The 56,523-nt window shown below is 71.2% G+C and carries 50 protein-coding genes and 1 pseudogene (2 of these 51 cut by a window edge); 24 read left to right on the top strand and 27 right to left on the bottom strand.

The annotated features are described in order from the left end of the window. The 3 genes in view from ACIA5C_RS44070 to ACIA5C_RS44060 are tightly spaced (at most 15 nt apart) and all read left to right on the top strand, a layout consistent with a single transcriptional unit that may run on beyond the window. On the top strand, nt 1-2,918 hold the 3' portion of the coding sequence (locus ACIA5C_RS44070; protein WP_396066390.1) for an FtsX-like permease family protein. The gene continues 94 nt to the left of window position 1, outside the view; only the last 2,918 of its 3,012 coding nucleotides appear in the window; its start codon lies off the left edge, out of view; it ends in the stop codon at nt 2,916-2,918. Further along, entirely contained in the window at nt 2,915-5,896 is a 2,982-nt protein-coding gene (locus ACIA5C_RS44065; RefSeq protein WP_396066388.1) for an FtsX-like permease family protein, read from the top strand. The genes ACIA5C_RS44070 and ACIA5C_RS44065 overlap by 4 nt, the downstream gene beginning before the upstream one ends. A gap of 15 nt (nt 5,897-5,911) precedes the next feature. Continuing rightward, complete coding sequence (locus tag ACIA5C_RS44060; RefSeq protein WP_396066386.1) at nt 5,912-6,796, top strand: alpha/beta fold hydrolase; 885 nt, start codon at nt 5,912-5,914, stop codon at nt 6,794-6,796. Nucleotides 6,797-7,480: 684 nt separating this feature from the next. Here the strand turns inward: ACIA5C_RS44060 and ACIA5C_RS44055 are convergent. The 4 genes from ACIA5C_RS44055 to ACIA5C_RS44040 all read right to left on the bottom strand — a co-directional run bounded on the left by ACIA5C_RS44055 (nt 7,481) and on the right by ACIA5C_RS44040 (nt 11,320). Beyond that, nucleotides 7,481-9,169: a DEAD/DEAH box helicase gene (locus ACIA5C_RS44055; RefSeq protein WP_396066384.1), complete on the bottom strand. Its 1,689-nt coding sequence runs from the start codon at nt 9,167-9,169 to the stop codon at nt 7,481-7,483. A 221-nt stretch (nt 9,170-9,390) separates the two neighbouring features. Then, nucleotides 9,391-10,122: a DUF72 domain-containing protein gene (locus ACIA5C_RS44050; RefSeq protein ID WP_396066382.1), complete on the bottom strand. Its 732-nt coding sequence runs from the start codon at nt 10,120-10,122 to the stop codon at nt 9,391-9,393. A gap of 30 nt (nt 10,123-10,152) precedes the next feature. Beyond that, nucleotides 10,153-10,914, bottom strand: coding sequence for a VOC family protein (locus ACIA5C_RS44045; protein ID WP_396066380.1), 762 nt, complete (start codon nt 10,912-10,914; stop codon nt 10,153-10,155). 31 nt (nt 10,915-10,945) lie between these two features. Beyond that, nucleotides 10,946-11,320, bottom strand: coding sequence for a hypothetical protein (locus tag ACIA5C_RS44040; protein ID WP_396066378.1), 375 nt, complete (start codon nt 11,318-11,320; stop codon nt 10,946-10,948). 231 nt (nt 11,321-11,551) lie between these two features. Here ACIA5C_RS44040 and ACIA5C_RS44035 point away from each other — a divergent pair, with 231 nt between their 5' ends. After that, the gene (locus ACIA5C_RS44035) at nt 11,552-14,599 is read left to right on the top strand and encodes an amidohydrolase family protein (protein WP_396066376.1); all 3,048 of its coding nucleotides are present in this window, start codon (nt 11,552-11,554) and stop codon (nt 14,597-14,599) included. Between the two features lie 48 nt (nt 14,600-14,647). Further along, the gene (locus ACIA5C_RS44030; protein ID WP_396066374.1) at nt 14,648-15,748 is read left to right on the top strand and encodes a cellulose binding domain-containing protein; all 1,101 of its coding nucleotides are present in this window, start codon (nt 14,648-14,650) and stop codon (nt 15,746-15,748) included. Between the two features lie 55 nt (nt 15,749-15,803). Here ACIA5C_RS44030 and ACIA5C_RS44025 read toward each other — a convergent pair whose 3' ends face one another. Further along, the gene (locus ACIA5C_RS44025) at nt 15,804-16,241 is read right to left on the bottom strand and encodes a MarR family winged helix-turn-helix transcriptional regulator (RefSeq protein ID WP_396066372.1); all 438 of its coding nucleotides are present in this window, start codon (nt 16,239-16,241) and stop codon (nt 15,804-15,806) included. 118 nt (nt 16,242-16,359) lie between these two features. Here ACIA5C_RS44025 and ACIA5C_RS44020 point away from each other — a divergent pair, with 118 nt between their 5' ends. Beyond that, nucleotides 16,360-17,295, top strand: a complete 936-nt coding sequence (locus ACIA5C_RS44020; RefSeq protein ID WP_396066370.1) for a cyclase family protein — start codon at nt 16,360-16,362, stop codon at nt 17,293-17,295. Nucleotides 17,296-17,303: 8 nt separating this feature from the next. Here ACIA5C_RS44020 and ACIA5C_RS44015 read toward each other — a convergent pair whose 3' ends face one another. From ACIA5C_RS44015 to ACIA5C_RS43995, 5 genes are all read right to left on the bottom strand, one after another. Beyond that, a complete protein-coding gene (locus ACIA5C_RS44015; RefSeq protein WP_396066368.1) occupies nt 17,304-18,470 on the bottom strand; it encodes a UDP-N-acetylglucosamine--N-acetylmuramyl-(pentapeptide) pyrophosphoryl-undecaprenol N-acetylglucosamine transferase in 1,167 nt (388 codons plus the stop codon). A 35-nt stretch (nt 18,471-18,505) separates the two neighbouring features. Continuing rightward, nucleotides 18,506-19,639, bottom strand: coding sequence for an FAD-dependent oxidoreductase (locus ACIA5C_RS44010; RefSeq protein ID WP_396066366.1), 1,134 nt, complete (start codon nt 19,637-19,639; stop codon nt 18,506-18,508). Nucleotides 19,640-19,979: 340 nt separating this feature from the next. Continuing rightward, on the bottom strand, nt 19,980-20,561 hold the full coding sequence (locus ACIA5C_RS44005) for a dihydrofolate reductase family protein (protein ID WP_396066364.1): 582 nt from the start codon (nt 20,559-20,561) through the stop codon (nt 19,980-19,982). A 126-nt stretch (nt 20,562-20,687) separates the two neighbouring features. Continuing rightward, complete coding sequence (locus ACIA5C_RS44000; protein ID WP_396066362.1) at nt 20,688-21,209, bottom strand: pyridoxamine 5'-phosphate oxidase family protein; 522 nt, start codon at nt 21,207-21,209, stop codon at nt 20,688-20,690. A gap of 26 nt (nt 21,210-21,235) precedes the next feature. After that, nucleotides 21,236-22,327 (bottom strand): serine hydrolase domain-containing protein, encoded by a 1,092-nt coding sequence (locus ACIA5C_RS43995; RefSeq protein WP_396066360.1) that lies wholly within the window; start codon nt 22,325-22,327, stop codon nt 21,236-21,238. A gap of 76 nt (nt 22,328-22,403) precedes the next feature. On the opposite strand from ACIA5C_RS43995, the gene ACIA5C_RS43990 reads away from it, so the two are divergent. The 4 genes from ACIA5C_RS43990 (at nt 22,404) to ACIA5C_RS43975 (ending at nt 27,483) form a co-directional block, all read left to right on the top strand. Then, a complete protein-coding gene (locus tag ACIA5C_RS43990) occupies nt 22,404-22,871 on the top strand; it encodes an SAM-dependent methyltransferase (RefSeq protein ID WP_396066358.1) in 468 nt (155 codons plus the stop codon). 66 nt (nt 22,872-22,937) lie between these two features. After that, nucleotides 22,938-24,560 carry a 2,3-epoxybenzoyl-CoA dihydrolase gene (gene boxC / locus ACIA5C_RS43985; protein ID WP_396066356.1) on the top strand — a complete coding sequence of 541 codons (1,623 nt, stop codon included), beginning with the start codon at nt 22,938-22,940 and terminating at the stop codon, nt 24,558-24,560. Between the two features lies 1 nt (nt 24,561). After that, complete coding sequence (gene boxB, locus ACIA5C_RS43980; RefSeq protein WP_396066354.1) at nt 24,562-25,980, top strand: benzoyl-CoA 2,3-epoxidase subunit BoxB; 1,419 nt, start codon at nt 24,562-24,564, stop codon at nt 25,978-25,980. A 12-nt stretch (nt 25,981-25,992) separates the two neighbouring features. Continuing rightward, nucleotides 25,993-27,483, top strand: a complete 1,491-nt coding sequence (locus ACIA5C_RS43975; protein ID WP_396066352.1) for a benzoate-CoA ligase family protein — start codon at nt 25,993-25,995, stop codon at nt 27,481-27,483. Here ACIA5C_RS43975 and ACIA5C_RS43970 read toward each other — a convergent pair. Further along, nucleotides 27,473-28,285, bottom strand: coding sequence for a PaaX family transcriptional regulator C-terminal domain-containing protein (locus tag ACIA5C_RS43970; protein ID WP_396066350.1), 813 nt, complete (start codon nt 28,283-28,285; stop codon nt 27,473-27,475). The genes ACIA5C_RS43975 and ACIA5C_RS43970 overlap by 11 nt on opposite strands. Before the next feature lie 66 nt (nt 28,286-28,351). Between ACIA5C_RS43970 and ACIA5C_RS43965 the strand changes: the two genes are divergently transcribed. The 3 genes from ACIA5C_RS43965 (at nt 28,352) to ACIA5C_RS43955 (ending at nt 30,641) form a co-directional block, all read left to right on the top strand. Further along, nucleotides 28,352-29,203, top strand: a complete 852-nt coding sequence (locus ACIA5C_RS43965; RefSeq protein ID WP_396066348.1) for an amidohydrolase family protein — start codon at nt 28,352-28,354, stop codon at nt 29,201-29,203. Nucleotides 29,204-29,262: 59 nt separating this feature from the next. Further along, the gene (locus ACIA5C_RS43960) at nt 29,263-29,571 is read left to right on the top strand and encodes an STAS domain-containing protein (RefSeq protein WP_396066346.1); all 309 of its coding nucleotides are present in this window, start codon (nt 29,263-29,265) and stop codon (nt 29,569-29,571) included. A gap of 437 nt (nt 29,572-30,008) precedes the next feature. Continuing rightward, on the top strand, nt 30,009-30,641 hold the full coding sequence (locus ACIA5C_RS43955; protein WP_396066344.1) for an SDR family NAD(P)-dependent oxidoreductase: 633 nt from the start codon (nt 30,009-30,011) through the stop codon (nt 30,639-30,641). Here ACIA5C_RS43955 and ACIA5C_RS43950 read toward each other — a convergent pair. The 6 genes from ACIA5C_RS43950 to ACIA5C_RS43925 form a co-directional block, all read right to left on the bottom strand. Then, on the bottom strand, nt 30,626-30,862 hold the full coding sequence (locus ACIA5C_RS43950) for a hypothetical protein (RefSeq protein WP_396066342.1): 237 nt from the start codon (nt 30,860-30,862) through the stop codon (nt 30,626-30,628). The two genes, ACIA5C_RS43955 and ACIA5C_RS43950, sit on opposite strands and share 16 nt — an antisense overlap. Before the next feature lie 186 nt (nt 30,863-31,048). After that, the gene (locus tag ACIA5C_RS43945) at nt 31,049-33,250 is read right to left on the bottom strand and encodes an alpha-galactosidase (protein WP_396066340.1); all 2,202 of its coding nucleotides are present in this window, start codon (nt 33,248-33,250) and stop codon (nt 31,049-31,051) included. Further along, a complete protein-coding gene (locus tag ACIA5C_RS43940) occupies nt 33,247-34,461 on the bottom strand; it encodes a cellulase-like family protein (RefSeq protein WP_396066338.1) in 1,215 nt (404 codons plus the stop codon). The genes ACIA5C_RS43945 and ACIA5C_RS43940 overlap by 4 nt, the downstream gene beginning before the upstream one ends. A gap of 5 nt (nt 34,462-34,466) precedes the next feature. Continuing rightward, entirely contained in the window at nt 34,467-35,345 is an 879-nt protein-coding gene (locus ACIA5C_RS43935) for a carbohydrate ABC transporter permease (RefSeq protein ID WP_396066336.1), read from the bottom strand. Next, nucleotides 35,345-36,247 carry a carbohydrate ABC transporter permease gene (locus ACIA5C_RS43930; protein ID WP_396066334.1) on the bottom strand — a complete coding sequence of 301 codons (903 nt, stop codon included), beginning with the start codon at nt 36,245-36,247 and terminating at the stop codon, nt 35,345-35,347. Before ACIA5C_RS43930 ends, ACIA5C_RS43935 begins: the two co-directional genes overlap by 1 nt. Further along, nucleotides 36,244-37,524 (bottom strand): ABC transporter substrate-binding protein, encoded by a 1,281-nt coding sequence (locus tag ACIA5C_RS43925; RefSeq protein WP_396066332.1) that lies wholly within the window; start codon nt 37,522-37,524, stop codon nt 36,244-36,246. Before ACIA5C_RS43925 ends, ACIA5C_RS43930 begins: the two co-directional genes overlap by 4 nt. 103 nt (nt 37,525-37,627) lie before the next feature. On the opposite strand from ACIA5C_RS43925, the gene ACIA5C_RS43920 reads away from it, so the two are divergent. The 7 genes from ACIA5C_RS43920 to ACIA5C_RS43890 are packed head-to-tail and all read left to right on the top strand — an operon-like array spanning nt 37,628 to nt 44,590. Continuing rightward, on the top strand, nt 37,628-38,377 hold the full coding sequence (locus tag ACIA5C_RS43920; RefSeq protein ID WP_396066330.1) for an SDR family NAD(P)-dependent oxidoreductase: 750 nt from the start codon (nt 37,628-37,630) through the stop codon (nt 38,375-38,377). 46 nt (nt 38,378-38,423) lie between these two features. Continuing rightward, a complete protein-coding gene (locus tag ACIA5C_RS43915) occupies nt 38,424-39,140 on the top strand; it encodes a FadR/GntR family transcriptional regulator (protein WP_396066328.1) in 717 nt (238 codons plus the stop codon). Beyond that, complete coding sequence (gene dgoD / locus ACIA5C_RS43910; protein WP_396066326.1) at nt 39,137-40,285, top strand: galactonate dehydratase; 1,149 nt, start codon at nt 39,137-39,139, stop codon at nt 40,283-40,285. Before ACIA5C_RS43915 ends, dgoD begins: the two co-directional genes overlap by 4 nt. Beyond that, nucleotides 40,279-41,037: a hypothetical protein gene (locus ACIA5C_RS43905; RefSeq protein WP_396066324.1), complete on the top strand. Its 759-nt coding sequence runs from the start codon at nt 40,279-40,281 to the stop codon at nt 41,035-41,037. Before dgoD ends, ACIA5C_RS43905 begins: the two co-directional genes overlap by 7 nt. Continuing rightward, nucleotides 41,034-41,957 (top strand): sugar kinase, encoded by a 924-nt coding sequence (locus tag ACIA5C_RS43900; RefSeq protein WP_396066322.1) that lies wholly within the window; start codon nt 41,034-41,036, stop codon nt 41,955-41,957. Before ACIA5C_RS43905 ends, ACIA5C_RS43900 begins: the two co-directional genes overlap by 4 nt. Then, entirely contained in the window at nt 41,944-42,537 is a 594-nt protein-coding gene (locus ACIA5C_RS43895) for a bifunctional 4-hydroxy-2-oxoglutarate aldolase/2-dehydro-3-deoxy-phosphogluconate aldolase (RefSeq protein ID WP_396066320.1), read from the top strand. Before ACIA5C_RS43900 ends, ACIA5C_RS43895 begins: the two co-directional genes overlap by 14 nt. Nucleotides 42,538-42,547: 10 nt before the next feature. Next, a complete protein-coding gene (locus tag ACIA5C_RS43890; RefSeq protein WP_396066318.1) occupies nt 42,548-44,590 on the top strand; it encodes a glycoside hydrolase family 27 protein in 2,043 nt (680 codons plus the stop codon). A gap of 4 nt (nt 44,591-44,594) precedes the next feature. Here ACIA5C_RS43890 and ACIA5C_RS43885 read toward each other — a convergent pair whose 3' ends face one another. From ACIA5C_RS43885 to ACIA5C_RS43875, 3 genes are all read right to left on the bottom strand, one after another. Continuing rightward, the gene (locus ACIA5C_RS43885) at nt 44,595-44,897 is read right to left on the bottom strand and encodes a DUF427 domain-containing protein (RefSeq protein WP_396066316.1); all 303 of its coding nucleotides are present in this window, start codon (nt 44,895-44,897) and stop codon (nt 44,595-44,597) included. Between the two features lie 754 nt (nt 44,898-45,651). Beyond that, entirely contained in the window at nt 45,652-46,113 is a 462-nt protein-coding gene (locus ACIA5C_RS43880; protein ID WP_396066314.1) for a DUF5709 domain-containing protein, read from the bottom strand. Nucleotides 46,114-46,180: 67 nt separating this feature from the next. Then, nucleotides 46,181-46,525 (bottom strand): DUF488 domain-containing protein, encoded by a 345-nt coding sequence (locus tag ACIA5C_RS43875; protein ID WP_396066312.1) that lies wholly within the window; start codon nt 46,523-46,525, stop codon nt 46,181-46,183. Nucleotides 46,526-46,694: 169 nt separating this feature from the next. Here ACIA5C_RS43875 and ACIA5C_RS43870 point away from each other — a divergent pair, with 169 nt between their 5' ends. Then, on the top strand, nt 46,695-47,450 hold the full coding sequence (locus tag ACIA5C_RS43870; RefSeq protein ID WP_396066310.1) for an SGNH/GDSL hydrolase family protein: 756 nt from the start codon (nt 46,695-46,697) through the stop codon (nt 47,448-47,450). Nucleotides 47,451-47,589: 139 nt separating this feature from the next. Here ACIA5C_RS43870 and ACIA5C_RS43865 read toward each other — a convergent pair whose 3' ends face one another. From ACIA5C_RS43865 to ACIA5C_RS43850, 4 genes and pseudogenes are all read right to left on the bottom strand, one after another. Next, on the bottom strand, nt 47,590-47,775 hold the full coding sequence (locus tag ACIA5C_RS43865; protein WP_396066308.1) for a hypothetical protein: 186 nt from the start codon (nt 47,773-47,775) through the stop codon (nt 47,590-47,592). Then, nucleotides 47,776-48,327 (bottom strand): MFS transporter, encoded by a 552-nt coding sequence (locus ACIA5C_RS43860; RefSeq protein WP_396066306.1) that lies wholly within the window; start codon nt 48,325-48,327, stop codon nt 47,776-47,778. A 315-nt stretch (nt 48,328-48,642) separates the two neighbouring features. Continuing rightward, complete coding sequence (locus tag ACIA5C_RS43855) at nt 48,643-49,434, bottom strand: ABC transporter permease (protein ID WP_396066304.1); 792 nt, start codon at nt 49,432-49,434, stop codon at nt 48,643-48,645. Between the two features lie 47 nt (nt 49,435-49,481). Continuing rightward, a pseudogene (locus tag ACIA5C_RS43850) lies at nt 49,482-50,171 on the bottom strand (ABC transporter ATP-binding protein); the annotation flags it as partial. Nucleotides 50,172-50,268: 97 nt separating this feature from the next. On the opposite strand from ACIA5C_RS43850, the gene ACIA5C_RS43845 reads away from it, so the two are divergent. After that, complete coding sequence (locus ACIA5C_RS43845; protein WP_396066302.1) at nt 50,269-51,537, top strand: sensor histidine kinase; 1,269 nt, start codon at nt 50,269-50,271, stop codon at nt 51,535-51,537. A gap of 121 nt (nt 51,538-51,658) precedes the next feature. Continuing rightward, entirely contained in the window at nt 51,659-52,309 is a 651-nt protein-coding gene (locus ACIA5C_RS43840; protein WP_396066300.1) for a response regulator, read from the top strand. 584 nt (nt 52,310-52,893) lie between these two features. Here ACIA5C_RS43840 and ACIA5C_RS43835 read toward each other — a convergent pair. Continuing rightward, nucleotides 52,894-53,586 carry a TetR/AcrR family transcriptional regulator gene (locus ACIA5C_RS43835; protein ID WP_396066298.1) on the bottom strand — a complete coding sequence of 231 codons (693 nt, stop codon included), beginning with the start codon at nt 53,584-53,586 and terminating at the stop codon, nt 52,894-52,896. 45 nt (nt 53,587-53,631) lie between these two features. Here ACIA5C_RS43835 and ACIA5C_RS43830 point away from each other — a divergent pair, with 45 nt between their 5' ends. Further along, nucleotides 53,632-54,573 (top strand): SDR family NAD(P)-dependent oxidoreductase, encoded by a 942-nt coding sequence (locus ACIA5C_RS43830; protein WP_396066296.1) that lies wholly within the window; start codon nt 53,632-53,634, stop codon nt 54,571-54,573. A 335-nt stretch (nt 54,574-54,908) separates the two neighbouring features. Here the strand turns inward: ACIA5C_RS43830 and ACIA5C_RS43825 are convergent, their stop codons facing one another. Together ACIA5C_RS43825 and ACIA5C_RS43820 are read right to left on the bottom strand one after the other, a co-directional pair. Further along, nucleotides 54,909-56,222 (bottom strand): MATE family efflux transporter, encoded by a 1,314-nt coding sequence (locus tag ACIA5C_RS43825; protein WP_396066294.1) that lies wholly within the window; start codon nt 56,220-56,222, stop codon nt 54,909-54,911. A gap of 32 nt (nt 56,223-56,254) precedes the next feature. Continuing rightward, a protein-coding gene (locus tag ACIA5C_RS43820) for a phosphotransferase family protein (RefSeq protein WP_396066292.1) crosses the window boundary here: on the bottom strand, nt 56,255-56,523 show its final stretch. Its footprint extends 715 nt past the window's final position; only the last 269 of its 984 coding nucleotides appear in the window; its start codon lies off the right edge, out of view; the stop codon is at nt 56,255-56,257.

The following is a 56,523-nucleotide window of genomic DNA, read 5'->3' as shown; positions in this document are numbered from 1 at the left end:
CCGGATGCTGGTACGGGTTCGCGATCGCGTCGCGGGCGGCGGGTGCCGTGGTCGACGCGGCGCCGGCGTCCGAGCGCGTGGTCTCGGTGCAGCAGGAGGCCGGCACCGCGGGCGACCCGCGAGCCGGGCTCGACGCGTTCGGCACCCGCATCCAGGGGCTGCTCACGCTCCCCGGCGCGGTGCCGCTGACCGGTCTCGTGGCCGACACGACGTACACCCAGTCGGGCCGGGACGCCGCCGGCGTCAGCACCGGTCTCCCGCTGGCCTACCGCGACGACTTCTGCGCACACGTGCGCCTGACCGGCTCCTGCCCGGCCGCCGCCGGAGAGGCCGCGATCAGCGCCGACGTCGCCCAGCGCACCAAACTCAAGCCGGGCGACCGCATCGCGGTCAACCCGTTCGCCGGCTCGGGTTCGGTGCCGCTGCGCCTCACCGCGATCTACACCGTCACCGACCCGGCGGGCCTCTACTGGACCGACAAGCTCTTCCTCTCGCACGGCGACTTCGACCCGGCGTTCACCACTCTCGACACCTTCCGCACCCCGGTGCTGGAACAGCCGACGCTCTCCTACGACCTGCCGGTACCGGCGGCGCTGCTGCGCGGCGACGACCTCTACGACCTCAACGGCGTGCTCAACGCGGCGGAGCCGCGTTTCGCCGCCGCCCAGCTTTCCCTCGGCAATCCGACCGGCAAGCTCTTCGACCGCGTACGCGCTCAGCGCGCGACAGTTCTCCGGGACGTCCTGATCGCCCTCGGCCAGCTCATCGTGCTGGGCTGGTTCGCGATCGGGCTGGCCGGACGCTTCACCGGTCGCGACCGCCGGGCCGACGCCGGCCTGCTCAAGCTCCGCGGCACGTCCCGCGGCGCCATCCTGCGGCTGGCCACCGGCCAGCACCTGATCCCGCTGCTGGTCGCCGGTCTGATCGGCATCCCGCTCGGCGCCGCCGGGGCCTGGATCGTGGCCGGGCGCATGCCGGTGCGCGCGGAGTGGTGGCCGGCCCTGCTGTTCTCGGTCGGCGCCGCCGCCCTGGTCGTGCTCGGCGCGCTGGCCGCCCTGGTCGCGGCCGACGCGATCGCCCAGCGGGCGCCGGTCGTCGCGCTGCTGCGCCGGGTACCGTCGGCTCGCCGCGACTGGCGTTCCGGCGTCGTCGACCTGGCGTTCGTGGCGCTGGCCGGGGGAGCGGTCTACCAGGCCCGCACCGGCGGCCCGGACAGCGGTCTCGGCGTGCTCGCCCCGGCCCTGGTCGCGCTGGCCATCGGCCTGGTGCTGGCCCGGCTGCTGCGCTGGACCGCCGACCGGGCGGGCGGCGCCGCCGTGCGGGCCGGGCGGCTGCGGTTCGGCCTGACCGCGGTGCAGATCTCCCGCCAGCCCGGCACCGATCGCGCGTTCGCCCTGGTCACCGTCGCGGTGGCGATGGTCGCGATCGCGGCCGGCGGGCTGTCGGCCGGGCGCACCGAACGCACCGATCGGGCTCAGCAGCAGCTCGGCGCGCCCCGCGTGCTCGACGTCCGGCCGACCACCGCGACCGCCCTGGAGAACGCGGTCCGGCAGGCCGATCCGTCCGGCCGCTACGCGATGGCCGCGCTGCTCGACGGCAACAGCAACCCGCCGCTGCTCGCGGTCGACAGCGCCCGGCTGGCGTCGGTCGCGATCTGGCGCCCCGAGTACGGGCCGGTGACCGCCCTGGGGCGGGGCGACCTGCCGCCGCCCAAGCCGCTGCCCGCGATCACCGGCAACGCGCTGACCCTGAAGGTCAACAGCGGCCGCACCCAGCCGTCGCTGCTCGGCCTCACCGTGCAGAACGAGGCGACCGGCGCGGTCACACGTCTCGAGTTCCAGCACATCATGACCGGCGAGCAGAGCCTCACGCTGCCGCTGAAGGGCTGCACCACCGCTCCGGGCTGCCGCCTGGTCAGCTTCGAACTGTTCACCACCACCGACACCAACGGCAACCCGGTACCCGCCGCGCTCACCATCGAGTCGCTCAGCCAGTCGGGGCCGGCCGCGACCGTCCTCGACGGCCCGACGCTGGGCGACGTCAGCCGCTGGCGCGGCGACTTCAGCGGCCTGGCCCTGCGGATCCGGGCGACCCCGCAGGGCCTGGTCCTGCGGGCGGTCGTCTCCGACCAGTCGGCCCAGGTCTCCGGCACCAAGATCTATCCGGTCGACACCCCGCTGCCGATGCCGATCGTGCTGGCCGGCGAACCGGTCTCCGACTGGCGGTTCGAGGACGCCTCGACCACCCGGTTCGGCGGCCAGAGCGTGCCGGTCCGGATCGCCGGCCAGCCGCGGCTCCTGCCCGCGCTCGGCGACAGCGGCATCCTGGTCGACCTCGACGCGATGCGCCGGGTCGCGGCCGACGCCCAGCTCGGTGGCAACGCCCAGGTCTGGCTCGCGGCCGACGCGCCGCCCGGCGTCGTCGACGCGCTCCAGCAGCACGGGCTGACCGTGGTCGGCGACCGCACCACGGCCGCCCAGGCCGCGCGCTGGGCTGCCCAGGCCGACGTCATCGGTGCGCCGTTCGAGCTGTTCACCGTGCTGCTGGCGGTGCTGGTCGCGGCCACCATGGTCGCGGTGGTGGCGATCGTCGAGCGGGAGCCGCAGGCCGACCAGCTGCGGGCGCTGCGCGTCCAGGGACTGTCGCGGCGGGTTGCGGTCACCTCCGCGTACGCCGGGGTGGCCGCGCTCGTCGCGGCCGGTGTCCTGGCCGGTCTGCTGGCCGCCGTCCTGGCCCGTCCGATCGCCGCGGTGACCGCACCGCCGTTCGCGGACCACTGGCGGCTGATCCCGCCGCCCGACCCCCTCGGACCGGGCGCGCTCGGCCTGGCCGCCGCCGTGGCCGCGGTCGCGCTCGCCGTCGTCGCCGTCGTCTCCGTCCGCCCGCTCGTGCACCAAATGCGGGGGACCGCCCGATGATCGCGCTCGTTCTCACCATGGTCTGGAACCGCCGCGGCCAGGCCGCCGTGCTCGCCCTGCTGGCGCTCTTCGGGGTGACCGCCGCGGTCGCCGCGCCGGCGTTCCTGCGGGCCGCCGACCGCGCGGTCGCCGCCGGCCAGGTCGCCAACGCCCAGCCCGCCGAGCTCAGCCTCGAGATCCTCTCCGCGCAAATCGACCACCGGCACGACGCGCCCGGCGCGCCGACCTCGGACGTCAACCTCCCGACCACCGGCGGCGCCCTGACCGACCTGCCCGGGTTCCAATACGTCTACGCCGTCGAATTCTCGACCGTCGGCATCGACCCCGATGATCAGAACCGCACCCGTTTCGTCTACCGGCAGCGCGTCTGCGAGCACCTGACGATCGTCGCCGGGCGCTGCCTGGCCGGCGAGGGCGACGTCATCCTCGGCGCGCAGATGGCCAAGAAGTTCCACCTCAAGCCCGGCGACTCGGTGACGCTGACCTACGCCACCCACGCCAGCGGCCCGCCGCCCGCCTACGTTCCGGCCGGCGACCCCAAGCAGTTCCTCGTCGCCGGCATCTACCGGGTGGCGCACCCCGACGACGTCTTCTGGGGTCCGCACGAATACTTCACCGCCGGTGACGAGCCGGCGTTCGCCGGTTCCGCCTCGCTCGCCGCGATGGACAAGGGCAGCATCGAGTCCACCCTGGACGGCTACGCCGGCCCGGGCGCCCTCGCGGTCGACAAGCTCCCCGCGATCCGCACCGGTCTGGCCCAGCTGCAGGCCAGCGCCGCGCAGCTCGGGCCCGGCCTGCAGTTGTCCTCCGGCCTCACCACGCTGATGGCCCGGATCGACCAGGGCCGCACCGCGGCCCACCGGATCGTCCCCGTCCTGGCCGTCTGCCTCGTGCTGCTCACCTGCCTGACCATCTTCCTGGCCGTCGGCTACGGCACCGAGGGCCGCCGGCCGGAACTGGCCGTGGTCGCGCTGCGGGGCGCCCGCTGGGGTCAGCGCTGGTGGCTGGCGACCGGCGAAAACCTGGTCGCCATCCTGGCCGGCTCGATCGCCGGCTGCCTGACCGGTCAGCTCGTGGTCAACCTCTTCGCCGCCTGGCGCTTCCCCGGGGTCGGCGCCGACGCCGGACTGGCCTCGCTGCGCTGGGCACCGGTCGCCGCCGGCGCCGCCCTGATCACCGCGCTCGCCGCCGAACGCCGCCAGCTCGCCACCCCGGTCACCGAGCTGCTGCGCCGGATCCCTCTCGCCCCGCGTACCGGCCGCGCGATCGCCGCCGAAGTCGTGGTGGTGCTGCTGGCCGCCGTCGCGGTGGTCCAGCTCATGCTGACCGACGGCGAACTGACCGGCGTCGGCTCGTTCGCCACCGGCCTGGTCGTGGTCGCCGCCGCGCTGGTCGCCGGGCGCCTCCTGCTGCCCTGGGCGACCGTGATCGCCCGCCGGGCGTTGCGCGCCGGCCGTCTCGGGTCCGGCCTGGCCGGCTTCCAGCTGTCCCGGCGGCCGGGCGCGATCCGGCTCTTCGCGCTGCTCGTGGCCACGGTCGCGGTGGCCGGATACGCCGCCGGCGCGGTCGACGTGGCGGCCCGCGGGCGGGGCGTGGAGGCCGGGCTCGGCACCGGCGCCGACCGGGTGCTGACCGTCGCCCCGGTGTCCCGCCAGGCCCTGCTCGGCGCGGTCCGCACGGCTGACCCGGGCGGAAAATACGCGATGGGCGTCGTCCGGATCACCGCCGACAAGCAGCACCCGCCGGTGCTCGCGGTCGACAGCACCCGCCTCGCCGCGGTCGCCCAGTGGCCGGCCGACGGGCCGAGCGTGACCCGGGCGGCCCGGCTGCTGCGCCCGCCGGCCGCACCGGCGCCGCTGCTCAAGGGCGCCGACCTGACCTTCGACCTCACCACCGAGGGCTTCGGGTACGGCAAGGAGGTCACGGTCACCGCGATCGTCTCGCCCATCGGCGACCTCAGCGACGAACTGGTGCGGCTCGGGGTGATGCGGAACGGCCGGCACACCTACTCGTACGAACTGCCCCAGTGCGAGCCGGGCTGCTACCTCAACACGATGCGGATCGAGGGCGGCGAGGGCTCGTCCGACGTGGCGGGCAAGCTCACCCTGCACGCGATGACCAGCGTGCCGGCCGCCGCACTCACCGCGCCGGGCCGGTGGCGGGCCGGCAAGGGCGGCACCGTCGCACCGGCCCCCGACGGTCTGCTGATCGACGTGACCTCGCTGAACGGGCTCCCGGAAGGCATGGCCGTGCAGCCCGCCGACACCCCGATGCCGGTGCCGGTGGCGAGCGCCGGGCCCGGCGGTGGCCCGGTGATGTCCGGGCTCGACGCCCATGACGTCGCGGTCAGTCACGTCGCCCAGATCCCGGCCGTCCCCGGCATCGGGGTCCCGGCGACCCTGGTCGACCTCGACTACCTCGACAAGGTGTCCAGCGACGGCGGGCAGAGCGTCTCGCAGGTCTGGATGACCTCCGACGCCCCCGTGTCGGTCCGGGAGGCGCTGTCCAAGGCCGGGCTGCTGATCACCTCCGACCTGACCGCGGCCCAGGTGCGCCGCCAGCTCGACGACCAGGGGCCGGCCCTGGCCCTCTGGTTCTACGTCATCGTGGCCGTGCTCGCGACCGCGCTGGCGGCGGGCGCGCTGGTCCTCTCGGCCGGGGTCGACCGGCCCCGCCGGGTGGAAGACCTGTCGGCGCTGCGCGGGCAGGGACTGAGCCGCGCGGCGCTGCGGACGGCGATCCTGTGGACCTACCCGGTGCTGGTCGCGGTGGCCGTGGTGGCCGGCGTGCTGATCGCCCGCCTCGGCTGGCTCCTGACCGGCTGGGCACTGCCCCTGGCCGGCCTCGATCCGCCGCCGCTGCCGCTGCCCGGCGCGCCGCACCCGCTCGTGCTGCTGGCCGCCGGGCTGGTCATGTTCCTGGTACTCGCGCTGGTCGCCGTCCTGTCCGGGCGACGGACGCTGCGCCTGATCCGGTGAGATAGGTTGGGCTGCATGCCTGAGGTGCGGTCCAACGGGATGACGATCAGCTACGAGACGCTCGGCGACCCCGCCGACCCGGCCCTGCTACTGATCATGGGTCTGGGCGCGCAGCTGGTCGACTGGCCCGACGAGTTCTGCGGGCTCCTTGCCGGCCGCGGTTTCCACGTGATCCGCTTCGACAACCGTGACATCGGCCTCTCCATCTGGCTCGACGACCTGCCGCTGCCCGACCTCGGCGCCGTCTTCGGCGGCGACTTCGCGACCGTGCCCTACCTGTTGAGCGACATGGCGGCCGACACCGCCGGGCTGCTCAAAGAACTGGGCGTCCAGCAGGCGCACGTGGTCGGCGCCTCGATGGGCGGCATGATCGCCCAGCAGCTGGCCATCGACCGCCCCGACCTGGTCGCCAGCCTCTGCTCGATCATGTCGACGACCGGCGACCGCACGGTCGGGCACCCCACCGCTGAGGCCGCGGCCGCGCTGATGCGCCCGCCCGCCACCAGCCGCGAAGACGCGATCGCGGGCGCGGTGGCCGGCTCCAAGGCGATCGGCTCGTGGGCCTTCGGCGTCTTCGACGTGCCAGAAGACGAGATCGTCCGCAAGGCGGCCGCCAAATACGACCGCGCCTACCACCCGGCCGGCACGTCCCGGCAGTACGGCGCGATCGTTGCCTCACCCGACCGCACGGCCGCCCTCGGCGCGGTGACGGTGCCGACCCTGGTCGTCCACGGCGAAGCCGACCCGCTGGTCGACGTCAGCGGCGGCCGGGCCACCGCGGCCGCCGTCCCCGGCGCGAAACTGCTCATCATCCCCGGCATGGGCCACGACCTGCCCCGCGCCGCGTGGCCCCAGATCGTCGACGCGATCGTGGCAAATGCCGGGGGAACGGCCGCCTGAAGCTCTTCTGCGGGTGCCACCCCTGCCGGCGGCTGGGTGGGCGGGCGCTGACCTCGTACTCCCCGGCCGCGGGATCCGCGACCGGCCAGAGCACTGCCGAGCGGACAAGACAAGACGTTGCGTCACGGCGCACGGTGCGGTCGACCAAACCACCAGCATGGTGGGCAGCACCAACCGGCTCCGACCGCGATCATCCGCCCCGCCCAGCCGGGGAACAGCCGGGCGGGGCGGCGAACCAGGGTGGCGTTCGCGATGCCGCGCCCCGCGATCAGCGGACTCCCGCCGGCGTGCACCGGAGGACGCCGCCGTCGTCCACCAGGAGCCCACCGATCGCCGCCACGACCACGCCGACCAGCCACCGCGCGGCCCGCAGCACCCGGCTGGCCGAGCAGGACCAGCGCGGTCGTGCCGCACCGGCAGTGCTGAGCGGTGGTGATCGGACAGGTCAGCGTCCGATACAGCTCGTCGTGGCTGCCGCGAGCCGCTGCCGCATGCCGAGCGAATACGCTCCGGTGCTCTTGTTGGCGGCCCCGGTCAGCCCGCTCGACCCGCGCGGCTCTCCACCCGGCGGCGCGCCTTGCATGACCGTGGGCGCGTCGCCGCTCTATCCCGGACGGCTGAGGCCCAGTCCGATCACCGCGCTGAAGATCGGGTGCGTTCGTCGGCCGCGGACGATGCGAGGTTCTAGCGGGCGTAGCGTTCGCGGCGCACGGTGGGCCGCCGGCCCCGGATGGTGCTGCGTTGCACCGCCGCGATCACCATGTCAGCGGCCGACTCGGGGACCTCCACCAGGGAGAACCGGTCGGTGATCTGGATCGCGCCGATCTCGCGGGCGCTCAGCCCCGACTCGCCGGCGATCGCACCGACCAGGTCCTCCGGACGAAGCCCGGCCCGTCGGCCGATCCCGAAGAACAGGCGCGTCACTGCCGAGTCGGACCCGCCGGAGCGGGCCGGCGGGCCGGATTTGCGGTTGCCCGGGCGGGCGTCGCGGCCGCCTTGCGGGGCCACCGGCGAGGGGATCTCCTCGTCGTCGGCGTCGCCGCCGGCCGCCTCGTGCAGAAGCTTGACCGCGGCGAGCGCGATGTTCTCGACATCGAACTCGTCGGTCAAAGAGTCGAGTACGACCCGGAACCGTTCGAGGTCGTCGGTTTCCAGGCTGGTCTGCAACGCGGTGCGGGTCAGTTCCAGCCGCCGTGCCCGCAGGTCGGTGACGGTCGGAAGCTTCTCCAGCGTGATCCGCTGCCCGGTGAGCCGCTCGATGGCCTTGAGCATCCGCTGCTCCCGCGGTTCCGCCAGGGTGATGGCGGAACCTTCCCGGCCGGCCCGCCCGACCCGGCCGATGCGGTGCACGTACGCCTCGGGCGCCGTCGGCACATTGAAGTTGATGACGTGGGTCAGCTGTTCCACGTCGAGGCCCCGGGCCGCCACGTCGGTCGCGACGAGCAGTTCGGTGCTTCCGCCACGCAGGCGACCCATCACCCGGTCGCGTTGATCCTGGCTGATCCCGCCGTGCAGGGCTTCGGCCCGGTAGCCGCGCCCGTTCAGCGTCTCCGTGACCTGGTCGACCTCTTCACGGGTGCGGCAGAAGACGATCGCCGCGGACGGCGCCTCCACGTCGAGGACCCGGCTGAGAGCGGCCGCACGGTGCGCGCGGGCGACGATGTAGGCGCTCTGCCGGACCAGCGGTATTTCCCCCGGAGCGGCACCTTGACGGCCCATCGTGATCCGGACCGGGTCGCGCAGGTGGCGGCGGGCGATGCCGTCGATCCGGGCGGGCATGGTCGCCGAGAAGAGCACCGTCTGCCGGTCCGCCGGGGTTTCGGCGAGAATCGCCTCGATGTCGTCGGCGAAACCCATGTCGAGCATCTCGTCGGCCTCGTCGAGGACGACGGTGCGCACCCCTGAAAGCTGCAGGGTCGCCCGATCGATGTGGTCGAGGACCCGCCCCGGCGTGCCGACGACGACATCGACGCCGCGGCGCAACGCCTGCAACTGCCGCCCGATCGGCTGACCGCCGTACACCGGCAGCACCCGCACACCCAGGTCGCGGCCGTACCGGTGGACGGCCTGCGAGACCTGCTCGGCGAGTTCCCGCGTCGGCACCAGAACCAGCGCCGCCGGTCCCGCGTCCGGCCGGTCGGGATCCAGTCGCTGCAGCAGGGGAAGCGCGAACGCGGCGGTCTTTCCGGTGCCGGTGGCGGCCTGCCCCAGCACGTCGTTGCCGGCCAGCAGCGGCGGGATCGCCTCCTGCTGGATCGGTGTCGGTTCTTCATAGCCGAGCTTGGTCAGTGCACGGAGCAGTTCCACCCGCAACCCCAGCCCGACGAAACCCGGCTCGGGCTCGAACGGTTGATGGTCCACGGCGACAACCATAGGAGAACTGCTCGACCGCCGGCGCACCGGGCGGCCCTCGGAGCCGACGGCGCCTGGAACGCGGGCAGCGAACTGTGGCCGTGGGCCCGCCTTACCGGCGTGTCGGCGTCGCCGCCTGACGCTGCGCCCACGGTGCATCTGGCGTCCGGTGCCGCAAGGTTTGAACTGGCAATGAGCCAAAGCTGCCCCAGATAGCGACCCGCACCGGGCAGCCACCGTGATCACGACCGGCTCCGCGCGTCTCGGCTCACCAGCTGGCTGAACCGCCGGGCGTCGTCGGCGCGGGCCAGGTTGTTGAACATCACGTACGCCGGGCCGGCGTCGACCGTCTTGGCGAGCTGGGCCAGCTCATCGTCCGTGTACACGTGGCGGGCGCCGGTGATGCCGTGCAGCCGGTAGTAGGCCATCGGGGTCAGGCTGGGCCGCAGGAACGGGTCGGCGGCGTGGGTCAGGTCCAGTTCCTCGCACAGATCCCGGACCACCTCGTCGGGCCACGGGCCGCGCGGCTCCCACAGCAGCCGGACCCCGGCCGGCCGGGGCGCTCGGGTGAGGAACTCGCGTAACCGCGCGATGGCGGGCTCGGTCGGCCGGAAGCTCGCCGGGCATTGCAGCAGGATCGCGGTCGCCTGCAGGATCGCGGCGCAGCTGAGCGTGGTGTCCCAGGCCCGCGCGACGACGGGCGTCCACCGGAAACCGCCGACCTCGGTGCGTTCCTCGGCCGTGAGCGGTGTGCGCAGCCGCCGGTACGTGGAGCTTCTCGCCTCGTGCGTGATCAGCTGCCATGCCTTGATGGTGAACTCGAACGCCGGTGGAACGGTGGCCCGCCACCGTCGCAGCGTCGCCTCGCGGGGTGGCTCGTAGAACGTCTGCTGCACCTCCAGCACCCGGAAGCGTTGCGTGTAGGACGTCAGCGCCATGCTTGCGCCGCACAGGCCCACCTTCACCGGCGTCATGTGCGGTGGTGTACCCCCGGATTGCGCCGGCTAGGCGCCGCTGAGGTCTTCGACCCGTTCGAAACCGAAGTAGTGGATCGAGCGGGCGCCGTGCCGGAGCAGGAGCGCGGCCAGCGTCTTGCTGCGCTCCTCGGTGCACGGCGCCACGATCACGGCGCCGCCGTGCCGCATGCCGGCCGTGTACAGCAGCAGGATCTGCTCGTAGTAGGTCCACTTCTGCAGCAGGCGTACGAGGTGCGCCCTCAGCCCGTGGCCGGTGCCGCGTTCGTCGAGGGTCGCGATGCCCCCGGGGCCGTGCAGCAACTCGACGTCGGCCAGGTCGATGCCCGCCTTCCTCATCTCCTCGAGCGCCGCCTCGGCCCGGTCGTGGTCGGGCAGCAGCGCGGCGACCGCGTCGACCGGGTGCGACTCGAACATCGACGGGTTGTCGACCGGTTTCCGTTCCCAGTAGACCTCGACCCGCCAGCCGTCCGGGTCGAGGCACTTGAAGGAGACCAGGTCGGGTTCGTCGTCCTCCTCGACGACCGGCACGTCCTGCTCGGCCAGGCGTTGCCGGAGCGCGCGGACCTCACCGGGGGCGGCCATCATGAATCCGAAGTGGAGGAACTCGGGCGCGGTGATGGCGGCGGCCGTCGGGTGCAGGGCCAGGTCGAACCCGTCGGCGTTGCGCACGATCACGGTGCCGTCCCCGTACTTCTGGGCGGTCGCCGGGTCGAAACCGAAGTAGGTGGCGTAGAAGGTCAGGCTGCGCTCGTAGTCACGGACGGGCAGGCCGAGATGTCCTAGCTGCATCCCGCCAGGCTGTGATGAACCGGGTGCCCTGTCAAGCGGGCAGGGCGGCCCGGAGGGCCTGAAGTGTGCCCGGCGTCCGCTTCCACAGGAGCCTGATCTTCGGTCCGTGCCGCAGCCGGACGGCCAGGCTGCTCGTGGCCACCCCCGCCGTCAGCTTCGCCGCGAGGATCTGCTCGAAGGCCAGCACCTGCACGTCGTTGTGGGTGGCGAGGTAGTAGGCCCAGGAGTCCCACCGGACGTCCATCTCGTCCTGGCTCGGCCGGCCGACGGTCAGCGCCTTGAGGATGGGTGAGGCGGGCGCGCGTTTGCCGATCCGGACCAGCGCCTCCTCGGTCAGCCACAGCTCGCCGTGGCCCCAGGTCGCCCAGCCGCGGGCGCACGAGTCGCTCAACAGACGTATCCGCATGATCCTCCTCGGGCCGTGGCTCGGCTTCGATCTGACCCGATCGGCAGCGGCGCAGGGTTCATGAGCTTTCTCGGGTTCCGATATCGGCGATGTACGCGATCGTCGCCGCCGACTGGCCCGCCACTCGCGCACACCTCGAGTCCCGTCTGGCATGACGACGGGGTGACAACCCGTGGGTAAGGCATCGAGACTCGTCGAAGGACTGAGCACCTCGACGGAAGGAACGGATCGATGACGGGAATCCCTCGGCGTTCGGTGATCGCCGGAGGCGCCGGCCTGGCCGGCGCCGCGTTGATCGGCGTGCCCACCCCCGCGGCCGCGAAGGCCGGAGCCAAGTCGCTGGCCCTGAACCAGGGCACCGACCTGGCGGCCCGCCTCTCGCCGGACCGGCGCACGATCGCGCTCGACCTGCTCGGCGTGCTGTGGCTGATCCCGGCCGCCGGCGGCCCGGCAAAGCGGCTGACCAGTGACTTCATGGACATCGCCCAGCCCGACTGGGCGCCCGGCGGCGATGAGATCGCCTTCCAGGCGTACGCGAAGGGGTCGTTCGATCTGTGGACGATTCGCCCGGACGGCTCCAAGCTCACGCGCCTGACCAGCGGACCGTTCGACCATCGGGAGCCGCGCTTCCACCCGGCCGGGCGGCCGATCGCCTTCTCGTCCGATCGATCGGGCAGTTACGGCGTCTACACCTGGGACAACGGCAAGATCACTCCGGTGGCCGACGGTTACGAACCGGCGTGGTCGCCGGACGGCACCAAGCTCGCCTTCGTCGTGGCCAACACCCGCATCGATGTGGTCGAAATGGCCACCGGCGCCCGGACCACCGCCGTCACGGTCCCCGCCGGCACGGTCCTGCACGCCCCCGAATGGACCCCGGACGGGCACGAGTTGATCTACACCCAGGTCGTTGACGGGCGCAGCGAGCTGTGGCGCCAGAGCACGCCGGTGATCACCGGCCAGGACGTCTTCCCCTTCCGGGTCTCCTGGCGTTCCGCGAACGAGTTCCTCTACACCGCCGACGGCAGCATCCTCCGGGGCGGGACGGGCAAGGGCCGCATCGGCTTCACGGCCGTCACCACGATCCGGCGGCCCACCTATCGCAAGCGTCACCGCGACTTCGACTCGACGACGCCGAAACCGGTCCGAGGCCTGGTCAGCCCGGTCCTGAGCCCGGACGGCCGGCAGGTCGCCTTCTGCGCCCTCAACGACATCTGGATCATGGAGATCGGGCAGAAGCCGCGGCGCGAGATCACCGGCCCCGGGTGGAAGTCGCATCCGGCCTGGTCGCCCGACGGCCGCCAGCTGTCCTACTCGACCGACCGGTCCGGCAAGCTCGACATCTGGCTCCGCGACCTCCGCACCGGCGCCGATCGGCAGCTGACGACCCTGCCGAACGCCGCCGCGGTCTCCGGCAGCTGGTCCCACGACGGTGCCCACCTGGCGTTCCTCGACCAGACCGGTGAGGTCTACACGGTGGAGGTAGCCACCGGCGCGGTCGAGAAGATCTATGCCGCCACCTTCGAACCCGGCCGCCCGACCTGGTCGGCCGACAACCGGACGGTCGCCCTGGCCGCGATCGTGCCCTACTCGGCCCGCTACCGGGAGGGCCTCAGCAAGATCCTGCTGATCGACCGGGCGACCGGCGCCGGCCGCTACCAGGACCCGCTAACCGACCGCTCGATACAGACCCGCGGCGACGACGGACCGGTCTGGTCGCCCGACGGCACCCGGATCGCGTTCGTGGTCGCCAGCGTGCTCTGGGTCGCGCCGGTCGCCCCCGACGGCACGTTCACCGGGCCGCCGCGGCAGGTCACCCGCGAGGTCACCGACGCACCGACCTGGAGCGGCGACTCCCGCACACTGCTCTACCTCTCGAACGGCCGGCTGCGCCTGGTCGCCGCCGCCGGCGGCGAACCGAGAACGGTTCCGGTCAGGTTGAGCTGGGCGAACACCTCACCCCGCGGGCGTACGGTCATTCGCGCGGGGCGGGTCTGGGACGGCTCTTCGAAGACCCTGAAAAGCGACATCGACATCGTCGTCGACGGCAACCGGATCAGTGCCGTCGAGCCGCACCGGGCCGGCCGCGACGGGGTGCAGGTCGACGTCCGCGACTCGGTCGTCATACCCGGCATCATCGACATGCACCACCACCGGGAGATGCAGGGCTATTCGTACGGCGCCCGCCAGGGCCGGCTCTGGCTCTCGCTCGGCATCACCACGACCCGCTCGCCGGGCAGCCCGGCCTACCACATGGTCGAGGAGCGCGAGTCGATCCAGTCCGGCGCCCGGCTGGGCCCCCGCTACCTGGCCACCGGCGAGGCGATCGACGGTTCCCGCATCTTCTACAACTTCATGCGGCCGACCTTCTCCGACGGGCAGCTCGCGCTCGAGCTGGAAAGGGCCGCGGCCCTCGATTACGACCTGATGAAGGCGTACGTCCGGCTGTCCGCGGCCCGGCAGCGGGCCGTCATCGACTGGGCCCACCGGCAGGGCATCCCGGCGACCTCGCACTACCACTACCCGGCCCTGGCGATCGGCGGCGACGGCATGGAGCACGTCGGGGCCACCAACCGGCTGGGCTATTCGCGGACGGTGAGCGCGCTCGGCGCCGTCTACTCCGACGTCGCCGACATCTTCCTGGCCACCGGCGCGTCGCTGACCCCGACCCTGTTCAACTCGCTGTTCCTGCTCGCCACCGACGACTCGCTGGTGGTCGACGAGCGGGTCAAGACCCTCTATCCGAGCTGGGAGTACGCCAACCTTCAGGCCTCCCTGGCATCGGCCCGCGCCACCGACCAGACCGCCAACCTGGCCAACCTGGCCCGGCAGGTCGCGCACGTCCTGCGCCTGATCCGGGGCGGCGGCACGGTCGTCACCGGCACCGACTCGCCGATCGTCCCGACCGCGGTGAGCACCCACATGAACCTGCGCGGCATGGTCGAGTACGGCGCCACCCCGTGGGAGGCGCTGAGCAGCGCGACCCGGGTGTCGGGGGAGTTCCTCGACCTGCCGCTCGGCCGGCTGGCCCCCGGCTACCTCGCCGACCTGGTCGTGCTCGGTGGCGACCCGCTCACCGACATCAAGCGGGCGGCCGACGTGCAGCAGGTGATGGCCAACGGCGTCCTGCACACCCCGGCCGACCTGATGGCCCCGTTCGGAGGGTCGGCGCCGCGCCGATCGGCGCCGGTCATCGACCGGACCAGGAGCGAAGGCTTCTGGTGGCACGACCCGCACTGGGTCGAGACGAGCCGCCACGCCTGCTGCTCCGACGACTGACCTCAGCAGTAGCTTGACGGCCATCGATATATGGGTGACCGTCGACAGATGTCGAACCGTCCACGAAGGATCCTTGCCGCGGTCGTCCTCGCGGCGGCCCTCACGGGGGTCGGGATCGTCGCCGGAACCGCCGCGCAGGGCAATGCACCGGGCTTCGCGCCCGGCCCGACGGCGTCCGTGCCGACCACGCCCGGTGATTCGGCCCCGCCGCTGCCGTCGGGGCCGATCAACCCGTCTCCCTATCCGCCGAGCGTGCCCGGCAACCTCACCGCGACCGCCGTGCACGCCAACTCGGTCACGCTCTCCTGGAACGCCTCCTCCGGCGGCTGCTGCGGGGTCGACCACTACCTGGTCACGTACGGCCAGGCGTTCGATGACGTCATCCGGACGGCGAACGTCGGCAACGTGACCACGGCGACCATCACCGGCGGCATCTCCCCCCGCCAGCAGTACTTCTTCCGGGTCAGCGCGCTCGACGACGTCAACCACCAATCGGCCGCCTCGAACGAGGTCGTCGTGGTCACGCCGGCTTCGGACACCGCGGCCGACACGACGCCGCCGAGTGCGCCCGGCAACCTGACCACCGACGGCAGCACGCTGACCTGGACCCCGTCCACCGACAACGTGGGCGTCGTGGCCTACGACGTCTACCGCTTCGACGGCTGGTACACGTCGCAGCCGGCCGGCTCCACCACCGGCACCAGCTACGCCGCGCCGGCCGGCGGCGCCCGCGTCCTGTTCTATGTGCGGGCCCGCGACGCGGCGGGCAACGTGTCGATCGCCTCGAACACGGTCAGCGCCGACACCGCCACCACCACGCCGCCGCCGAACCCGGTGTGCCGGGCCGGCTACCGCATCACCTCCAACTGGACCGGCGGCTTCGTCGCCGAGGTCTCGCTCACCAACACCGGCACCGCCCCGGTCAACGGCTGGGCGCTCGCCTACACCTTCGGCGGCGACCAGAAGGTCGGCTCGGCCTGGAACGCCGCGGCGGCCCAGTCCGGCGCCACGGTCACGCTGACCAACCTGAGCTGGAACCGCACGCTCGCGCCGGGCGCCACCGCCACCATCGGCATGATCGGCTCGTGGAAGGCGAGCAACGCCGGGCCGACTGGTTTCACCCTCAACGGCAACACCTGCGCCGTCTGACCCACGCCCGAACCGGGCCCCGCCGGCCTTCCTCCGGCGGGGCCCGGCGCCAGGATCAGTTCGGCAGGGCTCGGCGCTGGGCGTCGTCGGCCACGACGCGGGTGGCGAGCCGGGTGAGTTCCTCCCGCTCCGCGGTCGGCAGGCCCACGACGTACGCGTCGATGCGCGCCTCGAACGCAAGCGCGACCTGACCGCCCAGCGTGCGCCCGTCCTCGGTGAGGGAGACGCGCACCGCGCGGCGATCTTCGACGCTGGGGATGCGCCGGACCAGCCCCCGGCGCTCGGCGCGGTCGACGAGGCCGCTGATCGACGACTTGTCGAGACCGAGGAAGCGGCCCAGCTCCTGCATCGTCGGCTCGCGGTCGCGGAGGACGCCGAGCAGGCGGGTCTGGACCACCGACAGGTCGTGCTCGCCGGCGACCTCGGACAGGGTGCCGTGGATCAGGAACGAGAGCTGGGCGAGCGCGTCCATGGTGCTGAGCCGGGTGGTCACCGCGCCAGGGTAGTTCGCGTCACGAACTACCGGCAAACGGAAGCCGGGATATCCTGCCCCCGGTGTTTCGAACCGCGTGACCGGAGGAGTCGGTGCTGGGATGACGGCAGGGCGACGGATGCCTGCACAGGACGACGTGCTCGGCTACTTCAACACACTGTCGAACTGGGGACGCTGGGGCGACGACGACCAACTCGGGACCCTGAACCACATCACCGACGAGGTCCGGCTGGCGGCGGCCCGGGCTGTGCGCCACGGCCGGAGCGTGTCGTGCGCGTGGGAGGTGGCCGTCCCACAGGACATGGAGCGGTCGACGACGACGTGCCCGTGCGCGGCCGACATGCCAGGGGCCGGGAACATGCCGGTGTCCTTCCACGCCGACCGGCGCTGGGGCTTCTCGTCCGAGCGGCTCGGCATCACGTTCCACGGCAACACCCTCACCCACGTCGACTCGCCGTGCCACATCTTCTGGGACGGCACGATGTACAACGGGCGGCCGCACTCGATGGTCGACGCCGCAACCGGCTCGGCGTGGGCGGCGGTCACGGCGGCGGCCAACGGCATCATCACGCGTGGTGTCCTGCTCGACATCGCGGGGGTCCGCGACGTGCCGTGGCTGGAACCGGGGCAGGGTGTGTTTCCCGACGATCTCGAGGAGGCCGAGCGTCGCCAGGGTGTGCGGGTGCGGTCCGGCGATGCGGTGCTCCTGCGGACCGGCTACGGCCGCTTCCGGCACGAGACCGGCGAGGCGAGCGGTTTCACGCAGGCCGGCTGGCACGCGTCCTGCCTGCCCTGGCTGCGGGACCGGGAGGTGGCGCTGATCGGCGCCGACACCCCGCAGGACGTTCAGCCGTCCGGGTACGACGACGTGTTGATGCCGGTTCACGCCGTGAGCCTCGTCGCGATGGGACTGTGGCTGCTCGACAACTGCGACCTGGAGCTGTGCGCGACGACGGCGGCCGAACTCGGCCAGTGGGACTTCCAGCTCGCCGTCGCCCCGGTCCGCTTCGCCGGTACGTCCGGCAGCCCGGTCAACCCGATCGCCACCTTCTGACGCGGGAGCTAGCGGGCGCTGACCGCCAGCAGCTCGGTGACCACGTGGTCGGCCGCGTCGGGCTTGCCGTGGGTGCGGGCGGCCCGCGCCATCGCCTCGCGGCGGTGCGGGTCGGCCAGCAGGCCGTGGATGGCGGTGCGGAGTTCCTCCGGCGTGGCCGTCGGGCCGTCCAGCATGACCGCGGCTCCCGTGGCGGCCAGGTGGCGGGCCGTGACGCGCTGCTCGTCGGCGGCCGAGAACGGGTAGGGGACCAGGACGCAGGCCTTGCCCAGGGCGGTCAGCTCGGCGACCGTGCCGGCGCCGCTGCGGGCGACCACGATGTGGGCGGCCGCCAGCAGGTCGGGCAGTTCGTCGTGGATGAAGTCGAGCACGTGGTAGCGGGCGGCCAGCTGCGGCGGGAGCGAGGCCGCCACCTGCTGCATCTCGGTGTAGCTCAGGCTGCCGCACTGGTGCACGATCTGGCAGTACTGCAGCAGGTCACCGAGGACGCCGGTCAGCATGCGGTTGATCTGCTGCGCGCCCGCGGCGCCGCCGGTGACCAGCACCAGCGGCAGGTTGGGCTCGAGGTTGAACGCCTGGTATGCCCGGGCGGGGTCGCCCTGGAAGACCTCGGCGCGGATCGGGTTGCCGGTGACGACGGCCTTCGCGCGCGCCTTGGGTGGCAGGTGCTCGAGGGAGGCCTCGTGGCTGAGCAGGATGCGGGTGGCGACGCGGGCCAGGATGCGGTTGGCCAGGCCGAGGCTGAGGGTCTGCTCGTGCAGCAGGTAGGGCACGCCGAACAGCTTGGCGGCCAGGCCGATCGGCACCGAGACGTAGCCGCCGGTGCTCAGCGCGACCGCCGGCTTGGTGCGGGCGACCGTCAGCACGGCCTGCAGGACGCCGATCGGGATGCGGAACGCGTCGACGAAGTTGCGTGCCAGATCCTTGGGGCTGGTGGACCGGCGCAGCTTGCCGGTGGTGATGGCCCGGAACGGGATGTGGTTACGCTCGGCGATCTTGCTCTCGAGGCCGCCCGCCACGCCGACCCAGAGCACCTCCGGGGCGGCGCCGGTCTCGGCCAGACGACGCTGCAGCGTCGTCACCGTGGTGAGCGCCGGATAGGTGTGCCCACCGGTGCCGCCGCCGGTCACGATCACGCGCAGGGTGTGCAGGCGCTCGCTGCTGTAGAGAGACATACGGTCCGGGAGTCTACTGATGCCCGCCGGGATTCTTAAAGCCGGTCGTGGTTGAGAACGCTGCTGCAGCGCTTGATCGTGATCAGCTGCAGCCGGGTGAACATCGCCGGGCTGATCAGGTGGGCGGCCAACCGGCCGGCAGAGGTCGGCGGCTTGTTGGTGACCTCGGAGGCTGCCAGCGAGGAGATGCGGCGTACACGACGGGCCCGGACGCGCTCATATCGGCGTAAAGCGTCCGGGACCGGGAAGGCGGACAGCGCCCGGCGCAGCGTCCACGCGTCCTCCAGGGCCTGGTTGGCGCCCTGCGCCTGGGACGGGGGAAAGGCGTGCGCGGCGTCGCCGAGCAGGGTGGCGCAGCCGGCACCCCAGGCCGACGGAATCTGGTGAACGGCGTGGCGGAAAGCATGGACGTCGGCTTCGGTCAGCACGTCGAGGAGCTTGCGGACCGGGTCGGCGTAGGAGGCGAACCGCTCCCGCAACCAGCCGATCACCGGACGCCCGGCCGGGACCGGCCCGTCGACGTCGAACCACCACTGCACCAGGCCGCCACCGGCCGGCATCAGGCCGCAGAGCCCGGCCTCGCCGACGACGCAGCGCGCGTAGGCGCCGGCCGCCAGTTCGGGCATCGCCACGGTCAGCCCCTGCCAGCTCACCCATCCGTTGAAGGTCGGCTCGGCCGAGCCGAGCAGGGCCCGTCGCACGGCCGATCGAACGCCGTCGGCGCCGACGACGAGCGCGGCTTCCTCGCGTACGCCGTCGGCGGTGACCACCGCGGCGCCGGAACCGGCGGTCTCGACCGTGTGCACCTGCCGCCCGTAGTTGATCGTCTCGGCCGGAAGGCCGGCCGCGAGCCGTCGCAGCAGCGAGGCCCGCGGGATGGTCGCGACCCGGTAGCCGGTCCACCGGCGCAGCAGCGTCATGTCGGCGTGGGCGAACGCGCGCCCGTCGGCGTCGAAGAAGCCGAGCGTGTCGATCGCAGCGCCGAGGTCGTCGAGAGAGACGCCGAGGCCGGCCGCGGCCGCCGCGCCGTTGCTGAAGATGGTGACCGCGGCACCGTCGGTGCGCGGTGCGTCGGCCCGCTCGAACACGCGCACCTGATGGCCGTCGGTCACCAGCCCGTTGGCCAGTGCCAGGCCACCGACACCCGCTCCCACGATGAGGATGTCCATGATGCGTCCGCCCGTTTCTGGAGGGCGTGTCCCAGCAGCTCGGCCGGAGGTTCGGGCCGCCGGGACACACGCTCCCAGGAAGGTTCAGGGTGAGGACTGTGATCGATCACCGTCGCTGAGTCATATTGTTTTCAGTCTCGGTGCAGAAAGTCAACCACCAAAGTTCCGGACCGTTGCCGAAATTATCGGCCCGCTTTGCCGCCGTAAACCCGGAGCCTGGGCGCCTGAAGATCAACTATGTGGACGGTGTCGATTCCGAAACTATCGGACCGGTTCTCCGGTGCCGTTCGCCCCGGTCGGAGTCGCTTCGTTCAGGCCGTGGCCCACGATGCCGGGCTGGTCACTCCGAGGGGTGCAGGGTGGGCCGATAGACGAGCTCCTGGATGCGGCCGTCGAGCGTGCGGCTCTCGAGCAGCTCCAGGTCGAAGTCGGCCGCCCCGCGGAAGATCGGGTCGGAACCGGTCTGCCCCGTGATCACCGGAAAGACCGACACCTGCACCCGGTCGACGAGCCCGGCGGCCATCAGAGCCCGGTTCATCGACAGGCTCCCGTGCGACCGCAGCGGCACGTCCGACTCCTCCTTGAGCCGGGCCACGACGTCGACGGCGTCACCCTTCTCGAGGGTCGCGTCCGGCCAGTCCAGCTTCCCCTCCAGCGTGTTCGACACGACCGTCGCGGGCAGGTTGCGAAAGCGGGTGACCCAGGCGTCGTGCACGGTCTCCTCCTCGCCGGAGGCCAGCAGCTGCGAAAACGCGCGGTAGGTGTTCGCCCCGAGAACCATCCGCTGCGGTTCGCTGTAGAGGTTGTGGCGATGCTCCAGCAGTTCGGGACCCTGCTTGCCCCAGTAGCCGCCCCAGCCGCTGACGGCCGTGCCGAACCCGTCGAGGCTGCTGAAGACGTCGAAGGTGTAGGTCGCGGTCATGATGTTCTCCGTTCATCGTGGATGCCAACAGGCAGACCGGCCGCGACACCGGAACTCATCGGAGGAACCGTGCAACGACCGCTCGACCGCTCGACGGCGCGACGCCTCGCTAGCGGGGCCGGGTGCTCAACTCCAGCGGTAGCGGGTCTGCGACGAATCGCTGCCCGTGGTGAACGCGAATCCCTTGTCCGGCCGCACCCGGTAGAGCTGGACGTTCCCGGCCCGAACGGCGTCGCCCAGTTGGTACCAGGTCCCGTCCTCGCGGGCGAGCTGCCAGCCGTAGGCCTGTTCGAACGCGGTCGCTACGGCTTCCCGGGTGGGCTGGTCGGTGACCAGCCCCGCGGTGCCTTCGACGATGTGGTCCGTGCCGGTCAGGGTGCCGGTTCCGGCGGCCAGCGCGCAGTGCGGGTTGGCGCTGAGGTTCCTGGCCTTCTGCTCGTTGTCGCCGGTGGTGAACCACATCGCGCCGAGCGTCCAGATCGCCAGCACCGGTGTCACGTGGGGGCGGCCGTCACGGCGTACGGTGCACAGCTGGAATTTCTGGATTCGGCGCAGTGCCCATTCCGTTGCCTCCCACGGCGTCGGACCGGCGCCGGGCGACGAGAACGGTCCGAGGGTGGTCTGCGGCGCGGTCGAAGGGTCGGCCATGGGTTTCTCCTTGTGCGGTGGCGAATTCAGGTCCCGGCGAGATGGTCGGCCAGGATGGTGGTGACCGACAGCGCGGTGTCGAAGTCGGGAACGAGACGGGTTTTCGTCAGCGCGAAGGCGACCCCTCTCGCGGGGTCCGCATAGGCATAACTTCCGCCGCCGCCCGGCCATCCGAATGCCACGGAGTGCTCTTCGGGCGGGGCGCCGATCCGGCCGAGCGGGAATCCCAGCGCCAACCGCGCCGGAGTGCCGAAAACCTGGTCCGTTCCCTCGAAGGCGAGCGCGGACAGTTCCGCCAGCCGGGGGGCATCCACCAGCTTGCCCTGCAGGACGGCGTTGAACATCGCGGCAAGACCGTGCGCGGTGGCGGTAGCGACCGAGGGTATATCGGCCCGCAGGATCTGATGGTTGTTGCCGAATTCGGCACTCGGCCGGCTTTCCCACGGAGCGAGGACGGCACCCGTGGGCCGTTGCTGCGCCTGCTGGTCGAGACGCGTCAGTCCCGGCAGCGACTCGTCCGGGACGCCGAAAAAGATCTGCCCTTCGATACCGAGCGGCGACGTGATCCATTCCCGCAGCAACTCGCGCATCGGCCGCCCGGTAGCGCGCCGGGCCAGCTCGCCGACGAGATAGCCGAAGGTGTAGGAGTGATAACCCGTGGCGGCGCCCGGCGGCCACCGCGGCTCGGCGGCGGCCAGCGACCCGCACACGGTGGACCAGTCGGGAAGGTCGGCCGGGGTGATCTCGGGCGGCATGGCCGGGAGACCGACCGTGTGGGTCAGCACGTGCCGCAGTGTCGCCGTGGCCTTGCCGCGCACACCGAACTCCGGCCAGACATCGGTTAGCGGGCTGTCGTAGTCGAGGAAACCGCGTGCGACAAGTAAATGCGCGAGCGTGGCCGTCACGTTCTTGCCGGTGGAGAAGCCGAAGATCGGCGTGCCGGGAGCGGTCGTGCCGGCCGATGCGTCGACGATCAGCTCGCCGTCCCGGAAGGCGGCGACCTGCAGACCGGTCTCCGCGCCGGTGCTGACCAGCGTATCGATCTGACGTTGAACTTGCTTCTGGATATCGGTCATCCCTGTCGTTGGTCCCTCGCACTGGTTGCGGCCGGTTCCCACACGCTAGGCAGAGTGGTGGCACATTGCAACCGCTTGCGGAAAGGGGTAGGCCGTACGGAGTGAATAGGCTCGAATCATGCCGACCTTTGAGATCACGCCGATCGGTACGGTCCGGAACGACCGTACGGATATCCAGCACACGGACAACTGGGGCGCCGTCCGCAGCACGATCACCGTTGACGAGCGCTTCGGCGAGGCATGCCTCCAAGGTCTGGACGGCTTCTCCCACGTAGAGGTCCTCTTCGTCTTCGACCAGTTCCCGGAACACGGCGACTACCGCGAACCCCGGCCCTACCGCGGCCGCCCCGACCTCCCGCCCGTCGGCATCTTCGCGGGCCGCGGCCCCCGCCGGCCCAACCGCATCGGGGTGACGTGCTGCGCCATCGAGTCCGTCAAGGGCCGCGAATTGACGGTCGTGGGCCTGGACGCGGTTTCGGGCACCCCGGTCATCGACCTGAAGCCGGCGATGGCGGAGTTCCTCCCGGCCGACGTCCGGCAGCCGGACTGGGTGAGCACCATGATGTCGGAGTACTTCCAGCCGTAGCGCCTCTAGTTCTACAAACTATTGACGTAGCTAGGAGCATCTGTAGAGTTTTTGAGCGTGAGCAGCGTGAACGTTGAGTTCCGCACCGACCCGGCGAGCTACCGGCACTGGCGGCTGGAGTTCGACGGTCCGGTCGCGACCCTGACCATGGACGTCGACGAGCAGGGCGGCCTGGTCGGAGGCTACGAGCTGAAGCTCAACTCCTACGATCTCGGCGTCGACATCGAGCTCTACGACGCCGTCCAGCGGCTGCGCTTCGAGCACCCCGAGGTGCGCGCGGTGGTACTGACCAGCGCCAAGGACAAGATCTTCAGCGCCGGGGCAAACATCCGCATGCTCGCCGCCTCCGAACACGGCTGGAAGGTCAACTTCTGCAAGTTCACCAACGAGACCCGCAACGGCATGGAGGACGCGTCGGCCAACTCGGGTCAGGTGTGGATCGCCGCGTGCAACGGCACGGCGTCGGGCGGCGGCTACGAGCTGGCGCTGGCCTGCGACCACGTCATGCTGGTCGACGACCGTTCGTCGACGGTGTCGCTGCCCGAGTTGCCGCTGCTCGGCGTGCTGCCCGGCACCGGCGGTCTGACCCGGGTGGTCGACAAGCGCCGGGTGCGGCGCGACCGGGCCGACTATTTCGCCACGCGAGCCGAGGGAATCGGTGGCCGGCGTGCGGTCGAGTGGGGCCTGATCGACGAGGCGGTGCCGCGTACCCGATGGAGCGAAGGCGTCGCGGCCCGCGCGACGGAAATCGCCGCGAGGTCGGCGAGGCCGGCCGGGGAGACGGCCGGGATCGAACTCACCCCACTGCCCAAGGAGCGCTCGGAGAGCGCCATCGCTTATCGGTACGTCGAGGCAACGCTCGACCCGCAACGAGGCTGTGCCGAGATCACCGTGACGGGTCCGGCCGCACCACCGGGTGAATTGACCGCCGACTTCTGGACGCTGGCGATGACCCGCGAACTGGACGACCTGATCCTCGATCTGCGCACCAACGAGCCGCTTCTCGGCACGTGGGTCCTGCGCACGAAAGGCGATCCGGCGGCCGTTCTGGCCCACGACGACTTCCTGCTCGGGCTGCCCGACGACTGGCGCGCGAACGAGGTCGTGCTCTACCTGAAACGTACGTTGAAACGCCTCGATGTGACGAGCCGGAGCCTTCTCGCCCTGATCGAGCCCGGCAGTTGTTTCGCCGGTTCCCTGTTCGAGCTGGCGCTGGCGGCCGATCGTTCCTACATGCTCGACGGCGTCTTCGAGGACGAGGACCCTTCCGCCGAACCGGCGACCGTGACCGTCGGGGATATGAACCGGGGTCCGCTGCCGATGGGCAATGACCTGACTCGATTGGCGACGCGATTCGGCGGCGAGGCCCCCGAGGTCTCCGACAAACCGCTGGACGCGCGGGCGGCGGACGAGAAAGGGCTGATCACTTTCGCGCCCGATGACATCGACTGGGCCGACGAGGTGCGCATCGCGATCGAGGAGCGCGCCTCCTTCAGCCCGGACGCGCTCACCGGCCTGGAGGCCAACTACCGCTTCGCCGGCCCCGAGACCATCGAGACCAAGATCTTCGGCCGCCTGTCGGCCTGGCAGAACTGGATCTTCAACCGCCCGAACGCCTCCGGCCCGTCAGGCGCGCTGCGCCGCTTCGGCACCGGGCAGCGGGCCGCGTTCGACCGGAAGCGAGTGTGAGATGACCGGCGCCGACTACTCCGAGAAGATCCCGAACAACGTCGAACTGCACGAGGATCGCCGGTTGCAGCGCGCGCTCGAGTCGTGGCAACCGAACTTCCTCAACTGGTGGTCGTCGATGGGTCCGACGCTGCCGACCCAGGACGTCTATCTGCGCACCGCGGTCAACGTCGGCCGGGAGGGCTGGGCGCACTTCGGGCACGTGCCGATGCGGGAGTACCGCTGGGGCATCTTCCTGGCCGAGCGCGACCGCGACCGCATGATCGGTTTCGGCCAGCACAAGGGTGAGCCGGTGTGGCAGAGGGTGCCGGGGGAGTACCGCGCCGACCTGCAGCGGCTCATCGTCATCCAGGGCGACACCGAGCCGGCCTCGGTCGAGCAGCAGCGCAATCTCGGTGCGACCGCGCCCAGCCTCTACGACCTCCGCAATCTGTTCCAGGTCAATGTGGAGGAGGGGCGGCACCTCTGGGCGATGGTCTATCTGCTGCACGCCTATTTCGGGCGCGAGGGCCGCGAGGAGGCCGAAGAACTGCTGCACCGCAATTCGGGCAGCGAGGAGTCGCCGCGCATTCTCGGCGCCTTCAACGAGGAGACCCCGGACTGGCTCTCGTTCTTCATGTTCACCTACTTCACCGACCGGGACGGGAAATATCAGCTCGGCACGCTCAAGGAGTCGGCGTTCGACCCGCTGTCGCGCACCTGCGAGTTCATGCTCAAGGAAGAGTCGCACCACATGTTCGTGGGTACGACCGGCGTGGACCGGGTCGTCGAGCGGACCGCCCAGCTGATGGTCGAGAAGGATTCCGACGACGTGGGGCCGTTCGGCGCGATTCCGTTGAAGGTGATCCAGAAGTACCTGAATTTCCACTACTCGGTGTCGCTCGACCTCTTCGGTGGCGAGACGTCGACCAATGTGGCCAACTACTTCACGTCCGGTCTGAAGGGGCGCTGGTCGGAGGACCGGCGGCCGGATGATCACCGGCTGACGGACGATTCCATGATGGTCGATGCGTTGACCGATGACGGCCAGATCGGGCAGAACGAAGTGGCGGCGCTGGTGGGTCTGAACACCGATCTGCGCCGGGCCTATATCGCCGATTGCCAGAATGGCATCCACCGCTGGAACAGGGTCCTCGAGTCGGCCGGGCTGCCGCAACGGCTCTACCTCCCGCATGTAGCTTTCAATCGGAAGGTCGGCGTTTTCCGCGACATCGAGGTCGCGCCGACCGGTGAGGTGCTGACGAGTGACGAATGGAAGCGCGCTCAGAAGAACTGGCTACCCACCGAGGTGGACAAGACGCATGTGCGGTCGCTGATGCGGCCCGTACACGAGCGCGGCAAGATCGCGTCCTGGATCGCGCCGCCGCGGCAGGGCATCAACGGAAAACCGTTCGACTACGAATACGTCCACCTCACCTAGGGCGGGTCGCCGATGTCGTTCAATGCCAGCACCTACCTGCTCGACCGGCACATCGAGAACGGCGACGGCGACCGGCTCGCCCTCACCGGAGTCCGCGGCGAACTGACGTACGCCGAACTGCACGACCGGGTCCGGCGCACCGCGGGTGGCCTGCGCCGGGCCGGTCTCCGGCCCGAGCAGCGGCTGCTGATGTTCATGGCGGACTCGCCGGAATTCGTCACGGTTTTCCTGGCCGCGATGCGGATCGGCGCCGTCCCGGTGCCGGTCTCCACGATGATGCGGGCCGGAGGATTAGCCGCTCTGCTGGACGATTCCCGGGCGGCTTTCCTTGCTGTCTCGGCGGAATTCGGTGAGCCGGCGGCATCGGTCGATACGACCGTTCTCGGTCCGGACGACCTGCAGGCGTTGGCGGGCGGCGAGCCCGACGACGCGATTTATCCGACGACCGAGGATTCACCGGCGTTCTGGCTCTACACCTCGGGCACGACCGGCCGGCCCAAGGGCGCCATGCACCGCCACGGCTCGATCCGGGTCGTCTGCGAAACCTACGGGCACAAGGTTCTCGGCATACGCTCCGACGATCGGTGCCTCTCGGCGGCCAAGGCCTTTTTCGCGTACGGGCTGGGAAACTCCCTGTTGTTCCCACTCTCGGTGGGCGCGGCCGCCGTACTCGAACCGGCCCCGTCGAAGCCCGACGTGATCGCCGAGCGAGCCCAGAAGTACGGCGCCACCCTGTTCTTCGGCGGACCGACCTTCTTCGCCGGCATGCTCCGCTCCGGGCTCGCCGCCGACGCGCTGGCCGGCGTCCGGCTGGCCGCGTCGGCCGGGGAGCCGCTGCCGGCCGAGCTCTATCACCGCTGGACCGGCCACTTCGGCGTCGACATCATCGACGGCATCGGCATGACCGAGATGCTCCACATCTTCCTGTCCAATCGCCCGGGCGCCGTCCGGCCGGGCACCACCGGTGTGCCGGTCCCCGGCTACGACCTGCGCATCCTCGACGAGGCCGGATATCCGGTCGCGGCCGGCGTGCCGGGCACCCTGTTCGTCCGGGGCGACTCGGCGGCCACCGGCTACTGGTGCCGCTACGCCACGTCACGCCAGGTCTTCCAGGGTGAATGGCTCCGCACCGGCGACACGTACCGCCAGGACGAGGACGGCTACTACCACTGCCTGGGCCGCACCGACGACGTGCTGAAGGTGAGCGGCATGTGGGTCGCGCCGGCCGAGGTCGAGAACCGGCTCCTGGCCCACCCGTCGGTGGCCCAGGCCGTGGTCGTCGCCGCCCCGGACGCCGACGAGCTCGACAAGCCGGTCGCCTTCGTCATCAAGGCTTCCCCGGAGGTCACCGAGGACGAACTGGTCGCCTTCTGCCGCGACGGCATGGAGTCGTACAAGCGTCCCCGCCGCGTGGTGTTCGTCGGTGAATATCCGACCACCGCGACCGGCAAAGTCCGCCGGGTCGAGCTGCGGGCGACCGCGGCCGAGGTTCTCAAAGGTTGATTGCCGCCCAGGCGGTCTGGGCGGCGGCCGACCATTCGTCGTGCCGCCGGTGGAACAGCCCGGCCGCCCGGGTGCCCCGCCACGGTTGGGGGAGCAGCGATTCCGGCAGCACCGGGTCGACCCACGGAAACCGCCGCCACGCGTGCACGAGCCCGGTCAGGTCGGCGACGGGGTCCTCCTCGGGCCGGTCGGAGAACTCCGCGATGAACGTCTCGTAGTCCTCCTCGAGCCCGTCCAGGTCCCACGCCTGCCGGGCCATCGCCGCATCGTCGTAGCCGTCCACCTGCCGGGCCACGAACACCCGCGCGTCCGCCTCGGCCAGGATGCGGCGCGCCTCGGCGACCCGGTCCGAGTGCGGGCTGATCCACACGCCCGGCTCGGGGCTGCCGAAGCCGGCCCACGTCATGCGGGTGCGCAGCCGGTGGCGGGCGGGCCGGTCGGTTTCCGGCACCCGGGCCAGCGCCAGCAGCCACTGCCCGTCCCACCCGCTCGCCGTACCGGTGAACCCGTAGATGCGCTGCGTGCCCTCGGTCAGCATCTGCTCGGCCGCCGGGGTGAGGCGCCAGCGCGTACGCCGGCCGACCCGTTCCGACGCCAGCCACCCGTCGGCTGCGGTTCGCATCAGCGCCTGCCGTACGTTCTTCTCCTCGACCCCCAGCCGTGCGATGGCATCGATCAAGGCCGAGGTCCAGGCGGTGCTGCCGTTAGGCAGCACGAACTCGCCGAGCACCGTGAAGAGCAGCCCGCGCGCACTCGGCGCCCCGGCCGCGTGCCGGCGCGATAGCCTGAGGCTGTCGGTCATGCCCGGATTCTACAGTCCGCTGCCGTGTCTCAAGCAGCCTGTAGAACGTGCCGGTACAGTGGGGTCGTGCTGGACGGACGACCGCTGATCGACGTGCACCTGCACCCGGCCCGCCGCGCCTCCCTCAAGCTCGACTGGGCGACGTGGATGCAGGGCTTCACTCCGCCGGACGGCCTCTATGACGAGGCCGGCGACGTGCGGCCCGACGTCTTCGACGCCTACCTGGCCTCCGAAGGCGTCGACGCGGCCGTGGCTCTGTCCGAATACAGCCCGCGGGTCACCGGCTGGCAGACCGCCGAGGACATGGCCGCCCTCACAACCGCGAACCCCCGCCGCATCTACTTCGCCGCCAACATCAACCCGCACGTTCACTACCCGGTGGCCGACGAGTTGGAGCGGCAGATCGCCCTCGGCGCGGTCGCCCTCAAAATCCACCCCGTCCACGCCGGCTTCCCCGCCGACGACCAGACGATGTACCCGGCGTACGAGATCTGCCAGTCGGCCGGCCTCCCCCTGGTGATCCACTTCGGCACCTCGACGTTCCCGGGCGCCCTCAACCGCTTCGCCGACCCGGCCCTGCTCGACCGCGTCCTGAGCGACTTCCGCACCCTCAACGTGGTCCTCGCCCACGGCGGCCGCGGCTGGTGGTACGACGCCGCAGCCTTCCTGGCCCTCTCCGACCCCCGGGTCTTCATCGAGCTGTCCGGCCTGCCCCCGTCCCGCCTCAAGACCTACTACGCCAAGCACAACTGGGCCCGGCTCACCCGCCGCATGATCTTCGCGACCGACTGGCCCGGCATCCCCGGCATCGCTGCGAACGCCCGCGCGGTGGCCGCCCTGTGCCCCGACGAGGAAACGGCCTCGTCGGTGCTGGCCGGCAACGCCATGGAGGTCTACCACCTCAAGCCGGCCCTCTGAGCACCGATCCCAGGGTCATCCCCGATGCCGGCGCCACGGTGGCGAGCAATGCTGCAGGAATGCGAGCCACCGTTCATGCGACCCGGCAACTCCTGCTGACCGCCAGCGGGCAGGTGGACGCCGCGGTCGCCACCGAGATCGACAAAATGGCGAACGACAACCTCGGCCCGGGGATCGACGTGCTCGTCCTAGACCTGACCGCCGTCACCACGCTGGACGACCGCGCCGCGGCGGCGCTCGTCAACCTGGCCGACCACCTCCGTGCCGCCGACCTTCCCAGCGAGTTCCACGCGGCCGCCGCCCTGCACCCGGCCCTGGCCGAGGCCGCCGCCCAGGGCCGCCTCCGCCTCCGCCCGGTGGCTCCCTGACCCGCCCCGTGTCAAGGCGTCAGGACGACCGGTTCCCGTGGCGGCCGGTTCTCACCAACCGGTCCGGCCCGCTGAGCCGTCGGCGGTGCCGGGTCGGTCTGGCCCGCGGGCCGTCGGTGGTGCTGGGTCGGTCTGGTCCGGCGGGCCGTCGGTGGTGCTGGGTCGGTCTGGTCCGGCGGGCCGTCGGTGGTGCTGGGTCGGTCTGGTCCGGCGGGCCTTCGGTGGTGCTGGGTCGGTCTGGTCCGGCGGGCCTTCGGTGGTGCTGGGTCGGTCTGGTCCGGCGGGCCTTCGGTGGTGCCGGATTGGTCTGGCCCGGCGGGCCGTCGGCGGTGCCGCATCGGTCTGGCCCGGTGAGCCGTCGCGGTGCCGCGTCGGTCTGGCCTCGTGAGCCGCCGGCGGCGCCGGTAGGTTGCAGATCACCGGAAGGGGGCGCCGCCATGGCTGTCGATCCGCGACGTGTGCTGGTCATCGGGGCGGGGCCCGGACTCGGGACGGCCGTCGCCCGCCGCTTCGCCCGGGAAGGCTTCGCGGTCACGCTGGCCGCGCGCCATCCCGCCGTCCCGGCCGGCGAACTGCACGGCGCCGACACCGTCGTCGCCGACGCCGCGGAACCGCACGCCTTCCGCGCGGTCCTCACCGAACTGGCCGAGTCCACCGCTCCCGGCGTCGTGGTCTACAACGCGGCCGTGATCACCACCGACAACATTCTCGGCGCCGGCACCGATCATCTGCTGCACGCGTACGCCGTCGACGTGCTCGGCGCGGTGATCGCCGCCCAGGTGTTCACCCCGGCCATGCGCCGGGCCCGCTCCGGAACGTTCCTGGCGACCGGCGGCAACCCCGACCCGTCACACGCCAGCCTGTCGCTCGGCAAAGCAGCACTGCGCGCGGCCGTCGCCCTGATGCACGACGAACTGAAGGCCGACGGCGTCCACGCCGGCAGCGTCACCGTCGGCGGAACGATCACGCCGGGCACCCCGTTCGACCCCGATCGCATTGCCGAGACCTACTGGGAGTTGCACACGCAGCCCGCCGACGCCTGGGCCGCGGAGACCTACTTCGAGGGCTGAGCGCGGCCGTACTTCTTCCGCAGCGAGTTCAGCTGCTCGCGGTCGGTCACCCACTCGCGCACCGAGCCGCACTGAAGGCAGACCACGCGCGCAAGGTCGATGCTCCTCAACCCACCGGCATTGATGGCGGCGCGGCCGTGCCCGTCCCTGGGGCCGCTCTGCAGCACGACGGTCTCGTCGCTCTGACAATGTGGACAGTGGCCGAAATTCACGTCGCTCATGGGTAAACGATCTCACTGCCTCACAACCGGGCACGGAGGCCGGGGAGCCGGTGCGGACCGCCGTGGCTTCCGTTCCCGGTGTGCGGTGGGTCGAGGACCACCTCCCCAGCCGGCGCGGGCGTCCGACCGGCGCCGGCGGAGGCCCTCGCCGGAGCCGCCCGTCTCGCCGGTGTAAACAGCCGATGATCACAGGCGCTCCAGCTCGAAGAGGTCCGCGTCATAGGCGGCCGTCCAGCGAACCGGCAGCCCGGCCGAGGTCAGATGACGCCCGGACGCCTCGAATCCGCCCGCCGGGCCCGACATCGCTGACGCAGGCGCATCCCCGCCGCAGTCGGGCTGGGTTATGTCGAGCTGACTTGTGCTGGGCCGGGTTGCGTCCGGCTGCGTTGTGTCGGGCTGGCTTGTGTCGGGCTGGCTTGGGTCGGGCTGGCTTGGGTCGGGCTGGCTTGGGTCGGGCTGCGCGGGCCGGGGCGGCGCAGCGGTTGGCACGACGCGGTAGCGGGCGCCGGGCGGCAGGCCGTGCAACGGCAGGCGCACATCGCGAGCCGGCACGGCACCGCCCCCGTCGAGGCCAACCGGGTTCCACGCCAGCACGACCACCCGGTCGCCCAGCGTGTACTGCACCGCGCACCGGGCCTGGTCGGGGGATCCGATCCGGTGGACCGTGCCCCGCAGGATCACGTCGCGGACCTGTTTGTAGCGGGCCACCCACGCGGCCGCCTCGTCCCGCTCGTCCGACGACCACTTCGTGATGTCGGCGCCGATGCCGAGCACGCCGGCCGCCGCCAGCACGAACCGGAAGGCGAGCGACCGCGGCCGCGGATCGAACATGCCCGGCGCGTCGGTCACCCAGGAGCTCATCAGGTGCGGCGCGTGGGCGGAGAGGAACCCGTGCTGGATGCGCAGCCGGTCGAGCGGCGCCGTGTTGTCGCTGGGCCACAGCACGTCGGTGCGGGCGGCCATCGCGAGATCGACCCGGGCGCCGCCGGCCGCGCAGCCCTCGACGGTCACGTCGGGGTGTGCACTCCGCAGATGATCGAGGAGGCGATAGAGGTTGCGGACGTGCGCGCCGTCCAGGTCGGCCGCCGACCGGTCGGCCTCGGTGCGGGGCCGGTTGAAGTCCCACTTCAGGTAGCCGATCGGATAGTCGGTGAGCAGGCGGTCCAGCGTGTCGCGGACGAACTCGTAGACGTCGTCGCGGCCGAGATCGAGCAGGTACTGGTTGCGGATCGTCGTCCGGGGGCGGCCGTCGGCCTGATAGACCCACTCGGGGTGCGCGGCATAGGGGGCCGACCTGGGGTTGACCATCTCCGGCTCGACCCAGAGCCCGAACTCGAGCCCGCGCTCGCGGACTGCCGCCACGAACGCGTCGAACCCGTCCGGGAACTTGGCCGGGTCCGGGGTCCAGTCGCCCAGCCCACCCGTGTCGTCGTGCCGGCCGACGAACCAGCCGTCGTCGACCACGAACGTCTCCACGCCCAGCCCGGCGGCCACGTCGGCGAGGGCCAGCTGCCCGGCCGCGGTGACGTCGAAGCTTGTCGCCTCCCACGAGTTGTAGATGACGCGGCCGGCTCTGGAGAGGCGCTCCGCGGCGAGCGAGCGTTCGTAGGCGTGCCAGTGCCGGGCGAGGTCGTCCTCGGCGTAGACCCCCAGCGCGACCGGCGTCGTCACGGTTTCGCCGGGAGCGAGGCGCACCGGGCCGGCGCGGCCGGCCCGCACCCGCGTCAGCCCGGCCGCGTCGACGTCGGCGGTGATGGACCACGACCCGCTCCACGCGAGCTGGAAGCCGTAGAGCGCATCGCCGTTGTCGACCGCGAGACCGGGCGAGAACTGATGGCCGGTCACACCCTGCGCGCTGCCGATCTCGAACCGTCCGCGTACCAGCGTCGTCGAGGCCGTGGTGAACTCCTGCGCCCACTGCCCGTGCAGGTAGTGCAGGGTGGCACCGTTCGGGGTCGGCACGTTGAAGGCCGCCGAACCGAGTCGCGTGATCTCCAGCAGCCGGTCGCCGCCGTTCCGCACCGACGCCCACCGTTCGAGGACGTCGGTGCCCGGGGCGAAGCGCCACCTCAGCTGGGCCTCGAGCCCGGTGACCGCGTCGGCGAAAGTGGCCGTCAATCCGTTGTGCTCCTCGGTCCGCACGAGACGCCACGTCAGCCCGTGCCCGCTGACCGACAGATCCGCACCGAGGAACGGCCGCAACCCGTCCGGCAGGTATTCGGCCGCGGCCACGTCGCCGGGCAGCAGGTATTGCACCCGGCCGTGGAAGTCGTAGGGCGACGGCCCGTCGGACACCCCGATCGGCCCCCACGCGACCAGATCGAGCCGATCATCTCGGGCCGCCACGGTGTATTCCGTGGTGGCGCCGGTCAGAGTCCACGTGCTCAAGCGCGCTCCCGGAAGTCGGCATTCAGACGGCGTTGCAGGGACACGTCCTGCCACATCGGATGGTGCGGCGCCGCATTGGAACAAACCACGGTGCCCCAGGCACCGATCTCCCGCGATTTCCGTACGGCGTGGGCACAGATCTCCGCACCCACCGGGCCCTCCTCGAAGCTCGCCTGCAGCGGGGTGTAGCCGACCCAGCCCTCGCCGAACACCAGCGGGATGCCCCGCGCCGCGGCGTGGTCGGCCGCCACGTCGAGCCAGGTGTCGAGCGTTTCCCGCATCGCCCGCCGGTGCTCGCCGTACCGCTCGTAGAGCCACCGGTCCCACTTGCCGGGGTCGCACCAGTCGTGGGTGTAGATCTCGCGGTGCGGGACGACCGTCGCATCCGTCTTCCACGAGGCCGGCGGATGCCAGTCGTCGAGCGGGGGAGCGCCGTCACGCAACAACTCGGCCCACGCCCGCTCCTGCGGGAACGGCCGGCCGGCGTCCCGCAGCGCGAACTCCTCGTACAGCTGGCCGAGCACGCCGTAGACGTACGGGTGGAAGACCGCGACGTCGGAGTTGCCCGGCAGGCCCCGCATCTCGCCGACCGGCACGCGAGCGTAGTTGACCGTCACCGGGATGCCGGGCTGCCGCTCCTTGAACCGAGCGATGCCGCGTTCAAGTCGGTCCTTCATGCCGATGATGCCCTCACCGGCGTGCAAACCGCTGTATTGCACCTCGTTGTGCAGCTCGACGAAAGCGACGATGTCGGCCAGCGATGAAGCCCGCAACAGGTCGATCAGCGCGGCGTGCGCGTCGGCCAGCACCAGCGGCCGGTCGGCCACCGGCACTGCTTGCAGCGCCCGATGCCACGCGTCGTCGACCGAGAACGACGGGCTCTGCTGGTATTCCCAGCTCGACACGATGACCCGGCAGCCGTGCCGGCGCGCCGCCCGGAACAGCTCCAGCAGTCGCGCCCGCCCGTCGACCGGCGGCGACTCCGGCACGTCGTACCACCGGGTGCGCTGACCGTACTGCCCGCCCAGCCCGCCGAAGCGCAGCGCCGACGTGTCGAGGCCGGAACCGAAGAGCAGGAACGGCATCGCGCAGATGCGTACGGTGTCGTAGCCCCGCTCGACCGCCTGCCGGAACGCCGCGTCGAGGTCGTGGAACGGCTGCCCGGGACCGCTGCGCGTGTACCAGGTGAAGTCCCACAGCGTGACTGTCATCGGTCTCATTTGTTCGACCCCATCAGCAGGCCCGAGACGAAGTGCCGCTGGAAGGCGAAGAACACGATCGCGGTCGGGATCGCCGCCACCACCGAGGCGGCCGCCACCACGTTCCAGTTGCTGGTGTAGCCGCCCTGCAGGTTGAGCAGGGCCGCGGTGACCGGCAGCTTGGCCTCGGTGCGCAGCACGGTGATCGACCAGATCAGGTCGTTGAAGATCCAGGTGGTGGCGAGCGCGCCGAGCGCGGCCAGCGACGGCCGGCACAGCGGCATGATGATGCGGGCGTAGATCGCGATCGAGCCGGCCCCGTCGATGCGGGCCGCCTCGGTCAGCTCGGCCGGGATCGAGCGCATGAAGCCGTGCAACACGAAGGTGTAGAACCCGAGCCCGAACCCGACGTGGATCGCGACCAGCGCGAACAGGGTGTCGTAGATGCCGAGCGAGTCCATCACCCGGGAGACCGGGATCAGCAGGATCTGCGGCGGCAACAGGTTGCCGGCCAGCATCAACAACAGGATGAATCGGCGGCCGGGGATCGGGTGACGGCTCAGCGCGTACGCCGCCCAGCTGGCCAGAAGCAGGCTGAGCAGCACGGCCGGCACGGTCACCTGGACGCTGATCCAGAGGGACCGGCCCATCTCGCCGGTCGTCAGGGCGGTGTGGAACCCCGTCCACGTGAACGACTTGGGCCAGGCGGCGGTGCCGTTCTGCGCGATGTCGTCGAACGAGCGGAACGCCAGGATCAGCACGAACACCATCGGCGCGACCCAGATGATGGTCAGCGGTGCCATCACCGCGTGGAACGGCCACCGGCGGCGGCCACGCCGCCGGGCCGGCGCGGCCGCCTGCTCCTGAACCGGTGCCAGCGTTGTCGCGGCGGTCATCAGAGGGCCTCCTCCCTGGTCGCCCGCACCAGGTACGTGATGATGAAGATCAGGGCGAGAGCGAAGATCACCACGGCGATCGCGGACGCGTAGCCGAGGTTGACGAACGTGAATCCCTGCTCGAACATGTACGTGCTGAGCAGCTCGGACGAGTGGTAGGGGCCGCCCTGGGTCATCGCCCAGACGATGTCGAACGTGCGCAGCGAGTCGATCACCGTGACCGCGAAGATCACCGTGTTGACCCCGCGCAGCTGCGGCCAGGTGACGTAGCGGAACCGCTGCCACGCGCTGGCCCCGTCGACCGCCGAAGCGTCGTCGAGCGTCGGATCGGTGCTCTTCAACCCGGCCAGGTAGAGCACCATGATGTAGCCGACCTGCCGCCACACCGCGGCCACCAGAACCGCGTAGAGCGCGGTGTGCGGGTCGGCCAGCCACTGCTTCTCGAGGCCGTGCAGCCCGACCGCCCCGAGCAGTGTGTTGATCGTGCCGTCGGGCTGGTATTGCACCCGCCAGAACAGTCCGGTCACCGCCAGCGAGAACACCATCGGCAGGTAGATCGCGCTGCGGTAGAGCCCGACGCCGCGGCGGGGCTTGTTGAGCGCCACCGCCAGCGCCAGGCCGCCGAGCACCGACAGGCCACCGAATCCGACCACCCAGATGACGTTGTTCTTCAGCGCGCCGAGGAACACGTCGTCCGAGGCGAGGTCGCGGTAGTTGGCCAACCCGACCGGTTTGGCCGCGCCGACGCCTTTCCAGTTGGTCAGCGACAGGTAGAAGCTGTTCAACGCCGGCCAGAACACCATGCCGACCTCGACCACCGCCGGGATCAAGAGGAACAGCCAGACCACCGGAGGCACGCTGCGGAAGCGCGCCCGCCGGTTCGGCGCAGCCACAGTGGTCACGACGCGAGGACCTTCTTCGCCGACGCCTGCCAGTCGGAGAGGATCTTGTTGACGTCGCCGGGCCGATCGAGGAACTTGGTCAGCGCGGTGTCGGCGGTGGTCTGCAGCTCGTCACTGGAGTCCCGGTTGAAGAACTGGGTGATCTCCTTGGTGTCGTTGAGCATCTGGATGCCCTTCTGCACCAGCGGCGAGAACCCGCTGGTGTCCACCTTGTCGGAGGTGGGCAGGTTGGACGACTTGGCCAGCGTGATGAACTGCTGCTGGGCGGTGGGCGAGGCAAGGTAGCTCAGCAGGTCCTTCGCGCCCTGCGGGTTCTTCGACTTGGCGCTGGCGAAGAAGCCGTCGGTCGGCGCCTCTTCGGCCACCGGCACGCTCGGGTCGATGATCGGCACCCGGAAGAAATCGAGGTCGTTGCTGACGTCGGACGGGACCGCGCTGGTGATGAACGCCCCCACCAGGTACATCCCGGCCTTCTTGGACGCCAGCGGGGTGACCGCGTCCTGCCAGGAGTAGGACCGGCCCTTGGGGTCGATGAACTCGATGAGCTGTTTGTAGTGGTCCATCACGACCTTGACCTCGGGCCCGTCGAACGGGTGCTTGCCGGCCAGCAGGTCGCGGTGGAACTGGGCGCCGTTGATGCGCAGGTCGAGGTAGTCGAACCAGCCGGAGGCGACCCACGGCGTCGAGCCGGTGCCCATGGTGATCGGCGCGACGCCCTTGCTCTTGATCGTCTTGCAGACCTGGATGAACTGGTCCCACGTGGTCGGGACCTGCACGCCCCAGTCCTGGAAGGCCGACTTGCGGTAGAACAGGCCCCACCAGTAGTAGCTGGTCGGCACGAAAATCTGCTTGCCGTCGGCCGTCGACAGGTCCTTGAGCGCGGGGGAGAAGCTCGCGCAGGCCCCGTTGCCGGTCCACAGGTCGGAGAGGTCGAGCAGATAGCCCTTGCTCGCGTAGTCACGGGCGACCGAACCCGCGTACCACGTCAGGACGTCGGGCGGGTTGCCGGAGTTGAGATATGTGGGCAGCTGGGCCCGGAACGACTCGATGGCGATCGTGTTGAGCGTCGTCTTGCTCTTGGTGTAACCCTCGACCACCTTCGTCAGCGCCGCCTTGGGATCGGCGTCGGACAGCGACGACTGCAGCGTCAGAGTGGAGGACGCGCTGCCGGACGAGCTGTCGTCACTCCCGGTAGCGCACGCGCCGAGCAGGCCGGCGACGCCGAGGCCGCCGACCCCGGCGAGGAACCCCCGGCGACTGAGGGGAGCAGAAATCATGCTGTGCCTCCTGGGTCGTGTTTCCAAGAGGTTGCATCACCGGGGAAGGCCTGTCAATATATCTTCGTAATTAATGGTTAGTCGGGTTCCCGGGGGTCGCCGCATGAGCGAGCGTTTCGCAGGTCGGACGGCAGTTGTCACCGGCGCGGCCGGTGGCATCGGAGCCGCCTGCGCCGTCCGGTTGGCCGCCGAGGGTGCCGCCGTGGTGCTTGCCGACGTGCGCCCGGCCGACGACGTGACGAAGCAGATCATCGATGCCGGCGGGCGGGCGGTGGCGGTGGTGGCCGACGCCTCCAGCGAAGCCGATTGGGCTCGTCTGGCTACTACCGCGCGTGACGAATTCGGCCAGGTCGGCGTGCTGATCAGCAACGCCTACACGGTCGAGGTCGCCCCGGCCGACCGGACCACCCTGGCCTCCTGGGAGCGCCAGATCGGGGTCAGCCTGACCGGCACCTTCCTCGGGGTGAAGGCGCTTCTGCCCGATCTGACCGCCGATGAGGGCAGCGTCGTCGTGGTCTCCTCGGTGCACGCGCTGGTCGGCCTCCCCGGTCGCCCGGCCTACGCGGCGGCCAAGGGCGGCCTGGTCGCACTGGCCCGCCAGCTGGCAGTCGAGTACGGTCCCGCGCTGCGGGTCAACACCGTCCTGCCCGGACCGGTCATGACAGCGGCGTGGGACCAGGTGTCCGAAGAGGACCGTGCGCGCAGCGTCGCCGGGACGGTCGCCCGCCGGTTCGGCACCCCGGCCGAGGTGGCCGCCGCGGTGGCGTTCCTGGCCTCGCCCGAGGCGGCGTTCGTCACCGGCACGAGCCTGGTGGTCGACGGCGGCTGGACGGCGGTGAAGTCCTCGGCATGACTCGGCGGGATGTGAGCGAAAAACGGGGCGACCAAGGGGAGACGCAATGCAGCAGTACTCGGCACGCGGCGTGCACGGCCAGACGGTGGAGGTCCTCGCCCAGCGGATCCTGACCGGTCAGCTGTCCGAGGGGGCGACCATCGACCTGATCGCGCTCCAGTCCGAGTTCGACGTGAGCCTGACCGTGCTGCGCGAGGCGCTGCGGGTGCTGGCGGCCAAGGGGCTGGTCGACGCGCGGCCCAAACGCGGCACGTTCGTCCGTCCGCGCGGCGACTGGAGTCTGCTCGACGCCGACGTGCTGCGGTGGCACTTCGCCCGCTCGCAGGTGCCCGGCCTCTTCGACGACCTGCACGAGCTGCGGGCCATCGTCGAGCCCGGCGCGGCCAGCCTGGCCGCCGCCCGGGCCACCGACGACGACCTGGCCGCGCTCGACGCCGCGGTCGCCGAGATGGCAGCCGCGGGCAGCGACCCGGCCGCCGCGGTCGCCGCCGACCTCGCGTTCCACCGGGCGCTGCTGGCCGCCACCCACAACGAGCTCGTCCAGCGCATGGAAGTGGTGATCGAGACCGGGCTGGCCGAACGCGACCGCATGGTCCACGGGGCCGGCGGCCCCCGGGACCCGGTGCCCAGCCACCAGGCCGTGGTGGACGCGATCCGGCGACACCACCCGGCCCAGGCCGCCCGTGCCATGGGTGAGCTGCTCGACCAGGCCATCGAGGACGTGGCGCGGCTCGAGTGGCCGCACCGAAGGGATACCGCGTGAAGATCGATCGCATTGAGACCTTCCTGGTGGCGCCGCGGTGGCTGTTCTGCCGGGTCTCCACCGACGAAGGCCTGGTGGGCTGGGGCGAACCGGTCGTCGAAGGACGCGCCGAGGTCGTCCGGGCCGCGGTCGACGTGCTGGCCGAATACCTGATCGGCGAGGACCCGCTGCGCATCGAGCACCACTGGCAGATCCTGTCCAAGGGCGGCTTCTACCGCGGCGGACCGATCCTCTCCAGCGCGGTGGCCGGCCTCGACCAGGCGCTGTGGGACATCGCCGGCCAGGCGTACGGTGCGCCCGTGCACGCGCTGCTCGGCGGCGCGGTGCGCGACCGGGCCCGGGTCTATGCCTGGGTCGGCGGCGACGAGCCGGGTGAGATCGCCGAGGCGGTCGCCGAGCACGTCGCGGCCGGGATGACCGCGGTCAAGATGAACGCCAGCGGCCGCCTCTCCCCGGTGCCGACCGCGGCCGAGGTCAAGGCGGTCGTCGAACGGCTCGCCGCCGCCCGCGAGGTGCTCGGCGACGACCGAGACGTGGCGATCGACCTGCACGGCCGCTCCAGCCTGCCGGCCGCCCGCATCATCCTGCCGGCGGTCGCCCCGTTCCACCCGCTCCTGGTCGAGGAACCGCTCGTCCCCGAGCAGACCCACCTGCTGGGCGACCTCGTGCGCTGCACCTCGGTGCCCCTCGCGACCGGCGAGCGCCTCTACGACCGGGCCGGTTTCCTGCCCGCCCTGCAGGCCGGCGTCAGCGTGGTGCAGCCCGACCTCTCGCACGCCGGGGGCATCTCCGAGGTCCGCCGCATCGCGGCGCTGGCCGAGACGTACGGCGCGCTCTTCGCCCCGCACTGCCCCCTCGGGCCGATCGCGCTGGCCGCCAGCCTGCAGGTCGCGTTCGCCACGCCCAACTTCCTGATCCAGGAGCAGAGCATGGGCATCCACTACCACCAGGGCAGCGCCGACCTGCTCGACTACGTCACCGACACGGCCCCGCTGCGGATCGTCGACGGCCACATCGCCCGGTCGGACGCCCCCGGCCTGGGCATCACGGTCGACGAGCAGGCCGTACGCCGGGCCGACGCCGGCGGCCACGCCTGGCGCAACCCGGTCTGGCGTCACGAAGACGGGTCGTTCGCGGAATGGTGACCGTGAAGACCGATCCGGCCCACGGCGGCCGGTGGACGTCCCTGCGTTCGGCCGGCCGGGACGGGGGCAGTCGCGACTGGCTCTGGCACCGGGTCGAGCCCGCACGCCTGACGGGCCGGCCCGGTGACCCGTTCGCCGACGCGGGCGGCCTGGAGGAGTGCATCCCGACCGTACGCGGAAAGCCGGACCACGGCGAAGCGTGGTCGCGCCGCTGGCTGTCCCTGGGTCCGGAGGCCGCGCGGGTTGACACCGACGAGTTCACGCTCTATCGGGTGTTCCTTCAGGAGGGCGATGCGCTGGTCGCGACCTATCGGCTCAGCGCCGCGCCGGGCTGGCCGTTCGTCTGGGCCGCGCACGCCCTGCTCGACCTGTCGCCGGCCGCCGTGCTCGAGGCGCCCGCCGGCACCGAGACCCGCGTCGACGACGGCTCGGTGATGTCGTGGCCCACCCCGCTGGCCGCCCTCGGGCCGGACGACGGCACCGCGACCGGCGCGATCCTGGTCGACTGCCCGCAGGTCACGGTGGCCGACGGCGAACGGCTGACCTTCACGCTCGAGGCGCCCGGGCAGCCGGTCTCGGTTGCGCTCTGGCGCAATCTGCACGGCTGGCCGGCCGCCGGCCCCTACCGCAGCATCGGTGTCGAACCGATGCTGGGCCGCGTCTTCGACCTCGCGGAGGCCGGACCGGGCGACGCCGCGATCGTGCCGCCGTCCGGCGTCGTCGAATGGCGGCTGCGGGTGACTGCGTCATGATCGACGTCGTCTGCGTCGGGGAGTCGATGGCCCTGGTCACCCCCGACCCGCCGGCTCCGCTGGCGCTCGGCGGCCCGATGCGGCTGGAGGTCGCGGGCGCCGAGTCGACGGTCGCCTGCTACCTGGCCCAGCTGGGGCTGGGGGCGGCCTGGGTGAGCCGCGTCGGCGCCGACCCGCTCGGCGACCTGCTGCTCACCACGATCGGCAGGTGGGGCGTCGACACCTCGGCCGTGACCGTCGATCCCGCCGCGCCGACCGGCCTGTTCTTCAAAGATCCGGGTGCCGTCGCCTCCACGCGGGTCTATTACTACCGGGCCGGGTCGGCCGCGTCGCGGCTCGGGCCGGAAGCGCGGGTGCCGAACGCCGCCATCACCCACCTGAGCGGCATCACGCCGGCGCTCTCGCCGTCGTGTGCCGCGCTGGTCGATCGGCTGCTCAGCGAGCGCCGCTGCAGTTTCGACGTCAACTATCGGCCCGGCTTGTGGCCGGTGGAGCACGCGGCACCGGTCCTGCGCGAGCTGGCCATGCGTGCCGACATCGTCTTCGTCGGCCTCGACGAGGCGCAGACCCTGTGGGGAGTCTCGACTCCCGACGACGTCCGCGCCTTGCTGCCCGGTCCGTCCACGCTGGTCGTGAAGGACGGCGCGGACGGTGCGGCCTCGTTCCACCCGGGCGGTACCGGCTTCGTCCCGACGCCGGCGGTCGAGATCGTCGAGCCCGTGGGCGCGGGCGATGCCTTCGCGGCGGGCTATCTCGCCGCGCTTCTCCGAGGTCTTCCTGAGGCCGAGCGGCTGACTCTCGGTCACTGCGTCGCGGCCGCCGCCCTCGGCGTGACCGGCGATGTGGCCGTGCTCGACCCGCAACAAGCGTCCATGCCCAGCGCACCCCTGGAAAGGCAGCCGGCCAATGACTTTCGATGAGATCTTCACCGGGCAGCGCGTGATGGCGATCCTGCGCGGACTGCCGGCCGACGAGACAGTGGCGGTCGCCGGAAAGCTCTGGGACGCCGGCGTGACCGTCCTCGAAGTGCCGATCGGCTCGCCCGACGCCGTGCCCGCGCTGAAGGCCGCCGTCGACGCGGCCAGGGAGCGTGGTCTGCGGGTCGGCGCCGGGACCGTGATCACCGCCGACCAGGTGCGGGCGGCCGCCGAGGTGGGCGCGCAATACACCGTGGCGCCCGGCTTCGACCCGCTCGTGCTCGCGGCCAGCCTCGCCACCGGCATGCCGCACCTGCCCGGCGTCGGCACCGCGACCGAGGTGCAGAAAGCGTGGCTGGCGGGTTGCCGCTGGCTCAAGGCGTTCCCGGCCGCCGCGCTCGGCCCGGCCTGGATCTCGGGGCTGAAAGGCCCCTTCCCCGATGTGAACTTCGTCGCCACCGGCGGCCTGAAGGTCGCCGACGCACCCACCTATCTGGCCGCCGGGGCCCGGGTGGTGGCGCTCGGCGCTGCGCTGGCTGACCCCCGTCAGCGCGATGAGATCGGCAAGTTGCTTGCCTCATAAAGGAGTAACCGTGCGCTTCCTCCGTACCCTTGCTCTATCCCTGGCCGTACCCCTCGCGATCGCGGTCCCCTCGGCCGCGCAAGCCGCCACCAGCAGCAATCCGGTTCTGCCCTACCTGGGGTGGAACACCTACTACGGCATCGGCGGCGACCCCACGGCGGCCGAGATCAAGACGATCGCCGACACAATGGTCAAGGACGGCCTGCGCGACGCCGGCTACAAGATCATTTGGATCGACGGGAACTGGGCCGCGCCGACCCCGCGCAACACCGCCGGGCAGCTCGTCGCCGACCCGGCCCGGTTCCCGGACGGGATGGCGTCGCTCACGAAATACCTGCACGCCCGCGGCTTCCAGGCCGGCATCTACACCGACGCCGGGCCCTACATCGAGGGCCAGTGCGGTCTCGGCAGCTACGGGCACTACCGCGACGACGTGCGACTCTTCGCCGGCTGGGGTTTCGACGCTCTCAAGGCCGACTGGCTGTGCGGGCGGGCGTCCGGCATCGACCCGGAAACGGCGTACCGGCAGCTCGCGACCGAGATCGGCAGGTCGCCGCGGCCCATGTTCCTCAACATCTGCAATCCGGTGAGCAGCGACTGGGGCGGCGGGCCGTACCCGCCGCAGAACCTGTCCACCTGGAGCTACACCTATGCGCCGCAGATCGCGACCTCGTGGCGCACCTACACCGACGTCGGGGTGGGCGACCCGCAACCGCAGTGGCAATACCAGTGGGTGCTGCGCAACATGGACGTCAACGCCTACCACCCTGGCGCGACCTCGCCCGGTCACTTCAACGACCCGGACTACCTCGTGCCGATGCGGCCCCTGCCCGGCGGCGGCACCGAAATGACCTTCGACGAGTCGAAGACCCAGCTGGGCATGTGGGCGATGATGGCGTCGCCACTGATCATCGGCTCGGACCCGCGTACGCTCCCGGCCGAGATGGTCTCGGCCCTGCGCAACCCGGAAATCCTTGCCGTCGACCAAGACCCGCTGGTGCGCCAGGGCGTCAAGGTGGCCGACCCGAGCGGCACCACGCAGGTGTGGGGCAAGACCCTCGCCGGCTCCGGCAAGCGCGCGGTCGCCCTGCTCAACCGGGGTGACAGCGCCGCGCAGATCACCGTTAACTTCTCGTCGGTCGCGCTGAGCGGCAGCGTGCAGGTGCGCGACCTGTGGGCGCGGTCCGCCGCGGGCACGTTCACCGGCTCCTACACGACCACCGTCCCGGCGCACGGCGTCGCCATGCTCGGACTCACCGGCACCGACCAGGTCGCCGGCACCGACCTCGGGCAGCGCGGAACCGACGGCCCGGCGGTGGCCGGGGGAGAGACCTTCGCCCGCTCTTCGAGCGGCACACTTCAGGTGTACGCGGAGGGGAAGTGGCGTGATCTCGGCAAGCGGATCGTCGGGCAGCCGTCGGCGTACGCGTCGGCCGGTGGCCGCATCGACCTGTTCGTGCAGGGCGCGGACGGCCAGGCCTGGCACGGCGTGCTGAGCGGTCGTCATCTCGACTGGACCGGCCTGGGCGGCCACCTGGCCGACGCGCCGAGCGCCGCGTTCACGAGCCCGGCCAGCTGGACGGTGTTCGCCCGCGGCGCCGACGGTCAACTGGAGTCGCGGGGTCCGAGCGGCGGCTGGACCAGCCTCGGCGCGCCGGTCGACCCGGCCGCGGACGGCTTCAACGGCCGGCCTTCGGCCGCGGTCGACGGTTCCGGCGCGGTGCACGTGGCCGTCCGGGCCCGCACCGACGAGATCTGGGAGCGGGTGCGGACCGGCGGCGTGTGGTCCGACTGGCAGAACCTCGGCGGCACCCTGAACGGCAGCCCGACGCTGGTTGCCGCGTCGGGCCGCATCTACATGTTCGCGGTAGCGGCCGACAACCGGCTCTGGCAGCGCAACTTCGTCGACGGCGCCTGGGGCGGCTGGTTCCAGCGGCCCGAGTTCGCCACCTTCGAGGTCCAGGGCGCGGTCGGCGCTGAGGCCGGAGCCGACGGCAGCGCCGCGATCGTGCTCCGAGGCATCGACGGCCACGTGCACTCGACCACGTTGTAGCCGCTTAACCCACGTCGACCTGGGTCGTGTCGAAGGCTACGTAGCCGGCGAAGTCACGACCGACCCGGTCGACGGCCCCGGCCAGCGGCTCGGGGTAGCTCCAGGCCGCATCGTGGCGAGCCTGCCCGTCGGCGGTGACGTCGTGGTACTGCGCCTTGCCCTTCCACGGGCAGGTGTACGGCGTGGCACTGTCCGACAACGCACCGGCGGCCATCGCCGACGGCGGGAAGTACCAGTTGCCCTCGATCTTCACCAGCTGGTCGTCGCTGGCCTCAGCGACGGTCGTGCCGTTGATGGTGGCCTTCACAGCGTTCCTCCTTGTCGAGATCCGGCGAGTAGCACCGGACAGTCGGATTCAACGGATGGTCAGAATGCTCGGTGCTCGGTGCTCGGTGCTCGGTGCTCGGTGCTCGGTGCTCGGTGCTCGGTGCCCGGTGCCCGGTGCCCGGTGCCCGTTCCCCCGCGACGCCGCGGATTGCGAGGCCCAGGTGGCTGTGGTGCTCGGGTGACCGGGGCCGACACGTATGAGTGGCTGGGATGCCTGAGGCCTGAGGCCTGAGGCCTGAGTGGCCGGGATACCGGCCGGCCGGAGGCCCCGGAGCGCGGGTGGCGCGGATGCCCAGGTGGCCGGAAGCGCGGGTGGCCCGAAGTTGAGAGGCCGGGTGGGGCTGGGAGGTACGAGGCCGAGTAGCCCCGGAGCCGCGAGGCTTGGTGGCCGGAAGCACGAGGCCGGGCGGCCCCCGGGACCGAGGGCCAGGTCGCCGGAAGCGCGAAGCCAGGCGGCCCGAAGCCGCGAGACCTGGTGGCTGGAAGCCGCGAGGCCGGGTGGCTGGGATGCCAGCGCAAGGTCGTGTCGGTGGTTGGGCCGGGTCTGTGAGCAGGATGCGCCGGTAATCCGGTCGTTGCGCAGTCCGCGGTGTGCCGGGTGATCGCGCCGGGCCGGTGACCGGGGTGCGCCGCTGGCCGGCCTGCGGCGGGTATCGCCGAAGGTCCAGTCCCGTCGGGTCGGGCCGGCGGTCGGACGCGGTGGGTGGCGGCGCAGACCGCCACCCACCGGCCGGTCACAGCTCGGGGCCGCTGCCGGGCCCGTTCGGGTCGTCGGCCACGTGCACGGCGGCCTCCTCGGCCGACGCGGCGCCGTAGTCGATGCCGACGTCGGTGCCGAACGCCTGATCGTCCTCGTCGGCGCCGATGCCCTCGTCCTCGGCGACCAGGCGGCCCGATCGCGGGTCCTCGTCGTAGCCGCGGCGGGTCAGCTCGTCCTCGTCGGTGTCGGCGTCGTCCTCGTTCGCGCCGAAGTCCGGCTCCTCCTCGGAGAGCCGCTCGTCGAGCGATTCTCCCTGTGCCTCCTCGGACGGCGTGGTGCCGAACCGGTTGGCCCCCGACCAGCGGTCGGCCGGCTCGTAGCCCACGTCGAGCGGCTCACCGGCGGGATCGTCCTCGAGCGTGTCCGACGAGTCGAGCAGGCCGGTGTCCTCCTCCGCGCCCGTCCAGTTGTCGTCAACCTCATCACGGTCGGTCATCGTCTCTCCCGAGTCGATCTTGGGCTATTCGTTCCCCACAACCTACTGCCGCGGCCCGGGGGACCTGTCACCCGGCCAAGACTTCGGCCAGGATCTTGGCGTGGTTGTGTTCGGTGTCATGTACGCCGTACAGAAGAGTGGTCACCGGATGGCCGGAAACCTCGTCCCGCAGCCGGTCCACCTCGGGGTTGTTCTTCAGTTCGGCGCGATAGCGCCGGCTGAACTCGGCGAACTCGCCGGGATGCCCGTGGAACCAGGTGCGCAGCTCGGTGGTGGGTGCGACCTCCTTGGCCCAGAGGTCGAGCGCCGCCCGTTCCTTGGACACTCCACGCGGCCAGAGCCGGTCGACCAGCACCCGGAAGCCGTCCCCGGGCTCGGCGGCCTCGTAAACACGCTTGACCTGCAGATCCACCCGCACATGGTAGCCGCGCAACGACCCCGTCCAGCGGCATGCACGGATGCAATCCGGTCTTGTTGCCGCATCGGCACGTCCGTTCGCAGATCGATGACGACTGTGTCGCGGGAGCGTCCAGGTCGGACACGCTAGGCGAGGACGCCCCCCGATATGATCTGGTTCGGCTATGGCGGGTCGATATGTGGCGCTGGGCAGCTCGTTCGCGGCGGGGCCCTGGGTGGGGCGGCGGCGTTCCGGCAGTCCGCGGAGGGCCGGACGCTCGGCCAGCAACTATGCGGCGCTGCTCGCGGCGCGGGCCGGGCTTTCGCTCCGCGACGTGACATTCTCGGGTGCGACCGCGGCCGAGCTGCTGGACGGCCAGGACGGTGCCGGCCCACCCCAGATCGAGGCGGTTACGGCCGACACCGACCTGGTGACGCTGACCTGCGGCGGGAACGACGTCGGGTACATCGGCCGGCTGATGGTGGGCAGCCTGGTGTGGCCGCTGAGTTCGCTGCCCGGGGCCCGACGTGAGGCGGCCGAAACCGACGCGCAGACCTCGGAGCGCCTGGCCGCGCTGCCCGCTACCTTCGACCGTCTGCTGACCGCGGTGCGGCAGCGGGCACCGCACGCCCGGATCGTTCTGGTCGACTATCTGACCATCCTCCCGCCGGACGCGTCGACCCCGACCGGGCGGCTGCCGGCGTCGGTGGCTTCCTGGGCCCGCGACGTCGCCTCCCAACTGAGCGCGGAGACGCGCGCCGCCGCGGCTCGGCACGACTGCGGATTCGTGGCCGCCTCGGAGGCGAGCCGCGACCGTCACGCCTGGTCGGCGTCCCCCTGGACCCGGCGGTACGGCCTGTGGCCGCGCGACGGCGCCCCTTTCCACCCCAACCAGGCCGGCATGCGCGCCGTGGCTGACCTGCTCGAAGCCGCAATCTGAGCAGATCGCAGACGGTGCGCTGCCGCCACCGTCTGCGCGCGAGGCGGATCGGCGTGCCGCCTGGTCGCTCTCACTGCTGCTCATGACCGTAGCCACTTGGTCGTCCTTTCCGTCGTCGGCTGGGGCCCATTGCGGTCGCTCAGAAAGGGTCGGTGGTGAGCCTGCGCAGGCCACCTCGCAGACTCGCGAACAGGGCGATGGCGAAGACCCAGGCGCCGAACACAAGGCTGGTGGTTGCCGGCCCGAACCGGTCGAGCAGCACCCCGGCGATGCCTGCGCCGACCGGGAAACTGCTCCAGACAACCAATTTGAACGCGGTGCCCACTCAACTTTGCAGGCTGTCGGGGGTGACGGACAGCTGATAGCTCAAGGACGCGATGCCGAAGATTTGCGCGGTCGCAACGAACAGCACCAGAAGCGGGGCGATGATCAGCACGACGTTGGAGGACAAGCCGATCAGAACCCACAGAGCGGCTTGGCACCACATGACGCCGATGAGGATCCGGCCGAACCCGAACCTCGCCCTGAGCCGCGAAGCGAGGACTGAGCCGGCAACTCCGCCGATCCCGACGGTGGAGAGTACGACACCGATGACGGCCGCCGAGGCGTGTGCTCGCTGGGCGGCGATGATGACGACCAACTCCGCGCCGGCCATGGCCAGTTGCAGCCCCGCCGCCGCGGTTGCGACGGTACGGATGACGGGATGGGACCACAGCCACCGGACGCCGACCGCGATATCCGACCGCAACTTCGTCCGGGCCTTCTCCCGCGCTGCTGAAACTCGAACCGAACGGCGGCCAGCGCGATCGCCGAAGCCAGGTAGGAGACGGCGTCGGCCAGAAACGGCAGGCCACGGAAAGCTGGAAGAGGCTTCCACCCAATGGCGGCGCCAGCACGGCCGTCGCTGAACTGGTCGCCTGTTGCGCGGCCACGGCGGACGTCAGCTGATTCTTCTCGACGACGTTCGGCAGGGCGCCCGCGTCCGCGGCGCTGAAGAAAACGTAGAACACGCCGCCGACGAATCCCGTCACATACAGCTCGCCCCGACCGGCTCGGCGAGCGACACTTCAACACCTTCATCGGGATTCCACGTCGATCGGCTCGTCGACGCCGGCCAGGTTGCTCTACGGCATTACACAGCGGGACGACGATTTCGCCCGACATCCACCACACAATTCGCGCCAGAGTCTGGTCAGGGATCACGGCGTTTCACCACGATCACAGCGGCCAGGATGGCGGCGAAAGACCAGGCGGCGTAGACGACCCACGAGCCGGTCAGAGTCGGCGGATAGTGGCCGTACTCGTAACCGTTGAGCGTCGACAGCCGGCTGAGGGCCGTTCCGGGGAGTGCGTTGTGCAGGTCGGCCGTCCAGCGGTGCACCGACGAGTCGATCAACAAGGGCAGCAGGAGCAAGACCCCAACCGTGGCCAGCACGCTGCCCGCGGTGTGCCGGATCAGCGCCGCGATGCCGAGACCGATCAGCGCGCTCACCGGCACGTAGAGGGCGAAGCCCAGCAGCGCCCTCAGCGCGCCGGGGTGTCCGATCGAGATCCCCGAGTGTTTCGAGGACAGGATGGCCTGCGAACTCCAGAAGGCCAGACCGCCCGCGGCCAGTCCGACGCCGAGCATCACCGGGGCCAGCACCGCCGCCTTGGCCGCGATCACGGACCGCCGGGCGGGCACCGCGGCCAACGTGGTGCGCATCAGGCCGGTGCCGTACTCGCCGGCCAGCATCAGCGCGCCCAGGCTGCCGGTGATCAGCACCAGGACGCTGACGCCGACGGACGGAAAGGCATCCCACAGCGGGTCGTAGTGAGTGGCCCACCAGCGATCGGCGGGATTGACGTAGTGCAGGCGGTCGGTCGCGCTGTTGATCGCCGCGCCGATGAAGAAAAGGACGGCTAGGCCGCACGCCCACGGCGTCGAACGCAAGGACCAGAATTTGATCCATTCGGCGGCGACCAGGTCGCGGAAGCCGTTCATAGTCCCTCCCCGGCGGTCATCTGCAGAAACGATTCCTCGAGCGTTCCGCCGCGGGCGGCGAAGGCCGAGCGGCTCTCGGCGGCGATCAACCGCCCGCGGCCGATCACGATCAGTTCGTCGGCGGTCCGGTCCATCTCGCTCATCAGATGGCTGGACACGAACACGGTCCGCCCTTCGGCCGCCAACCCGTGGAATAGACCGCGCACCCAGTGCACACCCGACGGGTCGAGCCCGTTGAACGGCTCGTCGAACATCAGCACCGGCGGATCACCGAGCAGCGCCCCGGCGATTCCCAGCCGCTGCCGCATGCCCAAGGAATAGGTGGCGACGCGCTTTCGAGCGAACTTCGAAAGGTCCACGGCATCGAGCACCTCGTCGACCCGGGTGCGCGGGATCCGGTTGCTGCGGGCCAATGCGGCCAGGTGGGCCCACCCGCTGCGGCCCGGATGCACGTCATGACCGTCGAGCAGAGCACCGACGCGGCGCAGGCCACGCGCCAGGCTCCCGAAGTGCACCCCTCCGACGGTCACGTCGCCGCCGCACGGCCGGGTCAGGCCGAGAACCATCCGCAATGTCGTGGATTTGCCGGCACCGTTGGGGCCGAGGAAGCCGGTCACCCGCCCCGGCCGCACGGTGCAGGAGAGGCGGTCGACGGCGAGCGTCCCACCGTATCTCCGAGTCAGTTCACGCATCTCGATCACGCCGACAACGCTGCCTGGCGGCAGCCTTCGAAACATCGGCCCGTGGGGTACACCGGCCGGGTGCGGCATTGGCCTGCGGGCGTACGCCTGAAGGCCGATGCCGTCGCCGCCCCCGCCCTCTAATCTGGGCCGCATGAAGCAGCCCGCCGTGACCTGGAGCAGCGCGATCGCCTACCCGATCGTGCTGCTGCTGGCGATCACCCGGGTCGTGCCCGACGGATTGCTGGCCCTGGCACCCCTGCTCGCCTTCGGGCTGGTTCGGCGTGTGCCGCTGACCGGAGTGGCCGCGTTGCTGGCCGGGTCCCTGCTGACGGCGACGACCGCGCTGACCGGCGCTTCCAACCTCTCGGTGGTCGGCTATGGGCAGGCCCTGGTCACGGACGTAGCCCTGGCCTACGCCGTCTCCGTGCGGCCGCGACGGCTGACGCTGATGGCCGCTGTCCTGCTGTTCGCCGGCCAGACCCTGGCTGCCACCTTCTATATCGCCGGCAGCAACAACTACTTGCGCGGACTGCTGTTGCTGGCCCTCGCCGTCGCGACCGCCTGGCTGGCCGGTGACGGCATTCGCGCCCGGCGGGCCGCCCGCTCGCTCGAGACCGCCCGAGCCGTGACCGCCGAACGCCTACGCATTGCCCGGGACCTGCACGACCTGGTGGCCCACAGCGTCGGCGTGATCGCCATTCAGGCCGGTGTCGGCGCCCGCGTCATCGACACCCAGCCGGCCGAGGCCCGCAACGCCCTCACCGCGATCGAGCAGACCAGCCGCGAGACCCTGGCCGCGCTGCGACGGGTGGTGGGCGGCCTTCGCGAGGCGGATAGCTCGTCGCCGGGCGGAGTTCCGAAGGGTTCGGCGGCGTCGTTGCCCGCAGCCTCCCTGAGCACCGGTCGGCCGCCCGGCCGCGCGACCCGAAAGGAGGCGCCGGCGCCCGCCGGGCCGGCGTCGCCCGGCCCCTTCCCGGCCGACCCGTCGCTGCCGGGATTGGCGGATCCGTCGCTGCCGGGATTGACCGATCCGTCTCAGCCGGGGCTGGCCGACATCGAGCGGCTCGCCGAGGCGGCGCGTGTCGGCGGGGTCCGGTTCGACATACGGTGGTTCGGCCCGGCGGCCGCGGTGCCACCCGACCTCGATCTGTCCGCTTACCGCATCGTCCAGGAGGCGGTCACCAACGTGCTTCGTCACGCGCACGCACGCTCGTGTGTCGTCACCATCGGTTCTGCCCCTGAAGAGTTGTCGATCGAGGTCGTCGACGACGGCCGGGGCGGCGACTTCGCGCCCGGGTTCGGCCTGATCGGCATGCGCGAGCGGGCCGAGCTGCTGCACGGCCACTTCGCGGCCGGGCCGCGCCCCGGCGGCGGGTTCCGGGTCGCGGCGACGCTTCCGCTTCCGGCGGTGCCTCAATGACCGAACGCATTCTGCTCGCCGACGTTCAGCCGGTGGTCCAAGACGTTGGCGTTCGGGTCGCCGTTGCCGGTCAAGAGCCAGGCCGCACCGGCTTGCTGGGCTTGGTTGCGGCGGTGTCGCGATGACTGTGCGCGTCCTGCTCGCCGACGATCAACCGCTGGTTCGGGCGGGCTTGCGGGTGCTGATGGCCGACACCCCCGACCTCCAGGTGGTGGGTGAGGCCGCGACCGGGGCGGAAGCCGTCCGCCTGGCCCGTGACATGTGCCCCGATGTGGTCATCATGGACATCCGCATGCCTGGCATGGACGGCATCGAGGCCACTCGCGCCATCACCGCGGCCGGCAGTTCGCCTCGTGTGCTGGTCCTGACTACGTTCGACCTTGACGAATACATCTATGGCGCTGTACGCGCCGGTGCGAGCGGTTTCCTGGTCAAAGACATGGACCTTGAAGAGATCCTGGCCGCGGTTCGCGTGGTTGCCGCTGGGGAGGCGCTTCTGGCCCCGAGCGTCACGCGACGGGTGCTGAGCGCCTTCACGCAGGCGACCACGCCGAAGCCGTCGCGGCCGCTGAAGGGCGTCACCGGCCGGGAGCGGGAGGTCCTCGTGCTTGTCGGCCGCGGCCTCTCCAACGGCGAGATCGCCGCCGAGCTTCTCATCAGCGCCGCCACGGCCAAGGCGCATGTCGCCCGCCTCTTGTCCAAACTCGACGCGCGCGACCGGGTGCAGCTGGTGATCCGCGCGTACGAGTGCGGTCTGGTTAGCCCTACCTGAAGTGGGGGCGCTGGCGGGATCGAAGAGCGTCCGGATTCTCCGTAGCTTCGGTTGACGACCGAATCCGGGAAGGGAAACGCCATGCGAGGAGCTCAACCCGTACGCGTAGCTGTTGCTGCGACGCTGGCCGGCGCCCTGCTTCTGGCCGGCGCCGCACCGGCCGCCTTTGCCGGCGGCAAAGGCGGCTTGCAGTCCGCTGTGGACGGTCTGCACGCGATCGGTATCACCGTTCAACCCGACCGTCGCCGACGCCGCCGGCTCGATGGTCACCACCCCGACCGACCTCGCGCGGTCCTGGCGGGCGCTGCAGAGCGGCCGGCTGCTCGCGCCGGCCCAGATGGCGCAGATGCGCCGTACGGTCCCGGCGCCGGCGCTGGCCGGCGCGTTCCCCGGCGCCCGCTACGGACTGGAAATCATGTGGATCGATGACAGCGGCGGACGTACCGGGCATGAGCACCCTCAACGGCGTCTGCCCGGACGGCCGGCGGGTGGTCGTGCTGTCCATGTCGGCCGAATTCGGCCGACATGGACAGCGAGGTGGCCACCTATCGGCGGGCGCAGGAACTGATTGACGACACTCTCTGCTAGGAGTGCCGCAGGGCGGTCAGGAGCAGGTCGACGGCGATGGTCATGCGCTCGACGAACTGCTCCCGGCCGGCCACCTCGTGCTTGAGGCCGCTGCAGGTGCTCAGCAACGTCCGGGCGACGGCGTCCGCTGCGCTGCTGCTTTTCGCGGACGCTTCAGTTGCGACCGCGGCCGTGACCGCCGCGGCGATGGGCGGCGCTCCGGTTGCGCTCGCGGCCGTGATGGGCGGCGCTTCGGTTGCATTCGCGGCGGTGGGCGTCGCGGCGATCGGGGGCGCTTCAGATGCGACCGCGGCGGTGACCATCGCGGCGAAGCGCTCGGGATAGTCGACGACTATGCGTCCGAGCAGGTCGGGGTTGGTGTCCATGAGGATTGCCACGTCTTTCGCCATCGGGCCGATGTATCGGCCGGTCCAGGCGTCGAACGCCTCGACCAACCTGTCCCGCAGGGGGCGGCCGGTGTCGTCGAGGGACCTCTGCGCGGCCGCGAGGTCGTCGTCGAGGGCCTGGGTGACGGCGGCCCGGAACAGCTGCTCCTTCGACGTGAAGAGGAAGTAGAGGCCGGGGCGGGAGATGTCGGCGGCGCGGGCGACATCTTCCATTGACGTCTTCCGGTATCCGTAGCGGGCAAAAGTCGCGAGCGCGGCCGCCAGGACGCGCTCGCGACGGCCGTTCTCCAGATCATCACTCACGAGACGTACCTTACAACATAGGCTCAACTTGTATAGTTTACCGTCATGGCTAGTTCAACTGCTGACGACGTTGTCCGTGGCGTCGATCTGACCGGTCTCCGGGCCGTCGTGACCGGGGCCTCCTCGGGCATCGGCGTCGAAACCGCCCGTTCCCTCGCCCGAGCCGGCGCCGACGTCACGCTCGCCGTCCGCAACACCGACGCGGGAGCCCGCACGGCCGACGACATCACCGCGACGACCGGCAACCGCAACGTCCACGTCAGCGCGCTCGACCTGGCCGACCGCGGCTCGGTCGCCGCCTTCGGCGGCCGGTGGTCCGGCCCGCTGCATCTGCTCATCAACAACGCCGGCGTCGTGGTCAGCCGCTTGCGGCGTACGCCCGAAGGATACGAACTGCAGTTCGCCACTAATCATCTCGGCCATTTCGCGCTGAGCCTGGCCCTGCACGACGCCCTCGCCGCGGGTGCCCGGGACCGCGGCGAGGCCCGTATCGTCGCGGTCAGTTCCACCGCCCACATGAGGTCGCCGGTCGTCTTCGACGACATCCAATTCGAGCGCCGCGACTACGACCCGCAGTCCGCCTACGCCCAGTCGAAGACGGCCAACTCGCTGTTCGCCGTCGAGGCCACGCGCCGCTGGCAGCCGGACGGCATCGTCGCCAACGCGGTCAACCCGGGCGGCGTCGCGACCGGGCTGCAGCGTGACTTCACGCCGGAGCAGAACGCGTACCTGGCCGCGGCCGAGGCCTCCGGGGCCTTCGCGTGGAAAACTCCGCAGCAGGGGGCCGCGACGACGCTCGTCGCCGCGGTGGCGCCGGAGTTCGCACACACCGGCGGCCACTATCTCGACGAGGGCCGCGAGGCTCCGGTCGTCCCGAACGACGCCGACCTGTTCACCCACAGCCACGGCGTCAAACAGTGGGCCCTCGACCCCGACGACGCCCGGCACCTGTGGACGGTGTCGCTCGACCTCGCCGGCCTCCGCTGAGGGAGGCGTGCAAGGAAGCGGCCTCCCAAGGAGTTGCCACGCCGCGAAGGCGCAGCGGACCACGGCGTGGCCAAGGGAGTTGGCACGGGCCTCGGAGGCGGAGCGGACCACGGCGTGGCCAAAGGAGTTGGCACGGGCCTCGGAGGCGCAGCGGACCACGGCGTGGTCAAAGGGAGTTGCATCGGGCCGCGGGGGCGGCAAACTGTTGCGTGGCCAAAGGGAGCTGCTACGCGCCGCGGAGGCGCGGCGGACCACGGGGCGGTCAAAGACCGCCGGTGAAAGAGCAAACGCGGCCACGGGGATCAGGGGCGCCCCATCTCGTGCGCCGCGCCGCTTCACGTCGCCGGCCGTTGGGAACGGTTCGTGTGGGTGGCGTCCGCCGCCGCCCGGTCAGAACGGGACGGACGCGGGTGTGACACGAGCAGGGCGATCGTCGCCGACAGCAGTTCGCCCAGGGCGAGTGCGGCCCACACCCCGTCGGCCGAGCGGCCCAAAAGGGCGACCAACGGCGCCTTGACCAGCAGCAGGGTGCCGATCGAGAGCAGGTAGGCCTGGCCGGTGCGGCCGACGGCCTGGCAGTAGGCGGACACGAGCGGGGTCACCCCGGCGAAGGTGAAGCCCAGCCCGATGATCCGCAGGGCGTGGCCGGCGCCCTCCGAAGCCGCGGGCAGGAAGAAGCCGACCAGCGGGCCGGCTGACAGGACGACGACTGCGGTGGCCAGCAGGCCGTAGATCAGCGACGCCCGCAGCGCCAGCGACCGGGCGCGGGCGACCCGCCAGGCCGAGCCGCGGCCGGTGTTGTAGCCGACTATCGGTTGCAGGCCCTGGCTGATGCCCATCTGCGGCATCATCACGAAGGTCTGGATGCGGGCGCAGACGGCGTACGCGGCGAGCGCGGCCGTCCCGGCGAGGGACTTGTTGACCAGCACGACCAGCAGCGTGGCGCCGAGGCCGGCCAGGAACGAGGGGGCTCCGACGCCGACCAGGGCGCGCACGGTCGGGCCGTGGAACCGCAGGTCGGAGCGGCGGATGCGGTAGGGGCGGTCGCGCTGCGCGAAGAAGAACCAGAGGCTCAAGCCGGCCGACACCGCCTGCCCGCCGAGCGTGCCGAGCGCCGCGCCGGCTATCCCCAGGTGCAGCCCGAAGATGAGCACCGGGTCGAGGGTGATCTGGACCAGCACCGGCACGACCCACTGCAGGGTGGAGAACCGCATCCGGCCCTCGGCCCGCATCAGGCTGGAGAAGCCGGTCGAGAGGAGCGCACCGGCCAGGATGATCACCGCGTACGGCCGGGACGTGCCGGAGGTGTCACCGAGCAGGGTGAGCAGCGGGTTCAACGCGAGCAGGCCGACGACGGTGATGGAGGCGGCCGTGGCCCAGAAGACGGCGAAGGCGTTGCCGGCGGCTCGCGCGGCCGACGACGGATCACCGGCGCCTAAGGAGCGGGAGACCAGGGAGGCGCCGCCGACGCCGACGGTGGTGGACACCGCGCCCAGCACGAGGAATACCGGTGCGATCAGATTGACCGCCGCCATTGCCGACGGTCCGACGCCGCGCGCGACGAACCAGGCGTTGGTCAGTGCATAGATCCCGTAGGCGCCCACCGACAGGGTGGTTTGCGTGCACGCCTGCCAGAGCAGCCGGCCCACCGGCCGGTCACCCAGGCCGGCCGGGTCCGGCTTCAGCGTGTACGCCCGAACAACGCCATGAATTCGTCGAGCCGTTCACGCGCCCAGTCGTATTGGGCATCGTCGGTGTGGCCCCGGTACCGGGTCTCGACGATCATGATGACGACCAGGTACATCGTGTACAGCCGGCGGCGGATCTGCTCGGTCGGGCTCAGTTCGGTCCGGCCGTAGCCGCGCATGAATGCGGCCGACGGCCCGAACGCCGGCATCTCGAAACCGGTGAATACGGCTTCGATCAGGGGATCGCCGTAGAACGCGCGCT

Origin of the sequence: Actinoplanes sp. NPDC051343 (assembly GCF_044455125.1) — a bacterium.
In the GTDB taxonomy this organism is placed as follows: Bacteria; Actinomycetota; Actinomycetes; order Mycobacteriales; family Micromonosporaceae; genus Actinoplanes.
This window is presented reverse-complemented; position numbering and strand designations above follow the sequence as displayed.

Excerpts from the sequence above, each read along its gene's own strand:
- ACIA5C_RS44045 (WP_396066380.1), bottom strand. The coding sequence starts at position 10,914 with ATGCAGCTAGGACATCTCGGCCTGCCCGTCCGTGACTACGAGCGCAGC.
- ACIA5C_RS43900 (WP_396066322.1), top strand. The coding sequence starts at position 41,034 with ATGATCGACGTCGTCTGCGTCGGGGAGTCGATGGCCCTGGTCACCCCC.
- ACIA5C_RS43840 (WP_396066300.1), top strand. The coding sequence starts at position 51,659 with ATGACTGTGCGCGTCCTGCTCGCCGACGATCAACCGCTGGTTCGGGCG.
- ACIA5C_RS43990 (WP_396066358.1), top strand. The coding sequence starts at position 22,404 with ATGCCGACCTTTGAGATCACGCCGATCGGTACGGTCCGGAACGACCGT.
- ACIA5C_RS43855 (WP_396066304.1), bottom strand. The coding sequence starts at position 49,434 with ATGAACGGCTTCCGCGACCTGGTCGCCGCCGAATGGATCAAATTCTGG.
- ACIA5C_RS44040 (WP_396066378.1), bottom strand. The coding sequence starts at position 11,320 with ATGCGGATACGTCTGTTGAGCGACTCGTGCGCCCGCGGCTGGGCGACC.
- ACIA5C_RS44035 (WP_396066376.1), top strand. The coding sequence starts at position 11,552 with ATGACGGGAATCCCTCGGCGTTCGGTGATCGCCGGAGGCGCCGGCCTG.
- ACIA5C_RS44010 (WP_396066366.1), bottom strand. The coding sequence starts at position 19,639 with ATGGACATCCTCATCGTGGGAGCGGGTGTCGGTGGCCTGGCACTGGCC.
- ACIA5C_RS43950 (WP_396066342.1), bottom strand. The coding sequence starts at position 30,862 with ATGAGCGACGTGAATTTCGGCCACTGTCCACATTGTCAGAGCGACGAG.
- ACIA5C_RS43955 (WP_396066344.1), top strand. The coding sequence starts at position 30,009 with ATGGCTGTCGATCCGCGACGTGTGCTGGTCATCGGGGCGGGGCCCGGA.
- ACIA5C_RS44000 (WP_396066362.1), bottom strand. The coding sequence starts at position 21,209 with ATGGCCGACCCTTCGACCGCGCCGCAGACCACCCTCGGACCGTTCTCG.
- ACIA5C_RS43960 (WP_396066346.1), top strand. The coding sequence starts at position 29,263 with ATGCGAGCCACCGTTCATGCGACCCGGCAACTCCTGCTGACCGCCAGC.
- ACIA5C_RS43920 (WP_396066330.1), top strand. The coding sequence starts at position 37,628 with ATGAGCGAGCGTTTCGCAGGTCGGACGGCAGTTGTCACCGGCGCGGCC.
- ACIA5C_RS43970 (WP_396066350.1), bottom strand. The coding sequence starts at position 28,285 with ATGACCGACAGCCTCAGGCTATCGCGCCGGCACGCGGCCGGGGCGCCG.
- ACIA5C_RS44005 (WP_396066364.1), bottom strand. The coding sequence starts at position 20,561 with ATGACCGCGACCTACACCTTCGACGTCTTCAGCAGCCTCGACGGGTTC.
- ACIA5C_RS43870 (WP_396066310.1), top strand. The coding sequence starts at position 46,695 with ATGGCGGGTCGATATGTGGCGCTGGGCAGCTCGTTCGCGGCGGGGCCC.
- ACIA5C_RS44030 (WP_396066374.1), top strand. The coding sequence starts at position 14,648 with ATGTCGAACCGTCCACGAAGGATCCTTGCCGCGGTCGTCCTCGCGGCG.
- ACIA5C_RS43895 (WP_396066320.1), top strand. The coding sequence starts at position 41,944 with ATGACTTTCGATGAGATCTTCACCGGGCAGCGCGTGATGGCGATCCTG.
- ACIA5C_RS44050 (WP_396066382.1), bottom strand. The coding sequence starts at position 10,122 with ATGACGCCGGTGAAGGTGGGCCTGTGCGGCGCAAGCATGGCGCTGACG.
- boxB (WP_396066354.1), top strand. The coding sequence starts at position 24,562 with ATGACCGGCGCCGACTACTCCGAGAAGATCCCGAACAACGTCGAACTG.
- ACIA5C_RS43830 (WP_396066296.1), top strand. The coding sequence starts at position 53,632 with ATGGCTAGTTCAACTGCTGACGACGTTGTCCGTGGCGTCGATCTGACC.
- ACIA5C_RS44065 (WP_396066388.1), top strand. The coding sequence starts at position 2,915 with ATGATCGCGCTCGTTCTCACCATGGTCTGGAACCGCCGCGGCCAGGCC.
- ACIA5C_RS44055 (WP_396066384.1), bottom strand. The coding sequence starts at position 9,169 with ATGGTTGTCGCCGTGGACCATCAACCGTTCGAGCCCGAGCCGGGTTTC.
- ACIA5C_RS44020 (WP_396066370.1), top strand. The coding sequence starts at position 16,360 with ATGCCTGCACAGGACGACGTGCTCGGCTACTTCAACACACTGTCGAAC.
- ACIA5C_RS44015 (WP_396066368.1), bottom strand. The coding sequence starts at position 18,470 with ATGTCTCTCTACAGCAGCGAGCGCCTGCACACCCTGCGCGTGATCGTG.
- ACIA5C_RS43905 (WP_396066324.1), top strand. The coding sequence starts at position 40,279 with ATGGTGACCGTGAAGACCGATCCGGCCCACGGCGGCCGGTGGACGTCC.
- ACIA5C_RS43975 (WP_396066352.1), top strand. The coding sequence starts at position 25,993 with ATGTCGTTCAATGCCAGCACCTACCTGCTCGACCGGCACATCGAGAAC.
- ACIA5C_RS43935 (WP_396066336.1), bottom strand. The coding sequence starts at position 35,345 with ATGACCGCCGCGACAACGCTGGCACCGGTTCAGGAGCAGGCGGCCGCG.
- ACIA5C_RS44060 (WP_396066386.1), top strand. The coding sequence starts at position 5,912 with ATGCCTGAGGTGCGGTCCAACGGGATGACGATCAGCTACGAGACGCTC.
- ACIA5C_RS43925 (WP_396066332.1), bottom strand. The coding sequence starts at position 37,524 with ATGATTTCTGCTCCCCTCAGTCGCCGGGGGTTCCTCGCCGGGGTCGGC.
- ACIA5C_RS43915 (WP_396066328.1), top strand. The coding sequence starts at position 38,424 with ATGCAGCAGTACTCGGCACGCGGCGTGCACGGCCAGACGGTGGAGGTC.
- ACIA5C_RS43940 (WP_396066338.1), bottom strand. The coding sequence starts at position 34,461 with ATGACAGTCACGCTGTGGGACTTCACCTGGTACACGCGCAGCGGTCCC.
- ACIA5C_RS43880 (WP_396066314.1), bottom strand. The coding sequence starts at position 46,113 with ATGACCGACCGTGATGAGGTTGACGACAACTGGACGGGCGCGGAGGAG.
- ACIA5C_RS43845 (WP_396066302.1), top strand. The coding sequence starts at position 50,269 with ATGAAGCAGCCCGCCGTGACCTGGAGCAGCGCGATCGCCTACCCGATC.